Origin of the sequence: Pseudomonas lactis (assembly GCF_001439845.1) — a bacterium.
Taxonomy (GTDB): domain Bacteria; phylum Pseudomonadota; class Gammaproteobacteria; order Pseudomonadales; family Pseudomonadaceae; genus Aquipseudomonas; species Aquipseudomonas lactis.
This window is the reverse complement of record NZ_JYLO01000008.1, coordinates 228720-286390: the sequence shown is the minus strand read 5'-3', so window position 1 is coordinate 286390 and position 57671 is coordinate 228720. Positions and strand designations below refer to the sequence as shown.

47 protein-coding genes and 2 pseudogenes (2 of these 49 cut by a window edge) are annotated in these 57671 nt (G+C 56.2%); 28 read left to right on the top strand and 21 right to left on the bottom strand.

What is annotated here, in order from left to right; translation table 11 throughout:
- From glyQ to TX24_RS15575, 4 genes and pseudogenes are all read left to right on the top strand, one after another.
- On the top strand, nt 1-283 hold the 3' portion of the coding sequence (gene glyQ / locus TX24_RS15590) for a glycine--tRNA ligase subunit alpha (RefSeq protein WP_003187265.1). 671 nt of this gene lie to the left of the window's left edge; only the last 283 of its 954 coding nucleotides appear in the window; its start codon lies off the left edge, out of view; the stop codon is at nt 281-283.
- Nucleotides 280-2334, top strand: coding sequence for a glycine--tRNA ligase subunit beta (gene glyS, locus TX24_RS15585; protein WP_003187261.1), 2055 nt, complete (start codon nt 280-282; stop codon nt 2332-2334). Before glyQ ends, glyS begins: the two co-directional genes overlap by 4 nt.
- A pseudogene (gmhB, locus tag TX24_RS15580) lies at nt 2307-2873 on the top strand (D-glycero-beta-D-manno-heptose 1,7-bisphosphate 7-phosphatase); the annotation flags it as partial. The gene glyS and the pseudogene gmhB, both read left to right, overlap by 28 nt.
- A gap of 82 nt (nt 2874-2955) precedes the next feature.
- Complete coding sequence (locus TX24_RS15575; protein ID WP_003187258.1) at nt 2956-3726, top strand: lysophospholipid acyltransferase family protein; 771 nt, start codon at nt 2956-2958, stop codon at nt 3724-3726.
- 181 nt (nt 3727-3907) lie between these two features.
- Here the strand turns inward: TX24_RS15575 and TX24_RS15570 are convergent, their stop codons facing one another.
- A complete protein-coding gene (locus tag TX24_RS15570; RefSeq protein ID WP_003187256.1) occupies nt 3908-6187 on the bottom strand; it encodes a CHASE2 domain-containing protein in 2280 nt (759 codons plus the stop codon).
- Nucleotides 6188-6598: 411 nt separating this feature from the next.
- Here TX24_RS15570 and TX24_RS15565 point away from each other — a divergent pair, with 411 nt between their 5' ends.
- The 4 genes from TX24_RS15565 to TX24_RS15550 all read left to right on the top strand — a co-directional run bounded on the left by TX24_RS15565 (nt 6599) and on the right by TX24_RS15550 (nt 10694).
- Nucleotides 6599-7321: a response regulator transcription factor gene (locus tag TX24_RS15565; RefSeq protein ID WP_003187255.1), complete on the top strand. Its 723-nt coding sequence runs from the start codon at nt 6599-6601 to the stop codon at nt 7319-7321.
- Nucleotides 7322-8096: 775 nt separating this feature from the next.
- Complete coding sequence (locus tag TX24_RS15560; RefSeq protein WP_153428583.1) at nt 8097-8498, top strand: hypothetical protein; 402 nt, start codon at nt 8097-8099, stop codon at nt 8496-8498.
- A gap of 51 nt (nt 8499-8549) precedes the next feature.
- Nucleotides 8550-9977, top strand: a complete 1428-nt coding sequence (locus tag TX24_RS15555; RefSeq protein WP_196997244.1) for a hypothetical protein — start codon at nt 8550-8552, stop codon at nt 9975-9977.
- Nucleotides 9978-10166: 189 nt separating this feature from the next.
- Nucleotides 10167-10694: a hypothetical protein gene (locus tag TX24_RS15550; RefSeq protein WP_012269855.1), complete on the top strand. Its 528-nt coding sequence runs from the start codon at nt 10167-10169 to the stop codon at nt 10692-10694.
- A 101-nt stretch (nt 10695-10795) separates the two neighbouring features.
- On the opposite strand, the gene TX24_RS15545 is transcribed toward TX24_RS15550, so the two are convergent.
- From TX24_RS15545 to TX24_RS15535, 3 genes are all read right to left on the bottom strand, one after another.
- Nucleotides 10796-11119, bottom strand: coding sequence for a hypothetical protein (locus TX24_RS15545; RefSeq protein WP_057710638.1), 324 nt, complete (start codon nt 11117-11119; stop codon nt 10796-10798).
- 117 nt (nt 11120-11236) lie between these two features.
- Nucleotides 11237-11911 carry a heavy metal response regulator transcription factor gene (locus TX24_RS15540; RefSeq protein ID WP_003253420.1) on the bottom strand — a complete coding sequence of 225 codons (675 nt, stop codon included), beginning with the start codon at nt 11909-11911 and terminating at the stop codon, nt 11237-11239.
- Nucleotides 11912-12400: 489 nt separating this feature from the next.
- Nucleotides 12401-13744 (bottom strand): OprD family porin, encoded by a 1344-nt coding sequence (locus TX24_RS15535; RefSeq protein ID WP_003253422.1) that lies wholly within the window; start codon nt 13742-13744, stop codon nt 12401-12403.
- A gap of 407 nt (nt 13745-14151) precedes the next feature.
- Between TX24_RS15535 and TX24_RS15530 the strand changes: the two genes are divergently transcribed.
- The 5 genes and pseudogenes from TX24_RS15530 to TX24_RS15510 all read left to right on the top strand — a co-directional run.
- Complete coding sequence (locus tag TX24_RS15530; RefSeq protein ID WP_010951456.1) at nt 14152-15423, top strand: TolC family protein; 1272 nt, start codon at nt 14152-14154, stop codon at nt 15421-15423.
- A 68-nt stretch (nt 15424-15491) separates the two neighbouring features.
- Entirely contained in the window at nt 15492-16742 is a 1251-nt protein-coding gene (locus tag TX24_RS15525; protein ID WP_010951455.1) for an efflux RND transporter periplasmic adaptor subunit, read from the top strand.
- A 24-nt stretch (nt 16743-16766) separates the two neighbouring features.
- Nucleotides 16767-19928 carry a CusA/CzcA family heavy metal efflux RND transporter gene (locus TX24_RS15520; RefSeq protein WP_057710637.1) on the top strand — a complete coding sequence of 1054 codons (3162 nt, stop codon included), beginning with the start codon at nt 16767-16769 and terminating at the stop codon, nt 19926-19928.
- 162 nt (nt 19929-20090) lie between these two features.
- Nucleotides 20091-20414 (top strand): DUF2790 domain-containing protein, encoded by a 324-nt coding sequence (locus TX24_RS15515; RefSeq protein ID WP_003253432.1) that lies wholly within the window; start codon nt 20091-20093, stop codon nt 20412-20414.
- Nucleotides 20415-20616: 202 nt separating this feature from the next.
- Nucleotides 20617-22353: pseudogene (locus TX24_RS15510) on the top strand (heavy metal translocating P-type ATPase); the annotation flags it as partial.
- 170 nt (nt 22354-22523) lie between these two features.
- Here the strand turns inward: TX24_RS15510 and istB are convergent.
- From istB to dnaA, 14 genes are all read right to left on the bottom strand, one after another.
- Complete coding sequence (gene istB / locus TX24_RS15505; protein ID WP_029241171.1) at nt 22524-23327, bottom strand: IS21-like element ISPsy20 family helper ATPase IstB; 804 nt, start codon at nt 23325-23327, stop codon at nt 22524-22526.
- A complete protein-coding gene (gene istA / locus TX24_RS15500) occupies nt 23320-24819 on the bottom strand; it encodes an IS21 family transposase (RefSeq protein ID WP_102619021.1) in 1500 nt (499 codons plus the stop codon). The genes istB and istA overlap by 8 nt, the downstream gene beginning before the upstream one ends.
- 103 nt (nt 24820-24922) lie before the next feature.
- Nucleotides 24923-25366: a hypothetical protein gene (locus tag TX24_RS15495; RefSeq protein WP_244175871.1), complete on the bottom strand. Its 444-nt coding sequence runs from the start codon at nt 25364-25366 to the stop codon at nt 24923-24925.
- Nucleotides 25367-25368: 2 nt separating this feature from the next.
- Nucleotides 25369-26052, bottom strand: coding sequence for a transcriptional regulator (locus TX24_RS15490; RefSeq protein ID WP_126404318.1), 684 nt, complete (start codon nt 26050-26052; stop codon nt 25369-25371).
- Nucleotides 26049-26891, bottom strand: a complete 843-nt coding sequence (locus TX24_RS15485) for a TIGR04255 family protein (protein ID WP_010951432.1) — start codon at nt 26889-26891, stop codon at nt 26049-26051. Before TX24_RS15485 ends, TX24_RS15490 begins: the two co-directional genes overlap by 4 nt.
- A gap of 645 nt (nt 26892-27536) precedes the next feature.
- Nucleotides 27537-27896, bottom strand: a complete 360-nt coding sequence (locus tag TX24_RS15475) for a histone-like nucleoid-structuring protein, MvaT/MvaU family (protein ID WP_010951431.1) — start codon at nt 27894-27896, stop codon at nt 27537-27539.
- Nucleotides 27897-27952: 56 nt separating this feature from the next.
- Entirely contained in the window at nt 27953-29869 is a 1917-nt protein-coding gene (locus TX24_RS15470) for a TniQ family protein (protein WP_010951430.1), read from the bottom strand.
- 75 nt (nt 29870-29944) lie between these two features.
- The gene (locus tag TX24_RS15465; RefSeq protein ID WP_010951429.1) at nt 29945-30904 is read right to left on the bottom strand and encodes a TniB family NTP-binding protein; all 960 of its coding nucleotides are present in this window, start codon (nt 30902-30904) and stop codon (nt 29945-29947) included.
- Nucleotides 30901-32859 carry a DDE-type integrase/transposase/recombinase gene (locus TX24_RS15460; RefSeq protein WP_016497347.1) on the bottom strand — a complete coding sequence of 653 codons (1959 nt, stop codon included), beginning with the start codon at nt 32857-32859 and terminating at the stop codon, nt 30901-30903. Before TX24_RS15460 ends, TX24_RS15465 begins: the two co-directional genes overlap by 4 nt.
- The gene (locus TX24_RS15455) at nt 32840-33478 is read right to left on the bottom strand and encodes a TnsA endonuclease N-terminal domain-containing protein (protein ID WP_011953077.1); all 639 of its coding nucleotides are present in this window, start codon (nt 33476-33478) and stop codon (nt 32840-32842) included. Before TX24_RS15455 ends, TX24_RS15460 begins: the two co-directional genes overlap by 20 nt.
- Before the next feature lie 838 nt (nt 33479-34316).
- On the bottom strand, nt 34317-36734 hold the full coding sequence (gyrB, locus tag TX24_RS15450; RefSeq protein ID WP_003187253.1) for a DNA topoisomerase (ATP-hydrolyzing) subunit B: 2418 nt from the start codon (nt 36732-36734) through the stop codon (nt 34317-34319).
- A 4-nt stretch (nt 36735-36738) separates the two neighbouring features.
- A complete protein-coding gene (gene recF / locus TX24_RS15445) occupies nt 36739-37842 on the bottom strand; it encodes a DNA replication/repair protein RecF (protein ID WP_003187251.1) in 1104 nt (367 codons plus the stop codon).
- Nucleotides 37843-37862: 20 nt separating this feature from the next.
- Entirely contained in the window at nt 37863-38966 is a 1104-nt protein-coding gene (gene dnaN / locus TX24_RS15440; protein ID WP_003187250.1) for a DNA polymerase III subunit beta, read from the bottom strand.
- A gap of 38 nt (nt 38967-39004) precedes the next feature.
- A complete protein-coding gene (gene dnaA / locus TX24_RS15435) occupies nt 39005-40522 on the bottom strand; it encodes a chromosomal replication initiator protein DnaA (protein WP_003187249.1) in 1518 nt (505 codons plus the stop codon).
- A 585-nt stretch (nt 40523-41107) separates the two neighbouring features.
- On the opposite strand from dnaA, the gene rpmH reads away from it, so the two are divergent.
- From rpmH to mnmE, 5 genes are all read left to right on the top strand, one after another.
- Entirely contained in the window at nt 41108-41242 is a 135-nt protein-coding gene (gene rpmH / locus TX24_RS30885; protein ID WP_003213577.1) for a 50S ribosomal protein L34, read from the top strand.
- A gap of 13 nt (nt 41243-41255) precedes the next feature.
- Entirely contained in the window at nt 41256-41663 is a 408-nt protein-coding gene (rnpA, locus tag TX24_RS30880; protein ID WP_020302575.1) for a ribonuclease P protein component, read from the top strand.
- Entirely contained in the window at nt 41656-41901 is a 246-nt protein-coding gene (yidD, locus tag TX24_RS30875; protein ID WP_019816912.1) for a membrane protein insertion efficiency factor YidD, read from the top strand. The genes rnpA and yidD overlap by 8 nt, the downstream gene beginning before the upstream one ends.
- A gap of 2 nt (nt 41902-41903) precedes the next feature.
- Nucleotides 41904-43586, top strand: coding sequence for a membrane protein insertase YidC (gene yidC, locus TX24_RS15425; protein ID WP_003195904.1), 1683 nt, complete (start codon nt 41904-41906; stop codon nt 43584-43586).
- 79 nt (nt 43587-43665) lie between these two features.
- Complete coding sequence (mnmE, locus tag TX24_RS15420; RefSeq protein WP_014720595.1) at nt 43666-45036, top strand: tRNA uridine-5-carboxymethylaminomethyl(34) synthesis GTPase MnmE; 1371 nt, start codon at nt 43666-43668, stop codon at nt 45034-45036.
- Between the two features lie 18 nt (nt 45037-45054).
- On the opposite strand, the gene TX24_RS15415 is transcribed toward mnmE, so the two are convergent.
- The 3 genes from TX24_RS15415 to TX24_RS15405 all read right to left on the bottom strand — a co-directional run bounded on the left by TX24_RS15415 (nt 45055) and on the right by TX24_RS15405 (nt 49032).
- Nucleotides 45055-47445 (bottom strand): TonB-dependent siderophore receptor, encoded by a 2391-nt coding sequence (locus tag TX24_RS15415; RefSeq protein ID WP_169878762.1) that lies wholly within the window; start codon nt 47443-47445, stop codon nt 45055-45057.
- A 136-nt stretch (nt 47446-47581) separates the two neighbouring features.
- The gene (locus TX24_RS15410; RefSeq protein ID WP_057710635.1) at nt 47582-48526 is read right to left on the bottom strand and encodes a FecR domain-containing protein; all 945 of its coding nucleotides are present in this window, start codon (nt 48524-48526) and stop codon (nt 47582-47584) included.
- Complete coding sequence (locus tag TX24_RS15405; RefSeq protein ID WP_057710634.1) at nt 48526-49032, bottom strand: sigma-70 family RNA polymerase sigma factor; 507 nt, start codon at nt 49030-49032, stop codon at nt 48526-48528. The genes TX24_RS15410 and TX24_RS15405 overlap by 1 nt, the downstream gene beginning before the upstream one ends.
- Nucleotides 49033-49573: 541 nt before the next feature.
- Here TX24_RS15405 and mnmG point away from each other — a divergent pair.
- The 10 genes from mnmG to atpA form a co-directional block, all read left to right on the top strand.
- Nucleotides 49574-51466, top strand: a complete 1893-nt coding sequence (gene mnmG, locus TX24_RS15400) for a tRNA uridine-5-carboxymethylaminomethyl(34) synthesis enzyme MnmG (protein WP_057710664.1) — start codon at nt 49574-49576, stop codon at nt 51464-51466.
- Nucleotides 51463-52107: a 16S rRNA (guanine(527)-N(7))-methyltransferase RsmG gene (gene rsmG / locus TX24_RS15395; protein WP_003195893.1), complete on the top strand. Its 645-nt coding sequence runs from the start codon at nt 51463-51465 to the stop codon at nt 52105-52107. The genes mnmG and rsmG overlap by 4 nt, the downstream gene beginning before the upstream one ends.
- A gap of 18 nt (nt 52108-52125) precedes the next feature.
- The gene (locus TX24_RS15390; RefSeq protein ID WP_003195891.1) at nt 52126-52923 is read left to right on the top strand and encodes a ParA family protein; all 798 of its coding nucleotides are present in this window, start codon (nt 52126-52128) and stop codon (nt 52921-52923) included.
- A 9-nt stretch (nt 52924-52932) separates the two neighbouring features.
- Entirely contained in the window at nt 52933-53805 is an 873-nt protein-coding gene (locus TX24_RS15385) for a ParB/RepB/Spo0J family partition protein (protein ID WP_003195890.1), read from the top strand.
- Between the two features lie 148 nt (nt 53806-53953).
- On the top strand, nt 53954-54361 hold the full coding sequence (locus tag TX24_RS15380; protein ID WP_010565865.1) for a F0F1 ATP synthase subunit I: 408 nt from the start codon (nt 53954-53956) through the stop codon (nt 54359-54361).
- Between the two features lie 16 nt (nt 54362-54377).
- A complete protein-coding gene (gene atpB, locus TX24_RS15375; RefSeq protein ID WP_057710633.1) occupies nt 54378-55247 on the top strand; it encodes a F0F1 ATP synthase subunit A in 870 nt (289 codons plus the stop codon).
- Nucleotides 55248-55380: 133 nt separating this feature from the next.
- The gene (atpE, locus tag TX24_RS15370) at nt 55381-55638 is read left to right on the top strand and encodes a F0F1 ATP synthase subunit C (RefSeq protein WP_002555987.1); all 258 of its coding nucleotides are present in this window, start codon (nt 55381-55383) and stop codon (nt 55636-55638) included.
- 56 nt (nt 55639-55694) lie between these two features.
- The gene (locus TX24_RS15365) at nt 55695-56165 is read left to right on the top strand and encodes a F0F1 ATP synthase subunit B (RefSeq protein ID WP_057710632.1); all 471 of its coding nucleotides are present in this window, start codon (nt 55695-55697) and stop codon (nt 56163-56165) included.
- 12 nt (nt 56166-56177) lie between these two features.
- Nucleotides 56178-56714, top strand: coding sequence for a F0F1 ATP synthase subunit delta (locus tag TX24_RS15360; protein WP_003195833.1), 537 nt, complete (start codon nt 56178-56180; stop codon nt 56712-56714).
- A 21-nt stretch (nt 56715-56735) separates the two neighbouring features.
- Nucleotides 56736-57671 carry the 5' portion of a F0F1 ATP synthase subunit alpha gene (gene atpA, locus TX24_RS15355; RefSeq protein ID WP_003195831.1) on the top strand. 609 nt of this gene lie beyond the right edge of the window, so 936 of the gene's 1545 nt are visible here — the first part of the coding sequence; the start codon lies at nt 56736-56738; the stop codon falls past the right edge of the window.

The following is a 57671-nucleotide window of genomic DNA, read 5'->3' as shown; positions in this document are numbered from 1 at the left end:
GTTCGACTTCTATGAAAGCGAAGCCAAGCGCCTGATCGAGCTCGACCAGCCGCTGCCGTTGCCAAGCTATGAAATGGTGTTGAAGGCCTCCCATACCTTCAACCTGCTGGATGCCCGCCGTGCCATTTCGGTTACTGCGCGCCAGCAATACATCCTGCGTGTGCGCACCCTGGCGCGTTCCGTCGCCCAAGCCTACCTGCTGGCCCGCGCCAAGCTGGGCTTCCCGATGGCAACCCCGGACCTGCGTGATGAAGTGTTGGCTAAGCTGGAGGCTGCACAATGAGTGCTCAAGATTTCCTGGTTGAACTGGGCACCGAAGAGCTGCCACCCAAGGCCCTCAATACCCTGGCCGATGCATTCCTGGCCGGTATCGAAAAAGGCCTGCAGACCGCTGGCCTGAAGTTTGAAGCCAAAAAAGTCTACGCCGCGCCGCGCCGCCTGGCTGTGCTGCTGACCGCGCTGGAAACCCAGCAGCCGGACCGCAGCATCAACCTGGACGGCCCACCGCGCCAGGCAGCTTTCGATGCCGACGGCAACCCGACACAAGCCGCCCTTGGCTTTGCCAAAAAATGTGGCGTAGAGCTGAGCGAGATCGACCAGAGCGGCCCGAAACTGCGTTTCAGCCAGGTCATCACCGGCAAGCCGACCGCCAGCCTGTTGCCGACCATCGTTGAAGATTCCCTGAACGACCTGCCTATCCCCAAGCGCATGCGCTGGGGTGCGCGCAAGGAAGAGTTCGTGCGCCCAACCCAATGGCTGGTGATGCTGCTCGGTGACCAGGTCATCGATTGCACCATCCTCGCCCAGAAGGCTGGACGTGATTCCCGTGGTCACCGCTTCCATCATCCAGAAAGCGTGCGCATCACTTCGCCGGCCAATTACCTCAACGACCTGCGCGCTGCTTATGTGCTGGCCGACGCCAATGAGCGTCGCGAGCTGATCAGCAAGCGCACCGAAGAACTGGCCCGCCTGCAGGAAGGCACCGCCATCGTGCCGCCAAGCCTGCTCGACGAAGTGACCGCCCTGGTGGAATGGCCGGTGCCGCTGGTGTGCTCGTTCGAAGAGCGTTTCCTCGACGTGCCGCAAGAAGCCTTGATCACCACCATGCAGGACAACCAGAAGTACTTCTGCCTGCTGGACGTGGACGGTAAGTTGTTGCCGCGTTTTATCACCGTGGCCAACATTGAAAGCAAAGACCCACAGCAGATCATCGCCGGTAACGAAAAAGTCGTGCGCCCGCGCCTGACCGACGCCGAGTTCTTCTTCAAGCAAGACAAGAAGCAGAAGCTGGAAGACTTCAACCTGCGCCTTCAGAACGTGGTGTTCCAGGAAAAACTCGGCAGCGTCTATGACAAGGCCGTGCGTGTTTCCAAGCTGGCGGCCTACATTGCCCCACGTATTGGCGGCGACGCAGCCTGGGCCGCCCGTGCCGGCTTGCTGTCCAAGTGCGACCTGGCCACCGAAATGGTCGGCGAGTTCCCAGAGATGCAAGGCGTGGCGGGTTACTACTACGCCCTCAACGACGGCGAGCCGGATGATGTCGCCCTGGCCCTGAACGAGCAGTACATGCCGCGCGGTGCCGGTGCAGAACTGCCGAGCACCCTGACCGGTGCGGCCGTGGCCATTGCCGACAAGCTGGACACCCTCGTGGGTATCTTCGGTATCGGCATGCTGCCCACCGGCAGCAAAGACCCGTATGCCCTGCGCCGTGCTGCCTTGGGCGTGCTACGCATCCTGATCGACAAGAAGCTGGACCTCGACCTGACCCAGGCCGTGGTATTCGCCGTCGGCCAGTTCGGCACCAAGGTCAAGCAAGCCGGCCTGGCCGAGCAAGTGCTGGAGTTCGTGTTCGACCGCCTGCGTGCGCGTTATGAAGACGAAGGCGTGGACGTTTCCGTCTACCTGTCGGTACGTGCGCTGCAACCGGGCTCGGCGCTGGACTTCGACCAGCGTGTACAAGCCGTGCAAGCGTTCCGCAAGCTGCCGGAAGCCGATGCCCTGGCCGCCGTGAACAAGCGCGTGTCGAACCTGCTGAGCAAGGCCGACAACCTCGGCACTGCTGAAGTCGACCCGGGCCTGTTTGCCGATGCCAAGGAGTTCTCGCTGAACTCGGCCATTGCCAAGGCCGAGAACGCCGTGAAGCCGCTGATCGCTGAGCGTGACTACGCGCAAGCGTTGGCGCGCCTGGCGTCTTTGCGTGAGCCGGTGGATGCGTTCTTCGAAGCGGTGATGATCAATGCCGACGATGCTGGCGTGCGCAAAAACCGCTACGCCATGCTCGCGCGCCTGCGTGGCTTGTTCATCAATATCGCCGACATCTCCGTACTGGGCTGACCATGTTGAAACTGCTGATTCTCGATCGGGACGGGGTGATCAACTACGACTCCGACGCTTACATCAAGTCGGTGGAGGAGTGGATCCCGCTGCCCGGTTCGATCAAGGCCATCGCGCAGTTGAGCAAAGCCGGCTGGACGGTAGCCATCGCCACCAACCAGTCCGGCATCGCCCGCGGTTACTACGACATCGCGACCCTGGAGGCCATGCACGCGCGTTTGCGCGCGTTAGTGGCCGGACAGGGCGGTGAGGTGGGGCTGGTGGTTTACTGCCCCCACGGGCCGGATGAGGGCTGCGATTGCCGCAAGCCCAAGCCTGGCATGTTGAAAATTATTGCAGAACATTACAAGGTGCCCTTGGCTGGGATATGGTTCGTCGGGGACAGCCTCGGTGACCTGGAGGCGGCCAAAGCCGTCGACTCTCAGCCAGTTTTGGTTAAAACCGGGAAAGGCGAAAAGACCCAGGCTAAAAACCTGCCGGTAGGCACCTTGATTTTTGACGATCTGGCGGCCGTTGCCGCAGAACTTATCAACAACTAGCCGCCCTCGACTTCCTGACCAAGGACTGTTCGGGAGTGCGCTTTTAACAGGCGGGCCGTGTCCCGCAACGGTAAATGCCGCCATGTCGATCTTGCAGGCCATCAGAACCTTTTTCTTTTACCTGCTGCTGGGCACCAGTTCGTTTCTCTGGTGCACCCTGAGCTTTTTTATTGCACCGTTCCTGCCCTTCAAGGCGCGCTATCGCTTTATCAACGTCTACTGGTGCCGCTGCGCGTTGTGGCTGAGCAAGGTGTTCCTGAACATTCGTTTCGAGGTCAAGGGCGCTGAAAACGTCCCTGATCAACCGTGCGTGATTCTCTCCAACCACCAGAGCACCTGGGAGACGTTCTTCCTCTCGGCGTACTTCTCGCCGTTGAGCCAGGTGCTCAAGCGCGAGTTGCTGTATGTGCCGTTCTTCGGCTGGGCCATGGCCATGTTGCGACCGATCGCCATCGATCGTGACAACCCCAAGGCTGCGCTCAAGCATGTCGCCAAGAAGGGCGATGAGTTGCTCAAGGACGGCGTCTGGGTGCTGATCTTCCCTGAGGGCACGCGGGTGCCCTACGGCACGGTGGGCAAGTTCTCACGCGGTGGTACCGCCTTGGCGGTCAACGCCAACCTGCCTGTGCTGCCAATTGCGCATAACGCCGGCAAGTTCTGGCCCAAGACTGGCTGGGCCAAACGCCCGGGCACTATCACCGTGGTGATCGGCGAACCGATGTACGCAGAGGGCGAAGGGCCACGTGCCATCGCCGCCCTGAACGACCGCGCTGCGGCGTGGAATGAAGCGCAGCAAAGGGCCATGGGCTCCCTGCCTCCGGAACCGGTAGTGGTGGAGACGCCGGCAGTTTGAGCATCTGTGGATAACCTGTGTACGCTTTGTTGGCGAATTGGCTTTTTTGCATCATAACAAGCTGATTTACTTACATATTTCTGAAGCTCATAAAATTCGGAAAAACGTGCATAAGTTTTTTCTTCATAAAAAAACCGGTCCTTGTGACCGGTTTTTTATGCACAGCAGAAAAGCCGCTTTTTCAGTCCTCCAATAACGGCAGCAGCAGGATAAACGTCGAGCCCTTGCCCAGCTCACTTTCACACACGATGCGCCCACCGTGCCGCTCCAACACTGCTTTAACCATGGTGAGCCCCAGTCCAAGACCCTCACTGCCTTGAGCCGAATCGAAACGTCGGTATTGGTTAAACAACTCCGGCAGATCCTCAGGCGCAATCCCCGGTCCCTGGTCGCTTATCCTGCATTCCAACCAACCTTGCGCACTGCCATGCTTCAACCTGACGGTGGTACCGGATGGGGAGTATTTGATCGCGTTCTCCAGCACATTGAACAACGCCCGGGTGAGCAGCGATTGGTCGGCGTAGACCATGGCCTCGTCCGCCTCATCCAGGTCGTGAACCAAATGGATGCCCTTCAACTGCGCAATCACCGCCACTTGATCAAAGGCGTCCATCACCAGCATGGCAAACAGGGTGGGCTGGAACTGGTAACCGTCCGCTTCAGCCTTGGCCAATTGCACAAAGGATTCGGTCAGGCTCAAGGCCCGCCGTACTTGCTGTTCGATTTGGGTAAACACCGCAGACTCCCCGTTGTGCACGTCCAGTAGGGCGAGGATCGCTGAATGCGGTGCACGCAGGTCATGGGATAGGAAACGCAGCATCGTCTCGCGGTGCTGCTGGGCTTCACGCTCCTTGCTCAGGTCCGTGAGGCTCAACAACCAGCCGAGGGCAAAATCACCTTCGGCAGGCAGCAAAGGAGCCAGTTCCATGCGTAAACTGCGTTGGTGGATATCGCGAAACTCGACCAGTTCCAGCGCCGACAGGGCAGGGCGTACACCATTGTGCAGCGGGGGATAACCCAGATCAGCAAGCTGTTCGACGAGGTTTTCACCGACCAGGTCATTGCCGAATACTTCACGGGCCACGCGGTTGGCCAACAGGATGCTGCCCTGGGGATCGGTGATCAGGGTCGCTACCGGCAGGCACTCCAAGCCGTCCGCCATAAAGCGCCGCGTATCGCGGGTACGGCTGACGGCTTGTTCAAGGGCAAAAATCCGCCCTTGCAACACATCGCCCTTGCTGGCCGGCGCGCGACGCCGTTCCGGAAGCACCTTGGGTTCGTTATCCAGGCGTGCCAGTTCCCAGCCAAAGTAGGCGAGGATTACGCTCAGGCGTCGCCAATTCCAGATCAGGTAACTCAGCAACAAACCGATCAGGCACGCTGCGGGGCTCCACCAGTGGCCCAGGCGCAATAGAGCCCATGAGCCCAGCAACGCCGCGCCCATGCCTGCCAAGGTCATCCACAGGGCGTAGCGGGGGCGCACCAGCAGAAGGCCCAACAGCAGGGCCACCAGGGACGTTGCCAGCAACGCCGCCAACCAGCCGGGCAGATCGACGATGCTGCGACCCTGCAATAAACCATTCAGTACTTCAGCCTGGATCTCAACCCCCGCAGTGGTGCCCACGGTGGAAGAGAGCGGCGTCACGAAACGATCGGCCATGCCATAGGCTGATGCACCGATCAGAATCAGGCGACCCCGCAACGACTCGGGAGGTACCTCGCCGCGTAATACGCTGACGTAGGACACACTGGGAAAATGGTCTGGTTCCGAAGTGAACGGCACACGAATCTCATGTTCCTGGTGCCAGTGCCCTCCAGTAGGCTCTTGCGGCAGGCCCGGCATCGTCTCGGCATGCTCGCTCATGGCGAATGCCAGCCACGCCAACTGAGGGAGTGTGCTTCCCGCAGGGCCCTCACGTAGATACACGCTACGCACCACACCGTCTTTATCCGCTTCGACGTTGATGTGCCCAACGCCCTTGGCGCACTTGAGCAGTGGCGACAACGGCGTTACCTGGGCCTTGGGGCTGACGCTGCTATCCCCGGCGATGGGCAGCAATACATTGCCGGCTTTGCATACGGCATCGGCCAGGCGCTGGTCGTCATTACTGTTGCCGCTCTCACTGAAGATCACATCAAACAAAATACCCGCCGGCTGGGCGGCGTTCAGGCGTTCAATCAGGTCGGCATGTACGCTACGCGGCCAAGGCCACGGGCCGAGTGCTTCCAGGCTCGGCGCATCGATGGTCACCAGAACGATGCGTGGGTCTACCGGTAAGGGCGTGAGGCGGCGCAGGCTGTCATAGAGCGGATTGTTAAGCGCCAGGCCAGCGCTCAAGGATAAGTAGGCGGTAAAGGGCAGGAGTACCAGACCGATCAGCAGCCATTCACGAACCAACCCATGGAACAAAAGCTGGGCCTGGGTAGGTTGGCGTTTCTCGGCTTTGCGCCATAGGTTCACAGGGCTACCGCCACGAGCGTGCCGAGGCATTGATGGTCGTTAAGTAAAAGTGTCATAAGCCCAGGATCCCTCTCCATGGGGTTGCGATGAAGTGCATGCAGTGTTCTGAAACCAGTGAAGCTTATTTCGGTCTCATTGGAGGACTTCCCACGACCGCGCAATGAACGATACCGCACATTGGAGCAGGCATGAGGCGCCGGCGAGGCGATCGGCACAGAGCCTTTTCCACACCAACAGGAGCCGGTATCTTCTTCGAAGATCGTAATGAATTGAGTTTACGGCGCTTTCAGCGTATCGAGAGATCCAAGCACTGTAGAATCCGTCCATAATTATTCAGATTCAGAGGCCGGCATTTGTACAACATGTGCCCCCCATTCAAGCCCTCGTATTTTTGTAGGAAGGACCCCGCCTATGCGTGTCGCAATACTGGATGACGAACCCGCGGAGTTGCGACGGGTGGAACAGACACTGCGACAGATTCCCGGCCCGGCTGACCAGCCTTGGTCTCTGCATTTCTTTGAGCGCGGTGAAGACCTGCTGCGCCAGCTACGTCGGGAAACCTTTGACCTGCTGATCCTCGACTGGCAACTGCCGGACATCTCCGGGATAGCGTTATTGCGCTGGACTCGCGAGCACATGGAATCGCCCCCTGCCGTCATCATGCTCACCAGTCGCGATGCCGAGAGCGACATCGTGACGGCGTTGAATAGCGGGGCGGATGATTATGTCAGCAAGCCGTTTAGGCCCAACGAACTCAAAGCTCGAGTCAGCGCCGTCCTGCGGCGCCACGGTTTGCAGAAGTCGGCTAGCCAGGAAGTGCAGAGCTTTAACGACCTGACATTCGACGATGCCGAACTGACCGTCACACGCGCAGGCAAACCCATCAACCTGACAGAACGGGAATACCGCCTGGCAAGTTGTCTATTTGCCAACCTGGCCCGGCCGTTGTCTCGCGAGTACCTGTATGAGCGGTTCTGGAGCCACGAAGAAATGGTCTCGTCGCGGCCGTTGGACACGCATATCTACCGCCTGCGTAACAAGCTAGGGCTGACGGCGGATCGCGGCTGGCAGCTGTTGACGATCTACGGGTACGGGTATCGATTGGAGAGTGTGACACCCGCTGTGGAAAGTTAAATACGTCGATGTTCCACGTGGAGCATTTAAAAATGCGCGACTGCGAACCAACAAAAAAGGCCAACGCTAAGCGTTGGCCTTTTGTTTTTAGCAGATGTACCTTGTAGGTTCACAAAATAGGTGATAGGCCAGACCCCGTGAAATTGGAATCTTCGCCATTTTTTTTGTGAAATGAAGGGGTGCTTTTCACAGAAAAGCCGAGAAATCCCTACTCACCAATCACAAAAGTTGATTGGCCTGGAAAGGGCCGTTTACGACCGACGCGTGACTTTTCGGTAAGGGATGAGGAGTAGTCGCAGCGATCCTTTAGCTCCTAGTCTGGCGACCTTGGGTTCAGAATCCGACTGGCAATGCCCGCTGTCACTACTTCAGAGGAACCAGCTTCCTCTGCTGCCAAAATTGCGGGGGCTCATGCTGGTACCCAGGCCCGACAAATGCGCAGTTGCAGCCCTCAATTGCAAGGCTATCCAAAGCGGCACGCGTGTCAATCAAGATCTGATGCATGACGATGGCCGGCCTCACGGAGGTGAAACCGGAGATTCAGAATGACTAAACCGACCCCGTAGACACCAACCTCCACGAAGGCCGCTATCGACCCAAAGCTGTCCTTCAAGAAAGGCAGCTAACGGCGAGAAGCGGTCATTTTGTATCTACAGGTTTCGGGGCGATTCACTCGTCTGATGCTCAGGAGCACCAGGATGGGCGTCAAGGAGGTGGTCATCTTGAGGTGGACTATGCTGACCAGTTGCTCTCAAATCTAATCGTGAGGTCCTCCATGGCAAACCCCAATCTGCTGGCTCTATTCAGAGATGAAGTCCTTCTGACCGGGCCTGAAAGCTCCCTACCTAGCAACCTATCTCAGTTCTGGCTTGAGGAGCTCCAGAATCATCTGGAGAGGTATTTCGACGGTTTGAACTCGGAGTCAGATGCAGAAGAGAAGGATCTCGACATCTCCCTCCCACTCGCAGCGATCATCCACATCTTGTTCGCAAAAAATGGTGGGGAGGAGATATCCGAGAGCTCTGAAAAGCTGTACGAGTATTTCCAAGACTACCGGCTCGAACTGGCCCTTGAAGAGATCACGCGAAAGACTCATGTGGCTGCCGAGGCTGCAACCATTGAGACCATCTTCACCAACCGAGACGTCCTGGTGGAGCAAAGCCCCCTTCTTCAATAGGTACCTCCACCGATGCCATCGCCGGCGGGCACGCTCCGAGGCATTGATGGAATGCATTTTGACGACTGCCGAGATCAGCGAATGAAAGAAATTGCTGCGCCGATGTTCGATCTAATCGCTTTGTCGCTTCCACGAGGGTTGGGGTTTGGGGACAGCCCGCCAGTAGGGGCATGGCTTAGTGAGGACGGAATTTCTTGTGCCGCTCTAACCCGAAATATCAATTCCGGCAGCTTCGGAATTGTCACCTTGCGGCGTCGTGTCGATAGCGTGTGGGTGCTCCTCAGCCATGGTGAGTGCACCACTGGCGAGTCCGAAGCCCGCGCCTCAATCAGCCATTTTCTCTATACCCAAGCCCATCCGCTTCCACTCCCTTCAGGTGAACGACGACGTGCTCCTCTAAGCAGAATGGGTAAGCGCACACCAAGCGTGGTGTTCAAATCACTATTTGATCCAAGCCGCCGTATTGGGGCGTGGGCGCTGAATCAACTGTATCTCGCACTGCCATCCCCAGACAGAAATTGGGTTCCCGATTGCCAGACTGAGAATTTTCACACCCGCCTCTGGGAAGCCCACCTATTAGCGATTTTTCGTGAACAGGGACTCTTGGTCACCCAGCCTAAAGAATCACCCGATTTTCACATCGAGAATAGGCTGGGAGATGAGGCCTGGGTTGAAGCAGTGACAGCCAACCCGGAAGAGCGGTATGAGCATTTTGGCGCCTCGCCGGTCCCCCCACCCGCTGACCGACATGAGCGTTTCTTAGGAGCGGCTGCAGAAAGGTTTGCGAGGACCATCCAAAACAAATTGGACAAGCGTTACGAATCCCTACCGCACGTGGAGGGTAAGCCGCTCATTCTGGCCTTAGCCGATTTCCATGCGCCCAGTTCAATGCTGTGGAGCAGGGAGTCGCTCATCAGCTATCTCTATGGCTTTGCAGTTCACTCATCTGCGCATCGTGGTACGCACCTGATAACTGTGGAGGAAGAGACATCTCTGCTATCAGGGCGCCCCAACGGCCTATTTACGCTAATGGAAAATGCCCATCTTTCAGCGGTCATTTTCACCAATGCCTGCACAGTGCCAAAGCTCAGCCGAGTGCCGATCTCAGGTGGAGCTCATCTAGACGGGTACCGATACTTGCGGTTTGGTGAGTTTTTCGACCGTTCTCCGGGAGCATCACGAGGTATCCCATTTCTGTTGGATGTAGCGTCCAGCGACTACGGTCAGCTCTGGCCGCAATATGGCTACGAGCCGTGGTCTGCTGAAGTGGAGGTATTCCATAACCCTATGGCACTATACCCGGTGCCTAATGAGTTGATACCAGAAGTCACCCACTGGAGAGAAGTAAACGGAAGAGTCGAGTGCGAATCTTTCTTTGATGTATCCATACTCCGATCCAGAACACTCGTCCTCAGTGCAAACGCTAAGGTTCCGTCACTCGATGAGTTGCTGACAGCAGCCAGTCCTCCAGAGCTCTGACGGCGGCGGGGTGGCCGCATCGTTGCCACGCAGGTAGATGAGAATTTCTCAGCAAGCTACCCAGCCAGGGGAAGGACATGAGATCCCCTGCGCAATTCAGGACCGTTGAAGCGCCACCTCTCTTCGGGTAAAAGCATGACCGTCATACAACGCTACAACAGCGTCATACCCGAGAGCATAGGAAGAAAAATGTCGATCCAAGGACTAAAACGATACTTTGGAAACAAGATTCACGCAGTGATAATGATGGCCCCGCTTAAGCGGGAAATGATACGCCTCGGCATATGCACCCTTATGGCGATTATTCTGAATATCATCTTGTATACCGGCGTTGAAGTAGACGGCACCATCAAGCCGTGGGCAGAAACCCCGATAAAACTGTTTGCATCGTCGATGTTATTCGCCTTCATGATCAAGGCTTTTCTGCCAGTTCTCGGCTGGACGATACTGAAAGCAATGCTGTTGAGTGCGAACAATGCCTTCAGCGGCATACTGAGTTTTTTGGGCAATCAGTTCACAGGCGTCATGTACTGTACCGGAATTATTATGGGTTCTATCACGATTAAATTGTATATGGTTTCCGGGGTTTTAGACTCTGAGTTTGCTTATCTGTCCGCAATCGTATTTGCTTCCGGGGTTTTATATTTCTATGTGCTGCAATGCGCCATTCAAAAAACAATGAGTCCGGCCCTGCGTACACCAGCAGTACCGCGTTAAACCACTAGGCTGTGACTATTCATCTCTGGTGCTCAGTAGGCGCTCGCTCTGCTGAACCCTCACCCATACACAACCATTAATGGACTGGCCCGCCTTCGACTTTATGAAGAAGGCGAGCGAGCACGTGACTGATTGCGCATGTATTCCGAGATGAGACTTTCGAAATTGATGTCCGCCTCCTCAACGAGAATATTGACGTGACAGTACAGATCTTCAGGACCTCTGAGATAATTGAAAATCCTTGATCTAACGATGCCGCAAACCCCTTCTTTGACCGCCGTAGAGGGGAGGTTGATAACATCGCCAACGCACGGGATAAGAGCTAGGCCATGGTCGCTGTTGAAGACAATGTCAGCTGGACAGGCATCAATGCTGGCATCGGATTGTCCTTGCGAAACCTGCTGATAATCAATGCTATACCTCATGTACAGCCTACCTCATTTGTTGAGTGAGGAATCAGCGCCGCGGATCGTAAACAGAAACCTCAAGTTCGCAAGCGACGGGAGCATGTAGCGGATTTTCGGTACTAGAGAGCTTGGCAACTATCGTTTTTCAAGCACATACCCTACGCCCCGAAGCGTATGTATCAGTTTGGTCTCGAAAGGGTCATCTATCTTGGCTCTGAGTCTTCGAATCGACACCTCTACAACGTTTGTGTCGCAGTCAAAATTCATATCCCAAACCTGCGAAATAATTTGGGTGCGGCTCAGCACCACACCGGTATTACGCATCAGGTAATGCAGTAACGCGAATTCTTTCGTGGTCAGGTCAATGCGCTGACCGTCCCTGAATGCCCTGTGCCGGCTCTGATCAAGCTCCAGGTCAGCGACGCGAATGACCTCTACGGATGCAGGGTGATCTGACCTGCGCATCAAGGCGCGAACCCGGGCCAGCAGCTCAGGGAACTCAAATGGCTTGATCAGGTAGTCATCTGCTCCGTTCTCCAGCCCCCGGACCTTATCCGCCAGCCGGCTTCTCGCCGTCAGCATCATGATACGGGAAGGGCAGTTTTTACGACGCAACAACTCAAGGACCTGCCAACCGTCCATCTCTGGCAGATTTATATCCAGGATAATCAGCTCATATTCGTGCTGCTTAGCCAAGAATAATCCATCTGACCCGGTGTGGACGCAATCTACGACATAGCCACATTCCGTCAGACCTTGACGCACATACTCCGCAGTTTTTACTTCATCCTCAATTACCAGAATTCGCATGGGATTTTGTCTCGATATCACTGAGCAATTAACCGCGCACGCGCGCCGGCATTATTGAAAGGGATGGTAAATCAAAATGAGCGTGCCGGGGCTCAAATGACGGATTTGTAATTTCTAGGTAATACAGTTGATAGTCTGGCGGTATATCTTGTCGCGGTTTGGGTTTGACAGTTGCGGGCCCTCTCTCCAGCAGGTGATTTGACCTTATGAAGTATTGGGTTATTTTCTTCTTTGTGCTGGCTTCGTTCCGCTCAGATGACGGCGAGGTCGCTCACATTGAAGAGACTGGTCATTGGTGTAGTCATGAACTTCACCGGCATGCGATGCGTACAATCGAACGCCTACTTGAATTTTAGGCAAAAAAAAGGCGCCCAATGGGCGCCAAATATCCACCTTTTACCAAAGGAGCACTTAAGCCACTCAAGGTGAATGCGTAATGCTCGTTTTACTAACAGGACCCGCCAATGGATAACTGGCCCAGTTAGCGAATTACAGAATCGAAAGCGGGTACTCGATGATTACACGAGTTTCATCCAGATCCGATTCGAAAGCAGTGGCACGCGTGGTTGCCTGGCGCAACCGGAAGGACAGATCTTTTGCCGGACCGGTTTGGACAACGTATTTGACTTCGACGTCACGCTCCCAACGCTTCTGATTGTCGAGCGGGTTGCCGTTGTCGTCGGTGCGCATGTAGAACTGGTTAGCGTTCGAGTAATCCGCACCCGAGCCTCTGGCGTAGCGCGTCATGAACGTCAGGCCTGGAATGCCGTAGCTGGTGAAGTTCAGGTCATAGCGCAGCATCCAGGAACGCTCTTTCGGCGAGTTGAAGTCGCTGTACTGGATGGAGTTGTCGACGAAAATCGAGTCCGACTGACGCAGGTAGTCGAAATCGTCGTCGCCGTTGTTGCGCTGATGCGACAGGGCCAGGGTGTGGGCACCGTAACGCACACCGACCTTGGCACTCCAGATGTTGTTGTCGAATTCACCCAGGCGCTTCTTACCTTCATCTACGGCTTTGTAGTAGTTGAAGCCACCGATCAGCGCCAGATCGTCGCTCAGCGGGTAAACCACGCTTGTGCCGGCGTAGTACTGATTCCAGACGTCTTTCAGCTGGCTGGCGTAGACGCTCACAGTCCAGTTGTCGTTGATCGAGTAGTCACCGCCACCGTAACCGATCCATGGCGAGTTGACCGGGCCGCCGTAGAACGTCACGAAGTTGTCGTTCAGGTTGCTTGAGACCGGCTGGCTCATCGCATGCAGACGACCACCCTGGAGGGTAAGGCCCTGGATGCTGGTGTTCTCAACGGTCACACCGCGGAAACTCTCTGGCAGCAGGCGAGAGTCACCCGATGCGACGACCGGGGTCGATGGGAAGACATCACCCACTTTCACGATGGTATCGAACAAGCGGACTTTGGCTGCGCCGCCGACCTTGGTGTATTCGTCGCGAGCTTCACCCTTGTTATCAACGGGCAGCACGTCGAAGGAGCTACGGCCGCCGTTGCGCCCATCACCGGTGTCGAGCTTGAGGCCGATCATGGCAAAGGCATCAACGCCAAAGCCAACGGTACCTTGGGTAAACCCGGAGTTGAATTTGCTGATGATCGCGTGCGCCCAGGCTTCGGAGTAGCCGTTCGTATTGCCCTTGCCACTGTTGTAAGTGGGGGCGGTGCTGTCGCGGTTATCACGGTTGAAGTAGAAGTTACGGTTCAACACTGTAAGGCTGCTGCCTTCAATGAAGCCTTCTGGCTTGTCTTCAGCTTGTGCCGAAATAGCATAGCTTCCAGACAGCGCAGAAACTGCCGCCAAATACAGTGGTACTTTGATTTTCATCCGATGCTCCTTTGATTCACGGCAGTTTTTATTATGTTTACCGGCGCGGGTGTCGTTAGTTGTTCTGACCCGGCGGCGCGCCTAGCGTAGCGCGAGCTCATATTTTTTGCAGGCCGAAGATAACGGGAGGGTGATAGGACAATTACAATTTCGTCATCTACCTGTTATTCGGCACCTTCGCACCGCGTGTTTGCCATCTCTGTTGCTTGTATCGAAATCATCGTGTCGGGTTGGGTTTCCCAGTATTTACGGGCATTACAAAGCTTTCTTACGAAATTGTAATTTTCTAGCCACCCCTCTGATAGCTACCGCTCATTAGAGTGCCATCACCTAATCAAGTGGGGCTTGGCAGCTGTTTCGGCGTTCTCGCCAAGCTTTATCGAAGTTTGTGCACGAGGACCATCAAAGTGCCCCGGTATAACCGCAATGTCTTACCCAAGACCCCCGTCTCGCCCTGGAAGATCGCTGCACTCTGTGCAGTCATCTCTGGGTTGATGGCGCCTGCAGCCCTTGCCCAAAGCATCAGCTTGCCCCAGGCGCTTTCGACGGCCATGGATGCCAACCCAGACCTGGCCGCGGCCAGGCAAGAAATTGGGATCGCTGATGGTGCTCGCAAGCAGGCCGGGCTTATCCCCAACCCCACAATCTCGTATGACGTGGAAGACACCCGTCGTAACACCAGCCAGACGACTGTCTCTCTCAGCCAGACCCTTGAGCTGGGCGGTAAGCGGGGGGCTCGTGTTGACGTCGCCACATACGGGCAGACCGCCGCACAGCTTGAGTTAGACCGTCGCGTTAACGGCCTGCGTGCAGATGTCGTCCAAGCCTTTTACGCCGCGTTGCGGGCCCAGACAGGTCTCGACCTGGCCAAGCAATCTCTCGAACTGACTGAGCGCGGTCTTCGCATCGTCGATGGCCGTGTTCGCGCAGGTAAGTCGTCCCCAGTGGAGGCGACCCGCGCTCAAGTGCAACTGGCCGAAGCCCAGCTGCAAGTTCGACGTGCAGAAACGGAAAAAGCGACCGCTTACCAACAGCTCGCTCAAATTACCGGGAGCTCAGTCACCGTGTTTGATCGACTCGAATCGCCAACCCTCTCCCCGGGCTTGCCACCTCGCACTGAAGATCTGCTGGCTAAGCTCGACCAAACAGCAGAAATGCGTCAGGCCGTGGTGCAGATAGACAAGAGCGATGCCTCGCTCGGCTCAGAGAAAGCTCAGCGTATCCCGAACCTTACTGTCAGTGTAGGTAGCCAGTACGACCGCTCTGTGCGCGAGCGGGTCAACACTGTGGGCCTGTCTATGCCTTTGCCGCTGTTCGATCGTAACCAGGGCAACATTCTTTCCGCTTCTCGTCGTGCAGATCAGGCCCGGGACCAGCGCAATGCTGTTGAGCTGCGCCTGCGCACCGAAACCCAAACCGCGTTGAACCAATGGTCCACCGCCATGCAGGAGGTCGAGTCCTACGACAAGACCATTCTGCCTTCAGCCCAACAAGCCGTAGAGACCGCAACCCGCGGCTTCGAGATGGGCAAATTCGGTTTCATCGAAGTGCTGGATGCCCAGCGCACCTTGATCGTCGCTCGTGGCCAATACCTCGAATCGTTGGCAGCGGCGACCAATGCGCGTGCGCAGGTGGAAAGGGTTTATGGCGAAGTCGGCTCAACCGCCGGCACTCGCTGAACGGGCCAAACATTTTCTTCGGCACACAGCCTTGAACAAGCCGGTGCCTACGATCAGCAGGAGTAGCAATGGATAACAAACGCAAGATCGCCCTCGCGGTAGCCGCTGTGGCAGCCCTCGGATTTGGCAGCCTTGCCTGGAACAACAGTTCCGGACAGCAGGCCGCCAGTACTGCCGAGCATGGCGCTAACGATGGCCATGGCGACGAAAAGAAAGCCGCATCTGCCGCCAAAGAGGAAGGTGATGAGGGCCATGGTGAAGAAGGCCACAGCGAAGAGGGCGGTGAAGAAGAGGGCAAGCTGACGCTCAGCGCTGAACAGATCAAGGCCGCTGGTGTTGCCCTGGAAGCTGCAGCGCCTCGTGACCTCGGTACCGTCGTGAGCTTCCCTGGCGAAATTCGCTTCGACGAAGATCGTACTGCCCACGTGGTTCCTCGTGTTCCTGGCGTTGTTGAGGCTGTCCAGGCCAACCTGGGCGAGACGGTCAAGAAAGGGCAAGTCCTCGCGGTAATCGCCAGCCAGCAGATCTCTGACCTGCGCAGCGAACAACAGGCCGCACAGCGTCGCGTCGAACTGGCGCGTGTGACCTTCGAACGTGAGAAGCAACTGTGGCAGGACAAGATCTCTGCAGAGCAAGACTACCTCCAAGCACGCCAAGCGCTGCAAGAAGCGGAGATCTCCTTGGCCAACGCCAAGCAGAAGGTCGGCGCAATCGGTGCCTCGGTTAACTCCGTTGGCGGTAATCGTTACGAGCTCCGCGCTCCCTTCGACGCCGTGGTAGTGGAGAAACACCTGACCGTCGGCGAAGTCGTCAGCGAGGCGACCAACGCCTTCATCCTTTCCGACCTGAATCAGGTCTGGGCGACCTTCGCAGTTCCGCCGACAGATCTGGGCAAGGTCACGACTGGCCGTGCAGTGAAAGTCTCTTCGCCTGACATGAACGTCGAGGTCGAAGGGAAGGTGGGTTATGTCGGCAGCCTGCTGGGCGAGCAAAACCGTGCAGCTACTGTCCGCGTCACCTTGACCAACCCCAACGGCGCCTGGCGTCCAGGCCTGTTCGTAAACATTGCGGTCACCTCCCAGACCGATCGAGTTGCCGTAGCGGTCCCTGAGCACGCTGTGCAGACCGTTGAAGACAAACCTTCGGTATTCGTACGCACCCCAGATGGCTTTGACACCCGCCCGGTAAAACTGGGTCGCCGCGACAATGGGTACGTGGAAATCATCGACGGTATTGAAGCCGGCGCCCAGGTAGCAACCAGTGGCAGCTTCACACTCAAGTCCGAGCTCGGCAAAGCTTCTGCCGAACACGGTCACTGATGCGAACTGACAGGATGATTTCTCATGTTTGAACGTATCATCAGACTCGCCATCGAGCAGCGCATCGTAGTAATGATCGCCGTTCTGATCATGGCGGGTATCGGTATCTACAGCTATCAAAAGCTGCCCATCGATGCGGTACCCGATATCACCAACGTCCAGGTGCAGATCAACACTGCAGCGCCTGGTTACTCGCCCTTGGAAACCGAACAACGGATCACGTTTCCAGTTGAAACGGCCATGGCCGGTCTCCCGGGCCTTCAGCAGACCCGTTCCCTGTCTCGCTCTGGCCTGTCTCAGGTCACCGTGATCTTCAAGGATGGCACTGACATCTTCTTTGCCCGCCAGTTGATCAACGAGCGGCTGCAGGTTGCGAAGGAACAGCTGCCAGAAGGTGTAGAGGCCGTCATGGGTCCGGTATCTACCGGCCTCGGCGAGATCTTCCTGTGGACTGTTGAAGCCGAAGATGGCGCGGTCAAAGAGGACGGTACGCCGTACACCCCGACCGACCTGCGCGTGATCCAGGACTGGATCATCAAGCCTCAGCTGCGTAACGTCCCGGGTGTGGCCGAGATCAATACCATCGGCGGTTATGCCAAGCAGTTCCTGGTTGCGCCGGATCCAAAGCGCCTGGCTACCTACAAGCTGACACTCAATGACCTGGTCGCAGCGTTGGAAAGTAACAACGCCAACGTCGGTGCCGGCTACATCGAGCGTAATGGTGAACAGTTGCTCATCCGTGCACCGGGTCAGGTAGGCAATATCGAAGACATCGCCAACATCGTGATCACCAGTGTGGATGGTGCACCGATTCGCATCAGCAGCGTTGCTGACGTCAGCATCGGTAAAGAGCTCCGTACAGGTGCTGCTACTGAGAACGGCCGCGAAGTCGTGCTCGGTACCGTGTTCATGCTGATTGGTGAAAACAGCCGCACCGTATCTCAAGCTGTCGCCGCCAAATTGGCGGACATCAACCGCACCCTGCCAAAGGGCGTGGTGGCTGTGACTGTTTACGACCGTACCAACCTGGTTGAAAAAGCCATCGCGACGGTGAAGAAGAACCTGGTGGAAGGCGCGATCCTGGTTATCGCCATTCTGTTCCTGTTCCTCGGCAACATCCGTGCGGCTCTGATCACCGCGATGGTGATTCCGCTGTCCATGCTGTTCACCTTCACAGGCATGTTCAACAACAAGGTCAGTGCCAACTTAATGAGTTTGGGGGCACTCGACTTCGGCATCATCGTCGACGGTGCCGTGGTTATTGTAGAAAACGCGATCCGTCGACTGGCTCATGCGCAACATAAGCATGGCCGCATGCTCACCAAAACCGAACGCTTCCACGAGGTCTTTGCCGCGGCGCGAGAAGCTCGCCGGCCGCTGATCTTCGGTCAGCTGATCATCATGGTGGTGTACCTGCCGATCTTCGCCCTCACCGGCGTCGAAGGCAAAATGTTCCACCCGATGGCCTTCACCGTTGTGATGGCGCTGCTGGGTGCAATGGTCCTGTCCGTTACCTTTGTTCCTGCAGCTATTGCCATGTTCGTCACTGGCAAGGTGAAGGAAGAGGAAGGCGTGGTCATGCGCACAGCTCGACTGCGCTATGAACCGGTTCTGCAATGGGTGCTGGGACATCGGAACATCGCTTTCTCGGCCGCAGTAGCCTTGGTCGTGCTCAGTGGTTTGCTGGCAAGTCGTATGGGTAGCGAGTTCATCCCAAGCCTCAGTGAGGGTGACTTTGCGATGCAGGCCATGCGTGTGCCTGGAACGAGCCTCACTCAATCTGTCGAGATGCAGCAGCGTCTGGAGAAAGCGGTGATTGCGCAGGTGCCTGAAGTTGAGCGGATGTTCGCACGCTCGGGTACCGCAGAAATTGCATCTGACCCGATGCCGCCGAACGCCTCTGACGCCTACATCATGCTCAAGCCTCAGGATCAGTGGCCTAACCCGAAGAAGCCTCGTGATGAGCTGATTGCTGAAGTGCAGAAGGCCGCAGCGGGTGTTCCAGGAAGCAACTACGAGTTGTCGCAGCCAATCCAACTGCGTTTCAACGAGCTGATTTCGGGCGTGCGTAGTGACGTCGCTGTGAAAGTCTTCGGCGATGACATGGACGTGCTCAACAACACCGCCAACAAGATCGCGGCAGCGCTCAAAGCGGTCCCGGGCTCATCGGAAGTGAAAGTTGAGCAGACATCCGGCCTGCCGGTGCTGACCATCAACATTGACCGCGAAAAAGCAGCACGCTACGGCCTGAACATCGCGGATGTTCAGAACTCGATCGCTATCGCCGTGGGTGGCCGTCAGGCCGGCACGCTGTATGAGGGCGACCGTCGGTTCGACATGGTAGTACGCCTACCAGAGACCGTTCGCACCGACGTAGCGGGTATGTCCAGCTTGCTGATCCCGGTACCTGCCAATGCGGCACAGGGTGCCAATCAGATCGGCTTCATCCCGCTGTCCCAGGTCGCCAATCTGGACCTGCAACTGGGCCCGAACCAAATCAGCCGCGAGAACGGCAAACGTCTGGTTATCGTCAGCGCCAACGTTCGAGGCCGCGATCTGGGGTCCTTCGTTGAGGAGGCGACCGCATCGCTGGACAAGAAGGTGCAAATCCCTGCGGGCTACTGGACGACTTGGGGGGGCCAGTTCGAGCAGCTGCAGTCGGCTGCCAAACGCCTGCAGATCGTTGTTCCAGTCGCCTTGCTGCTGGTCATGACCTTGTTGTTCCTGATGTTCAACAACCTGAAGGACGGCATGCTGGTCTTCACCGGTATTCCATTCGCACTCACCGGTGGTGTTGTGGCGTTGTGGCTGCGGGACATCCCACTGTCGATCTCGGCAGGTGTCGGCTTCATTGCACTGTCCGGCGTTGCAGTACTGAACGGCCTGGTGATGATTGCCTTCATCCGCGGGCTAAGGGAGGAGGGACGAACGCTCAGACAGGCAGTCGATGAAGGTGCATTGACCCGTCTGCGACCTGTTCTGATGACAGCCTTGGTAGCGTCCCTGGGCTTCATCCCGATGGCTTTGGCCACCGGCACCGGTGCCGAAGTTCAGCGGCCATTGGCGACGGTGGTGATTGGCGGGATCCTGTCCTCCACCGCACTGACCTTGCTGGTACTGCCTGCCCTGTATCACTGGGCACACCGCAAGGATGAAGACGGCGACGAGGCCGAAGTGGTTAGCTAACAGCCTCCGCTAAAGAGAAGCCCACAACACGTGTTGTGGGCTTTTTTGTTTAAAGTGAAGTAGATGCACTTACCTTTCAAAATTGTAAGTTTCTCGTCATGCCGGTGATGCCTATGCATTGCTAAGGTTACGCCCGAGAAGTTTTGAAATTGAGAGGGTTTTATGAAAAAGCTAATTATCGCTGCTGCACTTGTTGTTTTCTCGGTGGCTTCGCAGGCCAACACTTTCTCCGAGAGCAAGCAGCTTCAATACACCAAGGAACACCAGACCGCAGTGGCCAAGTACGCGGAGAAAAATGGCAAGCCAATGCCAGAGATTCAGGATTACAAATATGGCATGAAGATAGACGTTGCGAAATTCGTACGTCAGTCGCAGGACCCCCGTACCTGCCAGGTCTATCCACGGTTGATGACCTTCGAGGACTCCCAGGGCACGCTCAAGACTGTTCGTTACTCGATGTATTCGCAATGCATCAACAACAAGTAGTAAACGATTTGAACAGAACAATTAGAGAATTCATAAATGCCAGGCAGTGCCTGGCATTTTTTATTACGCCCGATACCCCATAGCTTCGAAATGTTAACGCCTGGGCTCGGGCAAACCGTGCAATAGATCTTAGCCAACCAACAGAGACGGCTCCCCAACTGCAGAGGGCAATTGGAAGCCTTGACCCCAGAAGGGACGAGTTATGAAGAGTTTGCTTGAACGCCCTGATGACCAAGCCGGGCATGAAGGTCATAGCCATGAGCATGGCGGCATTTTTGGAATGAACACAGAGCTGATTTTCGCGCTGATCTGTGGTGCTCTCCTGGGTGCCGGAGCTCTCGCAGGAAAACTTGGCCTGATTGATCGTCTGCCTCTGATTCTGTACGTGTCGGCCTACGTGTTCGGTGGATGGTTCACCACTAAGGAAGCGGTTACCAACATCCGTCAGAAACGCTTCGAGATCGACTCGCTGATGCTTCTCGCCGCAGTCGGTGCCGCGAGCATCGGCGCCTGGGCGGAGGGGGCTCTGCTGCTGTTCCTGTTCAGTCTGGGGCATTCCCTTGAAAGCTACGCGATGGGGCGGGCCAAGAAAGCGATTGAGGCACTGTCCAAGCTCGCACCAGCCACCGCGATCGTACGCAGAGCAAATGGCACGGTGGAGATGCCCGTGGAGCTGCTGGTTCCCGGTGACGTTGTCATCGTGCGCCCCAATGACCGCCTGCCGGCCGATGGTTTTGTAGTCGTAGGCTCCTCAAGTATCAACCAGGCGCCAGTAACCGGTGAGAGCGTCCCCGTGGACAAGCAACCTGTTCCTGATGCCGAACTCGCACGCAGCAAGCCAGATGCAGTGGATGCAGCCTCGAAAGTCTTCGCCGGTACCATCAATGGCGAAACGCTCATCGAGGTTGAGGTAACCCGGCGCTCTACGGAGAGTACCTTGGCGCGGGTCATCAAGATGGTCAGTGAAGCCGAAGTCAGGAAGTCACCGACCCAGCGATTCACGGACCGCTTCCAACGCATATTCGTCCCGTTGGTTTTACTGCTGGTAGTCGGGCTGCTATTTGCCGGCATTTTCCTTGACGAGCCGTTCCGTGACTCGTTCTACCGGGCGATGGCCGTACTGGTTGCAGCCAGCCCCTGCGCGCTCGCGATCGCTACACCAAGCGCCATTCTCTCTGGCATCGCCAGGGCAGCCCGAGGTGGCGTGCTGATCAAGGGCGGTGCGCCACTTGAAGAGCTTGGATCATTGAATGCCATGGCATTCGACAAGACCGGTACCCTGACCGAAGGGCGCCCACGTATCACCGATGTAATACCCATAGGCGGCACGCAGATCGAGGATCTGCTAAACGTCGCCATCGCTGTGGAGTCGATGAGCGACCATCCGCTGGCTGCGGCAATTGTGCGTGACGGTGAAGAGATGATTGGCACACGGCGCCGATTCCAAGCCAAGAACATGAGCAACATGATTGGCCGCGGCGTGCGTGCTGAGCTTGATGGGCAGTTCGTCTGGATTGGCAAGGTCGAGATGTTCGGTACCAATGGTATTCCCGCACTCAGCAAGGCAGCCCTGGAGGCTGCGGAGCGTCTACGTCAGTCAGGCCGTACCACCATGGTGGTACGGCGTGCTGACAAGGATCTGGGCGCTATCGGGCTATTGGACACACCCCGGGAGGGGGCCAAAGAGGCACTCCAGAAGCTTAGAGAGATGGGCATCGAACGCATGGTCATGATTTCTGGAGACCACAACCGCGTTGCAGAGGCTGTAGCCAAACAAGTTGGCTTAGATGAAGCGTGGGGAGACCTGATGCCGGAAGACAAGGTCAAGGCCATCAAAAACCTGCGCCTTAGCGCCAAGGTGGCCATGGTGGGTGACGGCGTCAATGATGCCCCTGCCATGGCCAGTTCGAGCGTTGGTATCGCAATGGGGGCTGCTGGATTGTTGGCGCTGATTGAAAACTGACCCACCCTGCCGATTGAAAATTGACCCAGGACGGATTGCTGATTTCTGTCCCAGCAATTGTGGATAAGCTTAGCAGCAGTGGGCCGATTCAAGACGCATCAACCCCCACCGCATGTAGGCATGCAGCAGGGTATTTATGGTGCGGATCAAAATGGCTCATCGTCCTCGACATCATCTCCGTCCTTGCGCTTTCGTTCCCGTGACTTGATCTTTGTCTGGGCGGCCAAGGTGCTGTGTTGTAGGCGGTAGGACTCGTTGCCCGTTTCGACGATGTGGCAGTGATGTGTCAGCCGATCCAACAACGCGGTGGTCATCTTGGCGTCGCCAAACACACTCGACCATTCCGAGAAGCTGAGGTTGGTGGTGATGACCACGCTGGTGTGTTCGTACAGTTTGGACAGCAGGTGAAATAACAGGGCACCGCCGCTTTGGCTAAAGGGCAAATATCCCAGCTCATCCAGTATCACCAGGTCTGTGCGAAGCAGTCCCTGGGCGATTCGCCCTGCCTTGCCATCGTACTTCTCACGCTCCAGCAGATTCACCAGATCCACCGTGGAAAAGAAGCGCACGCGTTTGTTGTGGGCCGTGATTCCGGATACAGCCAAGGCACTGGCCAGGTGTGTTTTCCCGGTTCCAGGGCCGCCAATGAACACGACATTCTGCGCCGTTTCAGTGAACGCTAAGCTGGATAGATCGCTGACCAGCCGGGCATCAGCGCTGGAAGCGCTGAAGTCAAAGCCAGCTAAGTCACGGTGCATGGGGAGTTTTGCCATGTTCATCTGATGATTCACCGAGCGCACCGCGCGATCCGCATGTTCCTGCTGAAGCAGATGTTCCAGCAGCCATTTCGATGAAGCCGTCGACGCTGTTCCTTGAGAGACCAGTTCTTCCCAAGCACTGGCCATGCCGTGCAGGCGAAGTTCTTTGAGTTCAGTCATTAGGTCACGCATTGCGATTCTCCTCATCGGTCGCACGGAGCCGGTCGTAGCGTGCTGTATTGGCAACAGGCGCGACCTTGAGTTGCAGGCTGGTTTCTACACTGGGAGGTAGTGCGGTGGAGGTCAGGCGGGCAAGGACATTGAGGATGTGATCGGCGCTCAGACTTCCCGATTCAAGTACCAGCTCCACCGCCACCAGCACAGGTTCGAGCCCCGCAATTGGCACAGCAGCCAGTACCTGCATCATGATTCGATCACCGTTGGTGTGACGCCTCAGTCCTCGTTTGAGAAGCCGTAACGGTTTTGGCAGATCAGCAAATGGCGCACCGTTGCGCAATGCACCAGGCTTGCGTTCGATGAGTGGGATGTAGTGCTGCCAGTCAAAACTGACCTGATCTCGATCAAAGAGGCGCTCGTGACTGGCGATCACCGTTTCGTCAGCAATGACCACGATCCGCGAAGGGTACAAACGGCTACTGACCCACTGGCCGACGCGCTCACATGGCACTGAATAGCGATTTCGCGCCACGCTGATCAGGCAGGTGCTGGAGACCCGCACGGTACGCTCGACGTAGCCATCAAATGCCGTCGGCATTGGCATCATTTCGACCTGCTCCAGCTCTAAGACCTCGGCCACCGTCAGCCCGTTGTACTGCGGATGCACCAGTTCGCTCCAGAGCGACCGACAACGTTGGCCGAGCCAGACATTCAGTTCCTCGAAGGTGTGAAACATACAGTTTTGAGCATCGAGCCAGATTCGCCTCCGGCTGTCCTGAACGTTCTTTTCGACGATGCCTTTTTCCCAGCCAGAGGCCACGTTGCAGAAGTCCGGATCGAACAGATAGTGCGCGCACATCACGGAAAACCGGGCGTTGACCGTGCGCCCTTTGCCTTTGTTGACCTTGTCGACAGCCGTTTTCATGTTGTCGTAGATGCCGCGACGCGGCACACCACCCAACGCTCCAAACGAACGGGTGTGGGCATCAAACAGCATCTCGTGGCCTTGGCTGGGGTACGCAACTAACCAGAATGCGCGGCTGGCACACAGCTTCATGTGGGAGACCTGGATACGTCGAAAAAGACCACCGATCAGCAGACCTTCTTCGCTCCAGTCAAATTGAAAGGCCTCACCGAGCGCAAACGTCAGCGGTACAAAAGCGCGTAAAGACTTGCCTTGCTCGCCTCGCCAAGAGCGCACAAACGCCGTGAGCTGGCTGTAACCGCCGTCATAACCCTCGGCTTTGATCTGCTCAAAAAGTGCTTTGGCGCTCCTGCGGTTGTGTTTTGGCCGGAACGAATCGGCCTTGAGCGCCTGCTCCAGGGTCTCGTGAAAAGGGCTGAGCTTATTGAAGGTTGCGCACCGTTGGTACGCTGGCTGAATGGCTTCGGGCGCTCTGACCCATTTTCGGATGGTGTTTCTCGACAGCCCGGTACGCTTGGCTATCTGATGCAGCGAGAGCTTGTCGCGGAAGTACATCCGCCGGATTTTTCCCAACATTTCCATGCTGATCACCCTGTGTTCTCCTGCTCGAAAAGTGAGCAGAAGCAGTTGAACACCTGGGTCAGTTTTCAGTCGGCAGAAGAGCCTCTACTGGGTCAGTTTTCGGTCAGCGGCAACAGTGGGACATCCAGTATGAGAAATACTGACCGTTTTCTTCGCTCAGCGTGATTACCGGATTTCGGTGGAGCGTCGGAAGCACGGCTCTCTTGGTCCACACACGCTTGTGAATCTTGAGCTCCAAAACCTGCTTTTCCGCGTGCTGCAGGTGCAGCGTACGTGGATTGAGGGCGTGCAGCTGCTTATCAAAGGCCTTTTTCTTTACCTTAACGGCAATCCACTCTATCCACGGCGCATCACAAAGGTTGCGTGCATGCACCGTGCAGGAATGGGAGGCCAACATCCAATAAGCTGGAGCCACCCCCTCGAATTGGCCTTTCAGGACCTCCTCGGATATGTGTTCAATCAAGGCGTCACCTGAGACGGTATCTCCTTGCAGCCAACCAGCAGCGCTAATGGCACTTACGATCTCTTGCTCAGGTGTATCAGCCATAATCAAACCAAATTCGAACCGCCCGATTTTTCTAACCTGGCGATGGTTTTGAGGTCCCTATCACGTAGCTGCTGCGCCTTGCCAGCCAACTCCGCAACCATTCCGTACACACCTTTAGCGCCATTTCGATTCCACGCTTCATCCGAAAGCGCATCCTGAATCAGGCGGCCATCGGCGGTTGGATAGAAAAGCACCCGATGCAGATACTGCGCTTCTTCGGCGTTAACTTGGCGCAACGCCTCAGTTAAAGCCGCAAGCCTCTCGGGAAAACCAGTGGCGGTTTTTCCAGTCCGCCAATTGTACACGGTCTGACGAGACACGTTGAAGATCTGCGCGATGGAGCTATCTGACAACTTGAAGTCGCTCCTAAGCTCCTCGATTAAGGCCGGCGCTACGTCTTCGGTAACATTGGCATCCTGGCTGGTGTCCACCTCGGTCCAGGCACCAGCATGCACGCCATGAAAGCTCATGCCTGCTGAGCCGATAAGTTGTGGATAGGGCAGGGAGGCAGTCCCAGGAGCGACTACTACCGAAACGGCCAGCATCGCTGTGAAAGCAATCGCCAATACAGGGTTTGCTGTCGTGCTACCTACACGCGGAGCAATTTCAGGGTTTTCCCAAGTAGAAGATCTGCTTACAGCAGCCCCGGTAGGATCAATCCATTGCCCATTCATTGCTGTAGTCATTTCGCCTTCCCCCAAACCTCAAAGGCATGATCTTTCGCGACTGTCCTAAAAGCAAAGTTAGCAGTCTTATGCAAACCGTCGAGTCTCGTGCAGATCTCCTCGGTTCCCAGTCGTTCGGCTAACTGCAGCGGCCAATGCGCATCCGTATCGAGAAGAGCACCATTTTCGCTAACAGGCACAAATGCACCTTGCAGAGGAGCACCATGCTTGGATGAATTCCTCGATTGCTTAGCAATTTCGAAAACCATGGCCGGCTCGACCAAATCTTCCGGTATCCACATACCAGTCTGCCGCCAGCATCTGATGTGCAGATACTCCGGATCTAGATGGTAGGTGGTAGTAGAGATTCCAAGCTGCTCCTTGGGGACTTTCCCATGCGCCGCTAGCTCATCGCATTTAAGTGGGAGCATGGCTTCCGGAAGGTAGTCGGCTAGGGTCTCACCTTCAGCTGGTTCAATTTTATCGACGTACCGCATCCCGATAGCGGTGATATCCAATGCACCTGCTTGCCCTACCAGCGCCTCAATGCACTCACGGAAAAGCGCTAAGTGGTTATCAAAATGAAGATAATTTGTGCTTTGCAGGATCATGTGATCCATGGCCAGCACGCACGCGTAGTCAGCATCCCGATTAAGGAACGCCCAAGAATTCGGTTCTCCGCTGTGCATCACTCCAGGCGGCACGCCCTTGACCATCTGGAAGAAGCCCGGGAGGCTCTGACGGATCGTGTGCTGAATGTCTGGGATCAGCTTTGGCAGCTTAAGAATCGGGGCAAATCTGATTACGCTCAACGCATAGATAAGCGGCGCCCTTGCTAAGACCCCTTCGCGTTCTGACATGTTAACTCCTCCACCGCGCCCAACGAGGGACCGGATTCTACATCATTTGACAAATCCTTTGACAAGAACTGTATAGCAGGGCCTTTCGATTTGACAAGCGGTCCCCGTGAGGGATGGAGTGCAGAAAACGCCTCCATCAGGAGCTTACTCGTCATTCCAGAAAAGCCTCTACAGACACCATCGCTAAGCCTCTGAGGAAGCACGAATTTTTAATCAGAGCTCTTCCTAGCAGTGAGAAGAAACTCAACGAATCGTCACCAGATAGCTCAATCCAGGGGAACGCTTGCTCTGATGGGGTGGTTCAGAAACGTGCTGTCTGGTCCAGATTTCTCATCTACGAAGAGCACGAAGAGCTCTTGGATCCAGAGTTTGAGGCCGTGATTGGCTGAATGGAGAGGTCGGAAAGAGGACGGGTGATCCAGTGAAGCACAAGCGCAGTCAGGAGGCTTGCGATGGTGTTCACTGAGATTGAGACGAGAGCATTCCGCATTTTGGAGAGTCCATTTTTTGAAGTGGACCTCTATTTAATGCGCATAAACTGTGTGTCACCACCACCCGCAGAAAATTTCGTCACGCCCCAGAATGGGAATTTGCATTCGGGGCGCACCACGATTCATCTCGTGCCAGAAGCCGCCTGCAGTGCAATCAATTGGCGAGCCAAGACTCGACTACCTCAGCGCCATACTCGTTTTTCCAGGCCTTAAGCGTACGCTGATTACCACCCTTGGTCTCAACAACCTCTCCGCTGTGTGGATTCTTGTAGACCTTTACTTCGCGTGGTTTCCGAGAGGTTTTTGGGGCCATATCAGTGGAAGCCACCGCTTGCGGATCGAGGATCAGCACCACTTGGCGCAGGCCGTAGCCATACTCGTTGAGCAAACTGCGCAGCTTCGTTTCAAATTCCATTTCCTGCTTCAGGGCAGAGTCATTTTTCAGCGCTTCCAGCTCCGCCAGTTGGGCTGCGAGCTGTTGTTCGAGCAGGCGGAATTCAGCGAGACGGGACATAAGATTCTCCAAAATGGGTTCGATGATTTTAGCAATCAAGAAAGAAAGCGTGCTAACTATCTTGATCCCACATGCCTGAATCGGCAATCACGAGGCTGAGCGATCGGTGTGGATAAAAACGTGATGGCTTCAGGATCGTCGATCTGGGCGGCTTCACTTGCGAGGTAATCGATCAGCTTTTTGCTTCTTACCCAAACGTACTGCCGGCAAGCCGCGTTTGGAATGGATGGCCCCGCAACGGGGCGAAACCTGGCCTCCCAAAGGTGCTTGAACGCCTCCCTGGTCGACTTCCCCAAATACACCGCAATCTCCGGTCCCAAGATATAGCCACGCCTGAATCTGTCGATGGCTTGAGGCTTAACCATCAATTGCGTACGCCGGCCTCGTTCGACAGCAGTGCTCCATAGCAGACCCAGTCGAACGAACGCGTATGCGCATTGTTCTTTGACGCCTAACAGCGCAGCAGCCTTGACTACCGACAGGCCGGGAAAGACCGGACTCTTGTTCTCAGCTCGGGCTTGTTGCCACGCTGCAAAATCTTGCGGCTTGAGTAACCACGCCCCTACCGCAACCGAGCCATTCTCAGCTGGGCCGTAAGCGCGAAGTTCACCTGCACGTATTGCCTGAACCAACTCGACCAACCCACCCCCCTTGGGCAGAGAATGCTTGGCCAAGTAGTTGATCGACACCAGGCTCTGGTCAGAGCTGGTAGGCAGCTTCTCATCAATCAATTCGTTGATCGAGCGGCAGTCAATCAGCCACCTTTCGCCTGGGCGCGGTTCTCCACCAAAGAACTGGAGGGTACCACCAGCTAGCAGCTGCCTAACCCGATTGCGACAGAGGCTTAGCAAAGTCGAGGTTTCTTTCATATCAGCCACGCCCTGGAGATGCTGCGAGATTGCCTTCAAATGATCCAGGTCCACGACCGTAAAGACTCGATCTTCATGGACCTTCTCCCGATAGGCGATTTGTCCCTCCTGATGAAGGCGTTTTATGACTGATACCCCGAGACCACAAGCTTCAGCAGCAGAATCGAACGACACCCAACGATGTCTCTCAATCGTCTCCTCACTCAAATTGCGATTTCGCTTCGCTAACGGTGCTTCCCACGCATGCTGCAGAAATGATTCGAACTCTCGACGAAGAAAGTCAAAACAAGAGTCATCCAGATCACGGTGGATGTCGTGGTATATCGGGCCGAACGATCTGCTGAGCGTCCAATGTTCGTTATCGGAATGGACTGCCTTGAGGCCACTCAGCAGTTCTCTGAATGCGAGAGGCCAGTTCATGAGAACCACGCCCGCCGCGTTTGCCATAAGCCGCGATATCTCTAGCGAACCCGAATCAGCAACCTTCAGCGGCTGGGTTCTTTCCGTAGGCAAACTTCTGACAGCGAGACGCGATGACAACTCGTGAAACTGTTCGTAGGTGAGGGCCGCCAATCCCGCGTCAGCTGGCAACGAGTCGGCGTAAAACCTATCTTCAAAGCCAGAGGTGAGCCAGGCGGCCGTATCACTCGCCGGCGCGATCTCAAAATTGGTCCCACTCAATGAGGTGCCACACGCTTGGCAACTATTCGCACTCATTGCGCTTGGATCGGTTTCCTTCAGACAGTTGGGGCACCGCCCGTGGAGTTCAGTGCCGTGGACAGAACACGTCGTAACCAGGGTCAAGCCCCAGCTTTCTCTCCAATAACCGGCTTCGCCCAAACAGATCGGACAGTAACGAGCGTGATGAGTCGTCCATAACTTGACCCCCTTGGGCCTTGGATCACGAAACTCAGCAGATACCGCAGGCCAGCTCAGTGGTCCTTCCATCATCTGCAGCCAGTCCGCAACATCGGTCTCGTCGGCTCGTGCAAAGGCGGTGAGCAGTTCCTTTCTGGGTAATCCGTTGGCTTTCGCCAGGCGCTGCAGGTACCCCAAAAGACTTTCGTCTTGGTGTGGTCGTGGGTTGATTAAAAGACCAAACATTCCTACACATCCATGAAATCGAAGACATAAAAATCAGGGGAGTAGAGCCGGGCCGATAAGCCCGGCCCTTGGCCGTCAGGTACTGCTCTCTTCGAACGTCTCAAACGGCTCCCGCTTCCCGAACAGAGGCTGGAAATTGAAGCTCGCACTGAAGGGGTTTCGATCCTCGGTGGCGTAGCTCCAAACCTCGTCTTCAAAAGCCTGGGCCAGCACAGGAAGTTCAATCCCGACAAGGTCCTGGACTTGAACCAGCCAAACAGCCCTGTCCACAATCTTGATGAGGTAGTCGATCAATCCATAGGAAGCCAGGTAGAAGCGTTTAATCATCGCTGGCTCTACAAAACTGATGGTTTGAACAGGCAGTTCGCCCTCGATTGCCTGCAACAACATCACGAAATGAAGAGACGTATTAGCGGAGAAGGTGAAGCGATCGTATGCCACCGTGGCCGAAAACCTGCGTCGCAGTTGCTCGTTTGCTAGCAGGAGATTTTCGGTGCGCTTCAGCCCAATCAGAACAAACGCGATACTGGTTTCATTCATCAGACTCTTGATCCAGTCTGCTGCCTCATACGCACCATTACGACGATAATCGACCAGGTGCTGCGCCTCATCGAGGACCAACATCTCCACGCCAAGGTTCTTCAGCAGCAGGACTACTCGCGCAAATTTAACCTCTGCCGAATGTCCTCGTGCCTCTGCGAAGGGATCCTTCAGCTCTGCCAAAATGGCTGCTGCCAGGTTCTTTTTGGTTGGAGACGAAGGCATCTCGACGAACAGAACTGTCCGCTTCTGTGGGTCATGGCTCTCCAATTCCTCCAATGACCGAATGTACTCCTTGACCAATGTGCTCTTGCCCACTCCGCTTGGACCTTGGATCAGCAACCCTTTACTTGCTCTGGTACGCCGACTATCGCCGTGGATATCGCCTAGTCGCGTCAACGCTCGCTCGACTTGAGGGCTGTGAATAAAACGATCGCGGAGCGTAAAGCTGTATTCACCATGCTCGTAGCATTCGTACAGATTGATGGCGTTCATGGCTTAGAACTCCCAGCAGGGCGACGAACCGAGACCTTGAAGGCTGCTGGCGGAATGTTAGGAATAGAGTCACCGGTCCATTCCACTTCAGCGAGTACCTTGGGTGGAGGCGTGCTTTCGGTCACTCGACCCTCCTTGTCGATTTTCGCTATGGCAGCTGCGCGTCGTTTTCTGAGCGTCTGCGAACGGCGGGCCTCGTCTGCATCTTCCATAATTTCCTGGTAGCACCTGTGCGTAGCCTCGAAGCTAGGCTGCTCATTATATTTTTCTCGCAGCGCTTTCTCGGCAGCCTTCCACACCTCCCTGCTCTTACCGGCCATTCGCTCATCTTTGGCGGGCACTTTGAAGAACAAGTTTCTGAAGCGGTCGTGAACCCAAACGTGCCCGGCTTCGTCTCGATAGCGGACGTTTACCTTTTCTCCGTCTGCCAAACGCATACGGAGCTCAGCAAGTTCCGTAGAGTGGTAGCCCACTTTGGCAACCTCGATGCCGTAATGGTGAACCTTCACCGAGGCCCGCTTGGCCAGAATGCACTCCAACGAGTCCAGGTCGACGGGAAGGCTGATGACATGGTTCGCCTCGCTAGTCCCCCAGACTTGAGCCGGTGTTCTGTTGTCCAGCCCCCGATGAGGAGTCTGGTGGTAACCATCGACGATCCATTTCACTACCACCGCCTCCAATTGAGGGAGCGTGAAACATGCATTCTTCTCCGAGTCGTAATCGCCACGCTGCTGGATATTCGAGAAGGTGGTACCCGGGAGGTTGTGGATAAGCCCCAGGTTCTGTGTGCTGAAAAAGCGTTCGACGGCACCTTTCCTTTGAGGGGCCCTTGAAGCGGGATACATGATCTCGATACCCAACTCGTTGAATCCCATGATGAGATCGCCCGCGTGAAATTCCGCTGCGTTGTCTGGGACTATTCGAGCCGGCAGCCCACGTGCCCACCATTCATTTCTCACTTTCGGAAAGCGCTTCAGCAATTCGGCTTTTGGACGGATTGAGCGTTCGATCACACGAAGCACGGTTTCCGTATTTGGCGCCGACAGGTGGAGCAAATATCCCATCACCATTCGAGAGAAGCGGTCGAGGACGATCGTCAGATAGGGGCGCCCAATGCACAGCCCCGAGGTTTCATCCACAAGCTGGACGTCCAACAAGGTGTGATCAATTTCCCAACGTTCCAAAATCTCATGGACACGTAGGACACCCGCCGCAACACGGTGCTTCTTGTCTGCTGCGTGTTTTCCGAGCCTCTCCTTATCCACAAGGTACGGATCCAGCTTGGCGATGTACCTTCGGACAGTCATTCCGCTTGGGATCTTGAGCTGATCCGAAGGCAAACGACTTTTGTTCCTCTCTTTTATCTGATCTTCGAATTCTGAAACGACCACGCTGACCGCTGGAATCGTATCCTGCAGGTAGGTTTTATTAATCACCCCTTCAAGAATAACTTCGAGCTCTCCCTGTATCGCGGCAGCCCGACCCTTTTTGGCATGCTGAGGGATAAGCTTTACTACGTTCTGGCCAATGTATTTGGCTGCCCAACGTCGAATAGTGGAAACCGAGGGTGCGCACGCATCCCCAATCTTTTTGGCGATATCTCTAAGTTTCTTGATCATGTCTTCGTCACCCGGTAGCTTGTATTTACCGCGCTTAGTTAGGTCGTCCAGATACTTGCGTCGACGCAATGCCTCATCTCCATGTTTTTTGGGGAAGCATGAAATATCTGGAGGGACGTTCCGCACATACGGAACCTTCCCAAGGTATGGCTGATCAGCGGAGATCTCGATCTCGCGCTTCTCGTAGGCCTCATAGAACTCCTTCTCGGATAGCTTCGTGGGCTCACCAAGCTCATCGAAAAAGAGCAGCTTCCGGTCAATAAGCCTCTTCTCAAGCACCATCAGTACGCCACGAACGATGACGACCAATTTCACCCTAAGGGAAAAGGTTTGCATGACGGTGCCCCCCTTGCAGGAAGACCGGGGAGTCAGTGTCAATTGACCTATCAAGGTCAATGCCCACCACCCCAAGGCCTAACAAGCGCCAGGCTTTCCCCTCACCAACCACGTAGAGCAGATCTGCAACGGTCATAGGCGGCCATTCGTTGAAGGTCGCCATTACCTCCTCCAACGCCTGATGCGAAAGCTCTGGACCGCGCCGGTGATACATCAGCCTTCTAAGATTGGTAGCCAGGGGTTCAGCTTCAATTAACTTTTCAGTGATCACCGAAAAGTTACGGGCAGTGGCGTTGAAGTAGCGCTCAGCGGCATCCAGTCGCTGCCTGACGCTGGCAATCTTCAGTCGGTCGTGAGGCTTCACTTCAAACCACCACTCGCGCCCATCCGCGAGGAAAACCTGTACGTCTGGGTAATATTTGAAGTAGCCCTGGAGCGATGGAACACGTTCCTCACTGGGCTGCGGGACGTAGCCGATGACCGCAGGAGACAGCTCAAGAAGCCGAAAAAGAGCGCCTTCGAGCTGGGACTCCCAGGGCACAGGCTTTTTATTTTTGAGCGATGGGAAGTAGCCGCGGTAATGGTTGGACCGCCGCGTGACCACCTTTCGTACTGTCATGAAACACCTCCGAAAATCTCGAAACGAGCGCCGACGCTGCGCCAAAAAATCAAGGCGCAGGGCGGGCGAAGTGAGGCCTTTCGACAGGCAACACTGTGCCGTCGAGTAACCTCGCTAAGGTCGAAAAAATGGGAGAGGATTGACAGTCGCTTCGAAAAAGCAGACATTGCGGGTTCTGAGGACGCAAGTCTGCTTCGCTAAGCGCGGTCAGTCCTCTCGGGATTGATCGCGTTTTTCTACATTTTCAGGTCTCCTTTTCTCTCATTGGTCATGACTCTCATGACTGATCAGAATCTAAAGCAATCGGCTTGCTCTCTTTATTTCTAAACGGCCACTTCGTGATCGCTGGAGCAATTTGGATCAGGTCTGAAGCTCTCGCTTCAAACAGCTGATTTGGCTGAAAATCTTCAGTGCAAAGCGGAAAAGTTGGTCATAGATCTTATTCCAACATCCCTTCGAAATCTACAAAAAATCCAAAATGGCAACTTCCACCAAATTCCACTTCCATACTAAATTGTTCAAATTAATACTTAACACGTACGCTTAATTAACTATTAAGGTGTTCAAATATTAGTTTTAAAGTCCTCTCAATCTCTCTGCTGCTCAGATCCGCCCGCCGACCCTCTCAGCACTTCCAGCGCCCCATCAAATCACTTCCTCAAATCCCCCCATCTGCATCATTTTCCAATGAGCGGAGTAGGGCGCCCCGGCAGGAATTCCAGGCAAAAAAAAGCCCGCGAAGGCGGGCTTGATGGTGACCGACAGGGGCCATGGTTGAAGCCCGGCCGGTCATCTATTTGTGAAAGCGTGCAGCTTTTCTGTGAACCTACATACCTGATCAGAAGTCCAGGTTAGACACCGCCAAAGCATTGCTCTCGATGAAGTCACGACGAGGCTCGACCGCATCACCCATCAGGGTGTTGAAGATCTGGTCTGCGCCAATGGCGTCTTCGATGGTCACGCGCAGCATGCGGCGCTGAGCAGGGTCCATGGTAGTTTCCCACAGCTGATCCGGGTTCATCTCGCCCAGACCTTTATAGCGCTGGATGGTATGACGCTTGGTGCTTTCCGCCATCAACCAGTCCAAGGCTTCTTTGAACTCCTTGACCTGCTTCTTGCGTTCGCCACGCTGGATGTAGGCACCGTCGTCCAGCAGGGTGCTCAGTTGCGCGCCGAGGGTGACTACGGTCTTGTAGTCGTTGCTGCCGAAGAAGTCGCGGTTGAAGGTGACGTAGTTCGACAGGCCATGGGAGATCAGTTCGACCTCTGGCAGCCATACGTTACGTTCGCGGTCTTCACGCAGGCTAGCTTTGTACACCAGGCCAGACTTCTCCACAGTACGCAGGCGCACTTCGTATTGGGCCAGCCAATCCTGCATGGCGGCGTGGTCGCCCAACTGCTCCAGGCTTACGGCCGGCAGGTAGATGAAGTGCTCGGTCAGCTCCTGAGGGTACAGGCGCGACAAACGCTTGAGCGTCTTCATGACCATGCGGAAGTCGTTGACCAGTCGCTCCAGCGACTCACCGGAGATACCCGGCGCTTCGTCATTCAAGTGTAGGCTGGCATCTTCCAGAGCCGACTGCGTCATGTACTCTTCCATGGCGTCGTCGTCTTTGATGTATTGCTCTTGCTTGCCCTTTTTCACTTTGTACAACGGCGGCTGAGCGATGTAGATGTAGCCACGCTCGATCAGCTCCGGCAACTGACGGAAGAAGAAGGTCAGCAGCAGGGTACGGATGTGCGAACCGTCGACGTCAGCATCGGTCATGATGATGATGTTGTGGTAGCGCAGCTTGTCGATGTTGTACTCGTCGCGGCCAATACCGCAGCCCAACGCTGTGATCAAGGTGCCGACTTCCTGGGAGGAAATCATCTTGTCGAAGCGGGCCTTCTCGACGTTGAGGATCTTACCTTTCAACGGCAGGATGGCCTGGGTGCGACGGTTACGACCCTGCTTGGCGGAACCGCCAGCAGAGTCACCTTCCACCAGGTACAGTTCGGAGAGGGCAGGGTCCTTCTCTTGGCAGTCAGCGAGTTTGCCTGGCAGGCCGGCGATATCCAGCGCGCCTTTACGGCGGGTCATCTCACGGGCCTTACGCGCGGCTTCACGGGCGCGGGCAGCATCGATCATCTTGCCGACGACCAGCTTGGCTTCGTTCGGGTTTTCCAACAGGAAGTCGGAGAAGTACTTACCCATTTCCTGTTCAACCGCAGTCTTCACTTCGGAAGACACCAGCTTGTCTTTGGTCTGGGAGCTGAACTTCGGATCCGGTACCTTGACCGAGATGATCGCCGTCAGGCCTTCACGGGCATCGTCACCGGTGGTGGCGACTTTATGTTTCTTCGCCAAACCTTCCGCTTCGATGTAGGTGTTCAGGTTACGCGTCAGCGCGGAACGGAAACCCACCAAGTGGGTACCGCCATCGCGTTGTGGAATGTTGTTGGTGAAGCACAACAGGTTCTCGTTGAAGCTGTCGTTCCACTGCAGGGCGATTTCCACGCCGATGCCGTCTTCACGCTGGATGTTGAAGTGGAACACCTGGTTGACCGCAGTCTTGTTGGTGTTCAGGTATTCAACGAACGCACGCAGGCCACCTTCGTACTTGAACAGCTCTTCCTTGCCGCTGCGCTCATCCTTGAGGACGATGCCGACACCGGAGTTAAGGAAAGACAGTTCACGAATCCGCTTGGCCAGGATGTCCCAGCTGAAGTGGATGTTCTTGAAAGTTTCTTCCGATGGCTTGAAGTGGATCTGGGTACCGGTGGTCTCACTGTCGCCGACGATTTTCATCGGTTCCTGTGGTACGCCGTGGACGTAGGTCTGCTCCCAAATCTTGCCGCTACGGCGGACAGTCAGGATCAGTTCTTCGGACAGGGCGTTCACTACCGACACACCTACACCGTGCAAACCACCGGATACTTTATAGGAGTTGTCGTCGAACTTACCGCCGGCGTGGAGCACGGTCATGATGACCTCTGCCGCCGAAACGCCTTCTTCTTTGTGCACGTCTACCGGGATGCCACGACCGTTGTCACGCACGGTAATGGACTCATCCGGGTGGATAATAATGCTGATGTCGTCGCAGTGACCGGCCAGAGCTTCGTCGATGGAGTTATCGACCACCTCGAACACCATGTGGTGCAGACCGCTACCATCATCGGTGTCGCCAATGTACATACCGGGACGTTTGCGTACGGCATCCAAACCTTTCAGCACTTTAATGCTGGTCGAGTCGTACGTGTTTTCTTCGCTCATGCCTTCACTCCCGATGGTCGTGGGTCTGGGTGATACGGCCTTGTTCCACGTGGAACAAAGCGACTGGCGTTTCCGTCTGCCAGCCTTCCCTCAATAATTCGTGGTCTACACAGGTAATAAACACCTGGCAGCGTAAGTCTTCCAACAAGCGGCATAGCGAGCGGCGGTGCTGCTCGTCGAGCTCCGACGGCAAGTCATCCACCAAATAAATACACTGACCGCGTCGAGCCTGGCTAACCAAATGGCCCTGCGCGATACGCAACGCACAGACCACCAACTTCTGCTGGCCGCGGGACAAGATGTCCGCCGCATTGTGTGCACCTAATCTAAGGCGCAAATCAGCGCGTTGGGGTCCGGCCTGGGTGTGGCCGATTTGCTGATCCCGTTGCAAGGACGTTGCGAGCACTGCACTCAGCTCACGTTCTTTGTCCCAACCCCGGTAATAACTCAGCGTCAGCCCCTCGAGGTCCAACAACTCGCTCAAGGTCTGCTCAAAGACTGGTTTCAAGGCTTTGATATAGGCACGGCGGTATTCATCTATTTCGTCGCTGGCCAGGCACAGTTCACGGTCCCAGGCTGCTTGCGAAGCGGCGTCAAGTGTACCATGCCGCAGCCATGAGTTCCGCTGCCGCAGGGCCTTCTGCAGGCGCTGCCAAGTGGCCATGAAGCGTGGTTCCACGTGGAACACGCCCCAGTCGAGGAATTGCCGACGGATTTTCGGGGCACCCTCCAATAATCGAAAGCTGTCGGGGTTGATCAGCTGCAACGGCAGGATCTCAGCCAGCTGCGCTGCGCTGCGCGCATTTTGCCCGTCGATTCGGATCTGAAATTCCCCACCGCGATCACGCGATATCCCCAGGCTGCTATGACCGCCCTCAGCCAATTCCACTTGGCCAAATACGGTGCAGGCCAACTGTTCGTACTGAATCACGGGTAGCAAGCGCGCACTGCGGAAAGAACGCGCAAGCCCCAGCAGGTGGATGGCTTCCAGCACGCTGGTTTTGCCACTGCCGTTGGCGCCATGGAGGATGTTGATGCGGGGGGAAGGGGAGAAGGTCACCGGGTGCAGATTGCGCACCGCGGTGACCGAGACGCGACTAAGGGACATCTAGCTTCTGCTGAGCATGATTACAGGCGCATCGGCATGACAACGTAAGCCGAGTCGTCGTTGTCGGATTCTTGTACCAGGGCGCTGCTGTTGGAGTCCGAAAGAATCAGACGAACCTGTTCGGTGGTCATCACCCCCAGCACGTCCAACAGGTAGCTCACGTTAAAACCGATTTCCAGCGAAGCGCCGTTGTAGTCGACACCCACTTCTTCTTCTGCCTCTTCCTGTTCCGGGTTGTTGGCCTGGATTTTCAGTTGGCCGTTGGCCAGCTGCAGGCGAATACCGCGGTACTTTTCGTTGGACAGAATCGCCGTACGGCTGAAGGCTTCACGCAGAGCCTGACGATCACCGACCACCAACTTGTCGCCACCTTTAGGCAACACACGCTCGTAGTCCGGGAACTTGCCGTCTACCAACTTGGAGGTGAAGGTGAACTCACCGGTGGTGGCGCGAATGTGGTGCTGGCCCAACACGATGCTGACGTTACCGTCCGGCTCGGTGAGCAAGCGCGCCAGTTCAAGGATACCTTTGCGTGGAACGATCACTTGGTGACGATCCGGCTGACCGATATCGGCACGCATCGAGCACATCGCCAGGCGGTGACCGTCGGTGGCCACGGCGCGGATGATGCCTTCCGAGACTTCCAGCAGCATACCGTTGAGGTAGTAACGCACATCCTGCTGGGCCATGGCGAAGCTGGTGCGCTCGATCAGGCGACGCAGCTTGCTTTGCTCCAGGCTGCACGTCAGCGAGCCCGGGCCTTCTTCCACGGTAGGGAAATCATTGGCCGGCAAGGTCGACAGGGTGAAACGGCTGCGACCGGCCTTGACCACCAACTTCTGCTCATCCACCTTGATGTCGATCAGCGCATCGTTGGGCAGGCTTTTGCAGATATCCATCAGTTTGCGCGCCGGCACGGTGATCTCGCCCGGTTCGGCGGGCTCTTCGAGCTGGACGCGACCCACCAGTTCGACTTCTAGGTCGGTACCGGTCAAGGACAACTGTTGCCCCTCGACCACCAGTAATACGTTGGAAAGCACCGGCAAGGTCTGTCGGCGCTCGACGACGCCTGCGACCAGTTGCAGGGGTTTCAACAGGGCTTCGCGTTGAATGGTGAAATGCATGGTCTAGTCCCTTGCCTTAATAAGCTGCGCTGGTGTCATCACGTAGTCAGTGTACGCAGCAGGTTCTTGTAGTCCTCGCGAATATCCGCGTCGGATTCCTTAAGTTCATTGATCTTGCGGCATGCGTGCAAGACCGTGGTGTGGTCGCGTCCGCCAAACACATCACCGATTTCGGGCAGGCTGTGGTTGGTCAACTCCTTGGAGAGGGCCATGGCAACCTGGCGTGGACGTGCAACCGAGCGCGAACGGCGCTTGGACAGCAGGTCGGAAATCTTGATCTTGTAGTACTCGGCCACGGTGCGCTGGATGTTATCCACACTCACCAGCTTGTCCTGCAAGGCCAGCAAGTCTTTCAAGGACTCGCGAATCAGCTCGATGGTGATATCGCGGCCCATGAAGTGCGAGTGAGCGATGACCCGCTTGAGCGCGCCTTCCAGCTCACGCACGTTGGAACGGATGCGTTGGGCGATGAAGAACGCAGCATCGTGCGGCAGATCGACTTTAGCCTGATCGGCCTTCTTCATCAGGATCGCAACGCGGGTTTCCAGCTCCGGTGGCTCGACTGCAACGGTCAGGCCCCAGCCGAAACGCGACTTCAGACGTTCTTCCAGGCCTTCGATTTCCTTCGGGTAACGGTCACTGGTCAAGATGACCTGCTGACCACCTTCGAGCAGCGCGTTGAAGGTGTGGAAGAACTCTTCCTGGGAACGTTCCTTGCGTGCGAAAAACTGAATGTCATCGATCAGCAAGGCATCAACGGAGCGGTAGAAACGCTTGAACTCGTTGATTGCGTTGAGCTGCAAGGCCTTGACCATGTCGGCCACAAAGCGCTCCGAATGCAGGTAAACCACCTTGGCATTCGGGTTCTTCTTTAATAAGTGATTACCGACGGCGTGCATCAAGTGCGTCTTACCCAAACCTACGCCGCCATAAAGGAAGAGCGGGTTGTAACCATGCTTGGGGTTATCGGCGACCTGCCAGGCGGCCGCTCGGGCCAGCTGGTTGGACTTGCCTTCGACGAAGTTTTCGAAGGTAAACGTGCGGTTCAGGTAACTGGTGTGCTTGAGCGCGCCTTCTACCTGCACAGTGCGTTGCTCGGAGCGCACAGGCGCCTGCTGGGAGCTGGCACCGGCCATCGGGTCGAAGCTGTCGCGGGACGGCTCCTCATTCTCCGGCGCATTTTTGCGCGACGAAGGTTTGGACGGCGCAGATGTCGGTGCAGGTGCAGCGGCGACAGGCGCCACTGCAGCTTGGGCTTGCGACGCGGCGGCGGCCAATGGCGCATTTGGCGCGGCGCGGGGAGCTGAGCTGCGCTTGCTGCCTATTAATAAGGAGAGAGCAGGCGCCAGACCGTTGCCATGTTCGTCGAGCAATTCGAGAACGCGGCCCAGGTACTTCTCGTTGACCCAGTCGAGGACAAAACGATTGGGCGCATAGACACGCAACTCGTCGCCTTCGGCTTCGACCTGTAGCGGACGGATCCAGGTGTTGAATTGCTGGGCAGGCAGCTCATCGCGCAAAAGCTCCACGCACTGCTGCCAAAGTTCCACTGACACGGATATCCCCTAAGTTGAAAGCCGGTGAGGCAAAAACAGCCGCCATTGTAGCGGCCAGCCGTCCACTTATCCACATGTAGGTTGCTCACAGGACACCCAAAATCAATGCCTTAACCGTAAAAAATGCGACCAGTGGTCTGTGCATAAGCTCTGTGGATAAACCCACCTAAGCTCATTGTACAAGTGGGGTCGAAAGTCTGTGGGTAACCGACCTGTGGATAACTAGCTGTTCCACACACAGCTTATCCGATAGCGCAGCACAGGCAGAGCACCGCTTCTCCCCCGTGTTGTCATTCTCTGTACAACCCGTAGAACAAGGGCTAAAGGTAGTTATCCACAGATCATCACGCCTCTAGCTTTTATAAGCTTTACAGAAAAGCTTTAAATAACTTCCTTCTTTATTTTTATATCTATGGCATGTCAGATGGAAGCCAAACGGGGAGAAGGGCGTCAGGACCCCGTGGACATCTAATTAAAGGAAAAGCTGGTTGGAAATTGACCTAGAGGCTTGCTTTCTCTAGAATCGCCGGTCTCTTAAAACGGGGGCCATTCCGGCCCGTTGTGGACGAACCAGGTAACAACGCCATGAAACGTACTTTCCAACCAAGCACCATCAAACGCGCCCGTACTCACGGCTTCCGTGCTCGCATGGCTACCAAGAACGGCCGTGCTGTCCTGTCGCGTCGCCGCGCCAAAGGTCGTGCGCGTCTGGCAGTTTGATAATCCGGTACTGGTGGTGAGTCAGGACTTCAGTCGGGAAAAGCGTCTGCTAACCCCCCGGCATTTCAAGGCAGTCTTTGACTCCCCCACCGGCAAGGTTCCGGGGAAAAATCTCCTGCTCCTTGCGCGTAACAACGATCTTGATCACCCCCGTCTCGGGTTGGTGATCGGCAAGAAGAGCGTAAAGCTCTCCGTTGAGCGCAATCGCCTCAAGCGTCTGATGCGCGAATCGTTTCGCCTCCACCAGGACACTCTGGTTGGTTGGGATATTGTTATCGTCGCGCGCAAAGGCTTGGGTGATGTAGAAAACCCCGAATTGATTCAGCATTTCGGCAAGCTCTGGAAACGTTTGGCGCGTACCCACAAGCCAGCACCAGCAGTCAGCACCGAAACTGTAGGGGTAGACAGCCTTGATGCGTAAACTGGCAATCGTTCCGATCCAGTTTTATCGCTATGCCATTAGTCCTCTGATGGCCAGCCACTGTCGTTTCTACCCCAGTTGTTCCTGCTACGCGTTAGAGGCCATAGAAAATCATGGTCTTCTGCGCGGTGGCTGGCTGACCTTTCGTCGTTTAGGTCGCTGTCATCCGTGGAATCCCGGTGGTTATGACCCGGTTCCACCTATCCCTACCTCCCGTTCTTCTTCGATGGCCGAGTAATCATGGATATTAAACGCACAATCCTGATCGTCGCCCTGGCAATCGTGTCCTATGTCATGGTCCTTAAATGGAACCAGGACTACGGTCAGGCTGCCCTGCCGACTCAGAATGTTGCTACCAATCAGGCTGCGCCGGCTATTCCGGACACCCCGCTGGGTAACAATGCGTCCGCGAGTGCCGATGTTCCCAGCGCGAATGGCGAGACAAGTGCCCCGTTAGAAACGCCAGTGGTCACCAACAAAGACCTCATCCACGTAAAAACGGATGTGCTCGACCTGGCTATCGACCCACAGGGTGGTGATATCGCACAGCTGAAGCTGCCGCTTTATCCACGTCGCCAAGACCATCCGGATGTGCCGTTCCAACTGTTCGATAACGGCGGTGAACGTACTTATCTGGCGCAAAGCGGCCTGACCGGCACCAATGGTCCGGATGCACGTGCTACCGGTCGTCCGGTTTATTCGACCGAACAGAAGACTTATCAACTGGCAGACGGCCAGAACCAGTTGAACGTCGACCTGAAATTCAGCCTCGACGGCGTCAACTACATCAAGCGTTTCAGCTTTACCCGCGGTTTGTACGACTTGAAGGTCACTTACCTGATCGACAACACCAGCGACAAAGCCTGGAGCGGCAACCTGTTTGCCCAGCTCAAGCGTGACGCCAGCTCCGATCCGTCTTCCAGCACCGCCACCGGTACCGCGACTTACCTGGGCGCTGCCCTGTGGACAAGTAACGAGCCGTACAAAAAAGTGTCGATGAAAGATATCGACAAGGGCACGCTGAAAGAAACCGTCCAAGGTGGCTGGGTAGCGTGGCTGCAGCACTATTTCGTGACCGCCTGGATCCCGAACAAGGGGGATGCGAACCTGGTTCAAACCCGCAAGGACAGCCAGGGCAACTACATCATTGGCTTCACTGGCCCGGCGTTGACTGTCGCTCCAGGTGCCAAGGCTGAAACCAGCGCTACCCTGTACGCCGGCCCTAAAAGCCAGGCCGTATTGAAAGAGTTGTCCCCAGGTCTGGAACTGACTGTGGATTACGGCTTCCTGTGGTTCATTGCCCAGCCGATCTTCTGGCTGTTGCAACATATCCACAGCATCGTCGGTAACTGGGGCTGGTCGATCATCTTCCTGACCATGCTGATCAAAGGGCTTTTCTTCCCTCTGTCGGCAGCCAGCTACAAATCGATGGCGCGTATGCGTGCCGTGGCCCCGAAACTGGCCGCGCTGAAAGAACAACATGGTGATGACCGGCAGAAAATGTCGCAGGCCATGATGGAGCTGTACAAGAAAGAGAAGATCAACCCGCTGGGTGGATGCTTGCCGATTCTGGTACAGATGCCGGTGTTCCTGTCGCTGTACTGGGTACTCCTGGAAAGCGTGGAAATGCGCCAAGCTCCGTTCATGCTGTGGATAACTGACCTGTCGATCAAAGACCCGTTCTTTATCCTGCCGATCATCATGGGCGCGACCATGTTCATCCAGCAGCGTCTGAACCCAACCCCGCCGGATCCGATGCAGGCCAAGGTAATGAAAATGATGCCAATCATCTTCACCTTCTTCTTCCTGTGGTTCCCTGCTGGCTTGGTACTGTACTGGGTGGTCAACAACGTGTTGTCGATCTCTCAACAGTGGTACATCACACGTAAAATCGAAGCGGCTACCCAAAAAGCCGAGGCGTAATTTACTCTGTGGATAACCACTCAAGACGCCCCCTAGTGGGGCGTTTTGCTTTCCGTCACTTTTGTTCTGGAACCTGCTGATGAGCGCTCCTCGTGAAACCATCGCTGCTGTCGCCACCGCTCAAGGTCGAGGCGGCGTCGGTATCGTTCGAATTTCCGGGCCGTTGGCGGGCGTGGCAGCCAAGGCTATCAGCGGCCGGGAGCTGAAACCCCGTTATGCCCATTACGGCCAGTTCCTGGATGCCGACCACAGCGTATTGGACGAGGGGCTGGCCATCTATTTTCCAGGGCCAAACTCGTTCACCGGTGAAGATGTCCTTGAATTACAAGGGCACGGTGGGCCTGTGGTGTTGGATATGCTGCTGCAGCGCTGCTTGCAATTGGGTTGCCGCCTTGCCAGACCAGGGGAATTCAGCGAACGCGCATTCTTGAACGATAAGCTCGACCTGGCCCAGGCCGAAGCCATCGCCGATTTGATCGAAGCCAGTTCTGCACAGGCTGCACGTAACGCATTGCGTTCATTGCAGGGGGCTTTTTCCCTGCGTGTGCATAACTTGACCGAGCAACTGATCAGCCTGCGCATCTACGTCGAAGCCGCGATTGATTTTCCGGAAGAAGAAATCGACTTCCTGGCGGATGGCCACGTATTGGCGATGCTGGATAAAGTCCGCGATGAGTTATCCACAGTGCTGCGCGAAGCCGGGCAGGGCGCCTTGCTGCGCGATGGAATGACGGTGGTGATTGCCGGCCGACCAAATGCCGGCAAATCAAGCCTGCTCAATGCTCTGGCAGGGCGCGAGGCGGCCATCGTCACCGAGATCGCCGGCACTACCCGGGATATCTTGCGCGAGCATATCCACATCGACGGTATGCCGCTGCACGTGGTGGACACCGCTGGTTTACGCGATACCGACGACCAGGTGGAAAAGATCGGCGTGGAACGTGCGCTCAAGGCGATCAGCGAAGCCGATCGTGTGTTGCTGGTGGTGGATGCCACTGCGCCGGAAGCTGTGGATCCTTTTGCCTTGTGGCCCGAATTCCTTGAACAACGGCCAGACCCAGCCAAAGTCACCTTGATCCGTAACAAGGCCGACCTTACGGGGGAAGCCATCGCCCTGGAAACCAGTGAAGATGGCCACGTCACGATCAGCTTGAGCGCGAAATCGGCCGGTGAGGGTCTGGAGTTGCTGCGCGAGCACCTTAAAGCCTGCATGGGCTACGAACAGACGTCGGAAAGCAGCTTCAGTGCGCGGCGCAGGCACCTGGAAGCGCTGCGTCATGCCAGCGCGGCCTTGGAGCACGGGCGCGCCCAGCTGACCTTGGCGGGGGCTGGGGAGCTGCTGGCTGAAGATCTGCGCCAGGCGCAGCAGCTGTTGGGTGAAATCACCGGGGCTTTCAGTTCAGATGATTTGCTCGGGCGGATTTTCTCCAGCTTCTGCATCGGCAAATAGTCGAGTTATCCACAACGACTACCAGTTATAGGACACCGTACCGAGCAAGGTACGGCTGTCGCCCCAATAGCAACGCCCTGCATCGTTGCAACCAGATACATATTCCTTGTCAAACAGGTTCTTGGCGTTCAGGTCCACCGACCAGTGTGGATTGATCTGATAACCCAGTGCCGCATCCACCAAGGTGACGCTTCCTGCATCCAGCTTGCCGTAGAGCGTCGGCGCCGTGTAGGCAAAGGTACTGTCGAAATAACGTACACCGCCGCCCAGGGAGAAACCCTTGAGTTGGCCATCCAGGAAGCGATATTTACCCCACACCGAAGCCTGGTTACGCGGCACGCCCGTCATTTGACGGCCTTCAACCAGCGACGTGGCCGAATCCTTGGTTATCCGGGCGTCGGTGTAGGTATAGGCCGCCGTCACGTTGAAGTTGGCGCTGATGTTGCTGTTGACCTCTACTTCCACGCCCTTTGCGCGACTTTCACCGACTTGGCGATAGCTGTTGGTGGTGGCATCCAGGTAGGTATCGTCCTGCTTGCGCAGGTCATACACCGACACGGTCATCGCCGTATCCCAGCCGATCGGTTCGTACTTAATGCCCAATTCGTATTGGCTGCTGGTGATCGGTTTCAACGGCGAGCCGGCGTTGGAGATCTGCTGCACGGGGACAAAGGCGGTGGAATAGCTGACATACGGCGTCAGGCCGTTGTCGAACTGGTACATCACCCCGCCCTGGTAAGTGAATTTACGATCCTGTGAGTTGATATTGCTCGATGGCTGGACCTTGTCGCGGTAGTCGCTGTCGACCCAGTCCTGGCGGCCGCCGAGCAGAAAGAGCCAATGGTCGTATTTGCTCTGGACCTGTGCATAAACGCCTTTCATCTGCTGTTCAAGCAAGGTGTTTTGCACTGCCAGTGGAGTGAGCGGGTCGCGCAGGTACACCGGGTTATACACATCGATGGTGCCGGCGAAACCCGCATCCCAGTCTTGATTGAACGAGGTTCGGTCATAGCTGGCGCCCAATAGCACCGTGTTTTCCAGGCCGCCCACCTGGAACTTGCCTTCGAGCTGGTTATCCAGGGAATAGACCATCGATTTGTTGTAGCGGTCGTAGGCGTTCATGTTCAGCCGGGTGCCGAAGCCGCCGTTATTGAGTGTGCCTGGCCAGGTTTCATGCCGGTTGATGCGTGACTGCATATAGCGAGAGTTCTGACGGAACTGCCAATCATCATTGAAGCTGTGGCTGAACTCATAGCCGGCGCTCGACGCTTGGCGTTCAAAGGTGTTCCAGTCCGGGTTGCCCAGCAGGGTGTGTTTGGACAGCTTGCCGTTGGGATTTGTAAGCAGCGTGCCGGCTGCGGGTAGGCCAAGTTCCAGGTTGGTATGGTCTTTCTGGTAGTTGGCCAGCAGCGTCAGGGTGTTGTAGTCGTCGAAGTTCAGGGTCAGGGATGGCGCGATATACAGACGATCGTCGGGGACGTGATCGGTCTGGGTGTCGGATTTACGCCCCAGCATCACCACTCGGCCCAGGATATTGTCACTGTCGTTGAGCGGGCCCGAGATATCCACACCCAGCTGGCGTCGATCATTCGAACCATAACTCACCTGCACCTCGCCTTGCGGGGTTGCAGTCGGATGTTTACTCACCAGGTTAACCAGGCCGCCGGGTGCGTTTTCACCATAGAGCAAGGAAGAAGGGCCACGGAAAATCTCGACCCGTTCCAGGCCGTAGGGTTCGCTGGTGGTGTCGTATCGATTGCCTTGCACCCGCAGGCCATCTCGCAGCAGGCCGTAGCCGTAATCCGTAGCATTGAAACCGCGAATGAAAAACAGATCGCCTGCCAAGCCGTCGCCGGCCGCGAACGGTGGGGCGAAGATCCCCGGTACGTAGCCCAACACTTCTGTCAGGGTTTGGGACTTCTGGTCCTTGATACGCCGGCCAGTGACAACGGACACCGAACGCGGAGTCTCGGACAGCGGTGTGCTGGTCTTAGTGCCGATGCGGCTGTTCTGCGCCTTGTAGCCTACATCCCCGCCGATCTCTTGATTGAAACCGCCCTGTTGATAAGCGCTCACGGTGGTAGGGGCCAAGGTCAGTTGGCCAGCAGGTGCCGGCTGTAATACATAGCTGTTGGGAGCCTGTACGACCGCCTGCAGGTCCGAGTTCTGCAGCAGCAGCGCAAAGCCCTGGTCCACCGAGTAATCACCTTGCAGCCCTGGCGAATTCAAACGCGCGGTTTGCTGGGGGGAGAAGGACAGAATCACATTGGCCCTGGCGGCAAACTGGCTCAAGGCCTTGTCCAGCGGGCCAGCGGCAATTGCAAAGTGTTGCGTTGCGCTGGCGGCCATGACGGCGGTGGATAACAACACACCGGTCGTCGCGGTGATGAGCTGCAGACCGTAGGTCATGCCATGGCAGGAAAGTCGTTTGCGGAGCGGGGCGGGAAGGCGCATAGGTGAGTAAGCCCTGAAGGTAGCGTCGTGATTACCTGTAGGGCCGCGCCAGGTCAAAAAAAGATAACCCCTCTGTGGATTATTTTTTCGGTCAGCCGATTCGGGTGACCGACACCCAATAGCGCGTAAAGTATTTCACTTGAATCGGCAGGCTCGCTTGCAGGTTGGCCAGGACGGCATCGGTTGAGTCCAGACGGAAGGTACCGGAAACACGCAGGCCCGCAGACGCTTGGTCACAGTGCAACACACCCGGCCTATAGCGCGCCAACTCATCGATAACCTCTCCCAGCCGAGCATCGAGTACGATCAGTTGGCCATCTACCCAGGCTGCCTGTACACCGCCATACCCCTGGGTAAGGCGCACATCGTGCCGATCAAACTCTGCGCTCTCACCCGCGCCAATAATTCGGTGAAGTTCGGGTTGGTCGCCGGGAGATACCTCCACCCGTTCTTCCAAGACGCCTACCCGCGTGGCGTCCGGCAGTTGGCGCACAGTAAAACGGGTGCCCAGCGCCTGGACCCGGCCTTGGCGAGTCTCTACATAAAACGGTAAGTGCCCACCCCGTTTGCCGGTGTGGATAAGTACTTCACCCTCGCGCAGACGAATCAACCGTTGGCGCCCGTCAAATGCCACATCGATAGCGGTATGAGTATTGAGATTGATCTGCGTGCCATCCGCCAGCTCGATGCGTCGCCTCTGGCCCACCGACGTGCGGTAATCAGCCCATGCGTTACCCAGCGACGTATGTTGCTGGACGTTCCAGCCCAGATAGCCACTGCCGCCGAGCACCAGCATCCACTTGAGTACCTGGCGCCGCTGTTGCGTGGCGGATAACGCGCGGCGCGTGAGGTCAGGGGGCAGGCCACCGAGGCTGCGTTGCAGCTGCTCCATCTGGTTCCAGGCCGCCTGGTGGGACGGGTCACGATTAAGCCATTGCTGCCAGGCTTGATGTTGTGCCGGCGTCGGTGGTTGCGACTGGAATTGCACATACCAACTGGCAGCGGCCTCGAACGTCTTGCGGTCGGGGTTGGTCATTACCGGCTGGCCATGATCAGGGAGCACTCGGTAAGGGCACGGATCATGTGTTTCTTCACCGTGGTCAGTGATACCTGCAGTTGATCGGCGATCTGTTGATAAGTCAGCCCTTCAATCTGTGCCAGCATGAAAATTCGGCGGGCCCGCTCACCCAGCCCAGACAGCGCTTTATCCACAGCCACCAGCGTTTCGATGATGATTGCCTTGTCTTCCTCACTGATAGCCGTGGCTTCAGGACGCTCTGCCAGGGTTTGCCTGTAGGCCTGTTCGATGGCATGCCGGCGATAGCGGTCGATCACCAGGCCCCTGGCGATGGTCGCCAGATAGTCCCGTGGTTCAAGGATCTGCGCTGCGTGACGTCCACCGAGCATGCGCACGAACGTATCGTGGGCCACATCGGCTGCATCGCTGGCGTTATGCAATTTTCCCTTGAGCCACCCGCGCAGCCACGAATGATGTTGCTCATAGATGTGCTGGACCGCTGCGGTATGGGAAGAGGGAGGCATAGGCGCGACAAGGTGGGTTAATGATAATCGCTATTATTAACTGGCCCAGTGTTTTCCCACAATAGATCTCTTTTTGTCCTACTCAGGATTAATTCCTAGCTTTGCCGTGGACGAAATCTGGCGTTTCTGTGGATTAAGCCCTGTGAATAACCGCTCCTGTGCCCAGTTGATAACAGGGTCTGAAACCTGAGTAAAAACCCGTCTGTGGATAACCACCAGTTTAATCCACAGGCTTAAAGCACTTATCCAAGGGCCTCATTGGCAGATGATCACAACGTTTTGAATCGCTGTACACATTGTAAATAAAGGGCTGTAGAGATCTATCCACAGAAATGGTGCTCAGTATAAATAAACATAAAAACAAAGATTTAATAAATTTCTCTCTTTTAATTTCTATTGTCTGTGATTCATCCACAGCTGGTTAAATTTTGTGCAAAGGGTTCTTTAGGAAGGGCTAAGTCCCTATACTTGCCCGCAAAGCTCTAAAACCCTTTCAACAAACAATTCCTGATTACCTACATAAGCAGGCACGAGGTGCGTGGTGGATTTCCCTTCCCGTTTTGAAGTGATCGTCATCGGCGGCGGTCATGCCGGTACCGAGGCAGCACTGGCGTCAGCACGCATGGGTGTAAAAACCCTGTTGCTGACGCATAACGTGGAAACCCTCGGTGCCATGAGTTGCAACCCCGCGATTGGCGGGATTGGCAAAAGCCATCTGGTCAAGGAAATCGATGCCCTTGGCGGCGTGATGGCCATGGCCACCGACAAAGGTGGTATTCAGTTTCGTGTGCTCAACAGCCGCAAAGGCCCGGCCGTGCGTGCAACGCGTGCCCAGGCCGACCGTATTCTGTACAAGGCTGCGGTACGTGAAACCCTGGAAAACCAGCCGAACCTGTGGATATTTCAGCAGGCAGCCGATGACCTGATCGTCGAACAGGACCAGGTACGCGGTGTTGTCACTCAAATGGGCCTGCGTTTCTTCGCAGAATCCGTAGTGCTGACCACCGGCACCTTCCTGGGTGGGCTTATCCACATCGGTATGCAGAATTATTCCGGTGGTCGCGCTGGCGATCCGCCGTCGATTGCTCTGGCAAAACGCCTGCGGGAATTGCCGCTGCGGGTAGGTCGCCTGAAAACCGGGACCCCGCCACGTATTGACGGGCGTTCTGTGGATTTTTCGGTGATGACCGAACAAGCCGGCGATACGCCGATTCCGGTCATGTCGTTCATGGGCTCCAAGGAACAGCATCCGAAACAGGTCAGTTGCTGGATCACCCACACCAACGCCCGTACCCACGAAATCATTGCTGCGAACCTTGATCGTTCGCCGATGTATTCCGGGGTGATCGAAGGCATTGGGCCGCGTTATTGCCCTTCGATCGAAGACAAGATCCACCGCTTTGCCGACAAGGAAAGCCACCAGGTCTTTATCGAACCCGAAGGCTTGACCACCCACGAGCTGTATCCGAACGGAATTTCCACTTCGCTGCCGTTCGACGTGCAAATCCAGATCGTGCAGTCGATTCGCGGTATGGAAAATGCGCACATCGTGCGTCCGGGCTACGCCATCGAGTACGACTACTTCGACCCGCGCGACCTGAAATACAGCCTGGAAACCAAAGTGATCGGCGGCCTGTTCTTCGCCGGCCAAATCAACGGCACCACCGGTTATGAAGAAGCCGGCGCCCAAGGTTTGCTGGCCGGGACCAACGCAGCATTGCGCGCACAGGGCAAAGACAGCTGGTGCCCGCGTCGCGATGAGGCCTACATCGGCGTATTGGTCGACGACCTGATTACCCTGGGTACCCAGGAACCGTACCGGATGTTCACATCTCGGGCGGAATACCGTCTGATTCTGCGCGAAGACAACGCCGACCTGCGCTTGACCGAAAAAGGTCGCGAGCTGGGCCTGGTCGATGACGCCCGCTGGGCGGCCTTCTGCAAAAAACGCGAAAGCATTGCGCTCGAAGAACAGCGTCTGAAGAGTACCTGGGTTCGCCCGGGCACGGAGCAGGGCGACGCCATTGCGGAAAAATTCGGCACGCCGTTGACCCATGAGTACAACTTGCTCAACCTGCTTTCCCGTCCGGAAATCGACTACGCTGGTCTGGTCGAAGTGACTGGCGACGGCGCAGAAGACCCACAGGTTGCCGAACAGGTTGAAATCAAGACCAAATACGCAGGCTACATTGATCGCCAGCAGGACGAGATCGCCCGGCTGCGCGCCAGTGAAGACACCAAGCTGCCTGTGGATATCGACTACACCGGGATTTCCGGGTTGTCGAAAGAAATTCAAAGCAAGCTGGGGATAACTCGGCCGGAAACCCTCGGGCAGGCTTCACGTATCCCAGGCGTCACCCCGGCAGCCATCTCGCTGTTGATGATTCATTTGAAAAAACGCGGCGCGGGCCGTCAGTTGGAGCAAAGCGCTTGAGTTCGTTGGTCACCTCGCAACACGCCGAAGAGTTATCCACAGGAGCGCGCCAGTTGGGCGTGGCCCTGACCGAAGCCCAGCATGAGTTACTGCTGGGCTATCTGGCCCTGTTGATCAAATGGAACAAGGCTTACAACCTGACCGCGGTACGTGATCCGGACGAGATGGTGTCGCGGCATTTGCTCGACAGCCTCAGCGTGATGCCGTTTATCGAAAATGGCCGTTGGCTCGACGTCGGCAGTGGCGGCGGCATGCCTGGCATTCCGTTGGCGATCCTGTTTCCCGAGTCCCACGTGACCTGCCTGGACAGCAACGGCAAGAAAACCCGCTTCCTGACCCAGGTCAAACTCGAGCTCAAGCTGGATAACCTGCAAGTTATCCACAGTCGTGTCGAAGCCTTCACACCTGAACTGCCTTTCAACGGGATCGTGTCCCGAGCGTTCAGCAGCATGGAGAACTTCAGCAACTGGACGCGCCACCTGGGCGACCGTGATACCCGCTGGCTGGCAATGAAGGGCGTTCATCCAAGCGACGAGCTGTTAGCATTGCCGGCAGACTTCCACCTCGATAGCGAACACGCCTTGGCCGTACCTGGTTGCCAAGGCCAACGCCATCTGCTGATACTGCGCCGCACGGCATGATTGGGAACACAAGCAAGAATGGCTAAGGTATTCGCGATAGCGAACCAGAAAGGTGGTGTGGGTAAAACCACCACCTGTATCAACCTCGCAGCATCCCTGGTCGCAACCAAGCGTCGGGTGCTGTTGATCGATCTCGATCCACAGGGCAACGCCACCATGGGTAGCGGTGTGGATAAACACGGCCTGGAAAACTCGGTCTACGATTTGCTGATTGGCGAATGCGACCTGGCCCAGGCCATGCACTATTCCGAGCACGGCGGTTACCAACTGCTGCCGGCCAACCGCGATCTGACCGCGGCGGAAGTGGTGCTGCTGGAAATGCAGATGAAAGAAAGCCGTCTGCGCAGCGCCCTGGCGCCCATTCGCGACAACTACGATTACATTTTGATCGACTGCCCACCGTCGCTGTCGATGCTCACGCTTAACGCCTTGGTAGCCGCCGATGGGGTGATTATCCCCATGCAGTGCGAGTACTACGCGTTGGAAGGCCTGAGCGACCTTGTGGATAACATCAAGCGCATTGCCGAGTTGCTCAACCCGAAACTGCAGATCGAAGGCTTGTTGCGCACGATGTTCGACCCGCGCCTGAGCCTGATGAACGATGTGTCGGCGCAGCTCAAGGAACACTTCGGTGACCAGTTGTACGACACCGTGATTCCACGCAACATCCGCCTGGCCGAAGCGCCAAGCTATGGCATGCCCGCGCTGGCGTACGACAAATCCTCGCGCGGTGCCATTGCCTACCTGGCATTGGCTGGCGAGATGGTTCGCCGTCAACGCCGCAATTCACGCACCGCTGCAGCCCAGCCAACTTAAGGAACCCCCATGGCCGTCAAGAAACGAGGTCTCGGACGTGGACTGGATGCACTGTTGAGTGGTCCGACCGTCACATCGCTTGAAGAACAAGCGGTGCAGGCCGACGAGCGCGAGCTGCAGCACTTGCCGCTGGACCTGATCCAGCGCGGCAAATACCAGCCACGTCGGGACATGGACCCCCAGGCCCTGGAAGAACTGTCCAACTCGATCAAGGCCCAGGGCGTGATGCAGCCTATCGTGGTGCGCCCCATTGGCGGTGGCCGCTTTGAGATCATCGCCGGTGAGCGCCGCTGGCGCGCCAGCCAGCAGGCCGGCAAGGAAACCATCCCGGCCATGGTGCGCGATGTGCCGGATGAAACCGCGATCGCCATGGCGTTGATCGAGAATATCCAGCGTGAAGACCTCAATCCGATCGAAGAAGCGATTGCGTTGCAGCGTTTGCAGCAGGAATTCCAGCTCACCCAGCAGCAAGTGGCCGAGGCGGTGGGCAAGTCCCGCGTCACCGTGTCCAATTTGTTGCGTTTGATCGCGCTGCCGGAAGTGATCAAGACCATGTTGTCCCACGGCGACCTGGAAATGGGCCATGCCCGTGCGTTGCTCGGTTTGCCCGAAAATCAACAGGTTGAAGGGGCGCGACACGTTGTCGCACGAGGCCTGACCGTACGTCAGACCGAAGCGCTGGTGCGCCAGTGGCTCAGCGGCAAACCTGCACCGGTCGAAACCGCCAAACCTGATCCGGATATCGCGCGACTCGAGCAGCGCCTGGCCGAGCGCCTGGGCTCTGCGGTGCAAATTCGTCACGGCAAGAAGGGCAAAGGGCAATTGGTCATCGGATATAACTCCCTTGACGAGCTTCAAGGCGTCCTTGCCCACATCCGCTGAAACATTTGCTTATGTAGCGCGTGATCGGAAATCACTACCCGACAGTTGAATAGGGGCTGAACCGCCCCTATACTCTGCGCGCATTTTGTCGGCACAAATTATGCCAAGTTATTGATTTCCGGCAGCCGACCATTGAGGAGCAAGAGTGATGGAAACCCGCACGCCAAACACGTTGCCGTTCCATCGCTTGGCTGTTTTTCCGGTTCTACTGGCTCAATTTGTCATTTTGCTGATCGCCGCATTGGCGCTTTGGTATTGGCATGGAGTCGTAGCCGGGTATTCAGGACTCTGCGGAGGCCTGATAGCCTTGCTGCCCAATATGTATTTTGCTCACAGGGCCTTTCGGTTTTCCGGCGCCCGAGCAGCCCAGGCTATCGTCCGGTCTTTTTATGCCGGCGAGGCGGGGAAACTGATTTTGACGGCAGTGCTGTTTGCACTGACCTTTGCAGGTGTGAAGCCATTGGCGCCGCTGGCTGTATTCGGCGTCTTCGTGTTGACCCAACTGGTCAGCTGGTTCGCTCCCCTGCTAATGAAAACAAGACTTTCGAAACCTTAGGGCGTTTGAGGCAACCATGGCAGAAACAACCGCTTCGGGCTATATCCAGCACCACTTGCAGAACCTGACCTTCGGTCAGCTTCCTAATGGCGGCTGGGGCTTTGCCCACACCGCAGCAGAAGCCAAAGAAATGGGTTTCTGGGCTTTCCACCTGGACACTCTGGGTTGGTCGGTCGCATTGGGTCTGATCTTCGTCCTGATTTTCCGCATGGCGGCAAAGAAGGCGACTTCGGATCAGCCAGGTGCTTTGCAGAACTTCGTTGAAGTATTGGTCGAATTCGTCGATGGCAGCGTGAAAGACAGCTTCCATGGCCGTAGCCCGGTGATTGCACCGCTGGCACTGACCATCTTCGTGTGGGTGTTCCTGATGAACGCCGTCGACCTGATCCCGGTGGACTGGATTCCTCAGTTGGCCATGGCGATCTCCGGCGACCCGCACATTCCATTCCGCGCCGTATCCACCACTGACCCGAACGCCACACTGGGCATGGCTCTGTCGGTATTCGCGCTGATCATTTTCTACAGCATCAAGGTCAAGGGCATCGGCGGCTTCATCGGCGAACTGACCCTGCACCCGTTCGGCAGCAAGAACATCTTCGTTCAAGCCCTGCTGATCCCGGTGAACTTCCTGCTGGAATTCGTCACCCTGATCGCCAAGCCGATTTCCCTGGCTCTGCGACTGTTCGGCAACATGTATGCCGGCGAGCTGGTGTTCATTCTGATCGCTGTGATGTTCGGCAGCGGTCTGCTCTGGCTTAGCGGCCTGGGCGTAGTTCTGCAGTGGGCGTGGGCTGTGTTCCACATCCTGATCATTACCCTGCAGGCCTTCATCTTCATGATGCTGACCATCGTCTACCTGTCGATGGCGCACGAAGAGAACCATTAAGACCAGTCTCGACTAGTCTGATGTCCTTCCCGGTCAAACGGGAAGGTGGCCCAACAGGGCTATGAAACGATTTGTTTTACCGCTTTAAAATCTAAAAAACCTAAACCATACGACGTAAAAGTCGGGAGGAAAGATGGAAACTGTAGTTGGTCTAACCGCTATCGCTGTTGCACTGTTGATCGGCCTGGGCGCCCTGGGTACTGCCATTGGTTTCGGCCTGCTGGGCGGCAAATTCCTGGAAGGCGCAGCGCGTCAGCCAGAAATGGTCCCAATGCTGCAAGTTAAAATGTTCATCGTCGCCGGCCTGCTCGACGCCGTGACCATGATCGGCGTTGGTATCGCACTGTTCTTCACCTTCGCGAACCCCTTCGTTGGTCAACTCGCTGGCTAATCACTCGACTTTTCGAGTGATTGGGGTGATGGACAACGAATGAGCGAGGTGTTGGCGTGAACATTAATGCAACCCTGATTGGCCAATCCGTTGCGTTCTTCATTTTTGTAGTGTTTTGCATGAAGTTCGTGTGGCCTCCGGTCATCGCGGCTTTGCACGAACGTCAGAAGAAGATCGCGGATGGTTTGGACGCTGCCAGCCGTGCAGCTCGCGACTTGGAGTTGGCCCACGAGAAAGTGGGTCAGCAACTGCGCGAAGCTAAAGCACAGGCAGCCGAGATCATTGAGCAAGCCAAGAAACGCGGTAACCAGATCGTCGAAGAGGCTGTTGAAAAAGCCCGCGTCGAAGCTGACCGTGTGAAGGCTTCGGCTCATGCCGAGATCGAACAGGAACTGAACGGTGTCAAAGACGCGCTGCGTGCCCAACTGGGTGCTCTGGCCGTTGGCGGTGCTGAGAAGATCCTCGGTGCCAAAATCGATCAAAACGCGCACGCGGAGCTGGTTAACAAACTGGCTGCTGAAATTTAAGCGAGGGCGATCATGGCAGAACTGACCACGTTGGCCCGACCTTACGCTAAGGCAGCCTTCGAGCACGCCCAGGCCCACCAGCAACTGGCCTCTTGGTCAGCCATGCTCGGCCTGGCTGCAGCAGTGTCGCAAGACGACACCATGCAGCGCGTGCTCAAGGCCCCGCGCCTGACGAGCGCAGACAAGGCCGCCACTTTTATTGAAGTGTGCGGCGACAAGTTTGATGTGAAGGTGCAGAACTTCATCCACGTCATTGCCGAAAACGACCGTCTCCCGCTATTGCCGGAGATCGCCGCTCTGTTCGACCTGTACAAGGCCGAAGCAGAGAAATCGGTAGACGTTGAAGTGACCAGTGCTTTCGCATTGAACCAAGAACAGCAAGACAAACTCGCCAAGGTTCTCAGTGCACGACTCAATCGGGAAGTGCGCCTGCAAGCTTCGGAGGACGCATCGCTTATTGGTGGTGTTGTTATCCGTGCCGGCGACCTGGTTATCGATGGCTCGATTCGCGGCAAAATCGCGAAACTTGCCGAAGCATTGAAATCTTGAGTTTGAAGGGGCAGCAGAGCAATGCAGCAACTCAATCCTTCCGAAATAAGTGAAATTATCAAGGGCCGCATCGACAAGCTCGATGTGACCTCCCAAGCCCGTAACGAAGGCACTGTCGTCAGCGTATCTGACGGCATCGTGCGGATTCACGGTCTGGCCGACGTCATGTACGGCGAGATGATCGAGTTTCCGGGCGGCGTCTACGGTATGGCCCTCAACCTGGAGCAAGACTCCGTAGGTGCCGTTGTATTGGGCGCGTACACCAGTCTGGCTGAAGGCATGAGCGCCAAGTGCACAGGCCGCATCCTGGAAGTTCCGGTTGGTAAGGAACTGCTGGGTCGCGTAGTCGACGCACTGGGTAACCCTGTTGACGGTAAAGGTCCACTGGGCAACACCGAGACCGACGCGGTCGAGAAAGTTGCTCCAGGCGTGATCTGGCGTAAGTCGGTAGACCAGCCTGTACAGACTGGCTACAAGGCTGTCGATGCCATGATCCCAGTCGGCCGTGGCCAGCGTGAGCTGATCATCGGTGACCGTCAGATCGGTAAGACCGCTCTGGCGATCGACGCGATCATCAACCAGAAAGACAGCGGCATTTTCTGCGTCTACGTAGCGATCGGTCAGAAGCAATCGACCATCGCCAACGTGGTTCGCAAGCTGGAAGAAAACGGCGCCCTGGCCAACACGATCATCGTGGCTGCCAGTGCTTCGGAATCTCCTGCGCTGCAATTCCTGGCACCGTACTCCGGTTGCACCATGGGTGAATTCTTCCGCGACCGCGGTGAAGACGCGCTGATCGTTTATGACGATCTGTCCAAGCAAGCAGTGGCTTACCGCCAGATTTCCCTGCTGCTGCGCCGTCCACCAGGCCGTGAAGCTTACCCAGGCGACGTGTTCTATCTCCACTCCCGTCTGCTGGAGCGCGCATCCCGCGTTTCGGAAGAGTACGTAGAGAAG

Excerpts from the sequence above, each read along its gene's own strand:
- glyS (WP_003187261.1), top strand. The coding sequence starts at position 280 with ATGAGTGCTCAAGATTTCCTGGTTGAACTGGGCACCGAAGAGCTGCCA.
- TX24_RS15575 (WP_003187258.1), top strand. The coding sequence starts at position 2,956 with ATGTCGATCTTGCAGGCCATCAGAACCTTTTTCTTTTACCTGCTGCTG.
- TX24_RS15565 (WP_003187255.1), top strand. The coding sequence starts at position 6,599 with ATGCGTGTCGCAATACTGGATGACGAACCCGCGGAGTTGCGACGGGTG.
- TX24_RS15560 (WP_153428583.1), top strand. The coding sequence starts at position 8,097 with ATGGCAAACCCCAATCTGCTGGCTCTATTCAGAGATGAAGTCCTTCTG.
- TX24_RS15555 (WP_196997244.1), top strand. The coding sequence starts at position 8,550 with ATGCATTTTGACGACTGCCGAGATCAGCGAATGAAAGAAATTGCTGCG.
- TX24_RS15550 (WP_012269855.1), top strand. The coding sequence starts at position 10,167 with ATGTCGATCCAAGGACTAAAACGATACTTTGGAAACAAGATTCACGCA.
- TX24_RS15545 (WP_057710638.1), bottom strand. The coding sequence starts at position 11,119 with ATGAGGTATAGCATTGATTATCAGCAGGTTTCGCAAGGACAATCCGAT.
- TX24_RS15540 (WP_003253420.1), bottom strand. The coding sequence starts at position 11,911 with ATGCGAATTCTGGTAATTGAGGATGAAGTAAAAACTGCGGAGTATGTG.
- TX24_RS15535 (WP_003253422.1), bottom strand. The coding sequence starts at position 13,744 with ATGAAAATCAAAGTACCACTGTATTTGGCGGCAGTTTCTGCGCTGTCT.
- TX24_RS15525 (WP_010951455.1), top strand. The coding sequence starts at position 15,492 with ATGGATAACAAACGCAAGATCGCCCTCGCGGTAGCCGCTGTGGCAGCC.
- TX24_RS15520 (WP_057710637.1), top strand. The coding sequence starts at position 16,767 with ATGTTTGAACGTATCATCAGACTCGCCATCGAGCAGCGCATCGTAGTA.
- TX24_RS15515 (WP_003253432.1), top strand. The coding sequence starts at position 20,091 with ATGAAAAAGCTAATTATCGCTGCTGCACTTGTTGTTTTCTCGGTGGCT.
- istB (WP_029241171.1), bottom strand. The coding sequence starts at position 23,327 with ATGCGTGACCTAATGACTGAACTCAAAGAACTTCGCCTGCACGGCATG.
- istA (WP_102619021.1), bottom strand. The coding sequence starts at position 24,819 with ATGGAAATGTTGGGAAAAATCCGGCGGATGTACTTCCGCGACAAGCTC.
- TX24_RS15495 (WP_244175871.1), bottom strand. The coding sequence starts at position 25,366 with ATGGCTGATACACCTGAGCAAGAGATCGTAAGTGCCATTAGCGCTGCT.
- TX24_RS15490 (WP_126404318.1), bottom strand. The coding sequence starts at position 26,052 with ATGACTACAGCAATGAATGGGCAATGGATTGATCCTACCGGGGCTGCT.
- TX24_RS15485 (WP_010951432.1), bottom strand. The coding sequence starts at position 26,891 with ATGTCAGAACGCGAAGGGGTCTTAGCAAGGGCGCCGCTTATCTATGCG.
- TX24_RS15475 (WP_010951431.1), bottom strand. The coding sequence starts at position 27,896 with ATGTCCCGTCTCGCTGAATTCCGCCTGCTCGAACAACAGCTCGCAGCC.
- TX24_RS15470 (WP_010951430.1), bottom strand. The coding sequence starts at position 29,869 with ATGTTTGGTCTTTTAATCAACCCACGACCACACCAAGACGAAAGTCTT.
- TX24_RS15465 (WP_010951429.1), bottom strand. The coding sequence starts at position 30,904 with ATGAACGCCATCAATCTGTACGAATGCTACGAGCATGGTGAATACAGC.
- TX24_RS15460 (WP_016497347.1), bottom strand. The coding sequence starts at position 32,859 with ATGCAAACCTTTTCCCTTAGGGTGAAATTGGTCGTCATCGTTCGTGGC.
- TX24_RS15455 (WP_011953077.1), bottom strand. The coding sequence starts at position 33,478 with ATGACAGTACGAAAGGTGGTCACGCGGCGGTCCAACCATTACCGCGGC.
- gyrB (WP_003187253.1), bottom strand. The coding sequence starts at position 36,734 with ATGAGCGAAGAAAACACGTACGACTCGACCAGCATTAAAGTGCTGAAA.
- recF (WP_003187251.1), bottom strand. The coding sequence starts at position 37,842 with ATGTCCCTTAGTCGCGTCTCGGTCACCGCGGTGCGCAATCTGCACCCG.
- dnaN (WP_003187250.1), bottom strand. The coding sequence starts at position 38,966 with ATGCATTTCACCATTCAACGCGAAGCCCTGTTGAAACCCCTGCAACTG.
- rpmH (WP_003213577.1), top strand. The coding sequence starts at position 41,108 with ATGAAACGTACTTTCCAACCAAGCACCATCAAACGCGCCCGTACTCAC.
- yidD (WP_019816912.1), top strand. The coding sequence starts at position 41,656 with ATGCGTAAACTGGCAATCGTTCCGATCCAGTTTTATCGCTATGCCATT.
- yidC (WP_003195904.1), top strand. The coding sequence starts at position 41,904 with ATGGATATTAAACGCACAATCCTGATCGTCGCCCTGGCAATCGTGTCC.
- mnmE (WP_014720595.1), top strand. The coding sequence starts at position 43,666 with ATGAGCGCTCCTCGTGAAACCATCGCTGCTGTCGCCACCGCTCAAGGT.
- TX24_RS15415 (WP_169878762.1), bottom strand. The coding sequence starts at position 47,445 with ATGACCTACGGTCTGCAGCTCATCACCGCGACGACCGGTGTGTTGTTA.
- TX24_RS15410 (WP_057710635.1), bottom strand. The coding sequence starts at position 48,526 with ATGACCAACCCCGACCGCAAGACGTTCGAGGCCGCTGCCAGTTGGTAT.
- TX24_RS15405 (WP_057710634.1), bottom strand. The coding sequence starts at position 49,032 with ATGCCTCCCTCTTCCCATACCGCAGCGGTCCAGCACATCTATGAGCAA.
- TX24_RS15390 (WP_003195891.1), top strand. The coding sequence starts at position 52,126 with ATGGCTAAGGTATTCGCGATAGCGAACCAGAAAGGTGGTGTGGGTAAA.
- TX24_RS15385 (WP_003195890.1), top strand. The coding sequence starts at position 52,933 with ATGGCCGTCAAGAAACGAGGTCTCGGACGTGGACTGGATGCACTGTTG.
- TX24_RS15380 (WP_010565865.1), top strand. The coding sequence starts at position 53,954 with ATGGAAACCCGCACGCCAAACACGTTGCCGTTCCATCGCTTGGCTGTT.
- atpB (WP_057710633.1), top strand. The coding sequence starts at position 54,378 with ATGGCAGAAACAACCGCTTCGGGCTATATCCAGCACCACTTGCAGAAC.
- atpE (WP_002555987.1), top strand. The coding sequence starts at position 55,381 with ATGGAAACTGTAGTTGGTCTAACCGCTATCGCTGTTGCACTGTTGATC.
- TX24_RS15360 (WP_003195833.1), top strand. The coding sequence starts at position 56,178 with ATGGCAGAACTGACCACGTTGGCCCGACCTTACGCTAAGGCAGCCTTC.